This is a genomic window from Streptomyces sp. NPDC014676 (genome assembly GCF_043084105.1).
GTDB lineage: Bacteria > Actinomycetota > Actinomycetes > Streptomycetales > Streptomycetaceae > Streptomyces.
Genome location: NZ_JBIBZI010000011.1, coordinates 1 through 53,079 on the forward strand (window position 1 = coordinate 1; position 53,079 = coordinate 53,079).

Sequence of the window (53,079 nt, forward strand, 5' to 3'; positions counted from 1 at the left end):
CCGCATCGGCGTGAACGGTCCCGGGCGCCCCTCGGGATCCCTCAGCACCACGTTGGCGGCCACCGCGTCGTGCCCCTCCCGGAACACGGTCGCCGAGATCTCGAACGTCTCACCGGTCACGGCCTTCGCCGGCCGGCGCCCCTGCCGGACCATCGGCCGGACGTCGAGGACGGGAATGCGCCCCACGGCGGTCGCGGGGGCCGGTGCCGCAGGGGCGGGCGGCGGGGGGCCGGTCTCGGCCGGGCGGGCCGGAGGGGATCCGGCGCCGCGCTTCACGGGTGTCCGGGCGGCGCCCGGTGTCGGAGGGGATGACGAGTGGTGCTTGGCGGGCATGACCGCTCCTGTCCGCGTCAACGTGGGTGGGCGGATGACTGTGGGGAGGTGGGTCCTGCGTGGTGCTGCTGAGGGAGTACCCGCAGGAGCCTTCCCACACTGTTCGGGTGGGCAACCCGGCACTTTGTTAACTACTCACGCGTATGTCGACACACAAGACCGGCCCCGTCCGCACGGGGCGGGGCCGGTCGTCGGTGGGCCCGCTCCCACGGCCGCCGGTGCCGTCGCGGACGGCGGGCGCCCGGCGTCCCGCGCGGGCGCCGCTACGCGCGCGGAACCTGGAGCAGCCGGTCCGGCGAGCCGGGTCCGCGCCCGGCCACCTTCCCGCTCGCCGCGCCCTCGACCAGCGCGTTCGCCACCTGGGCCGGGGTCGCCCGCCGGTGCTCGGCGAGATACAGCGCCGCCGCGCCCGCCACGTGCGGGGCCGCCGCCGACGTACCCGAGGAGGTGGCCCGCGCGGTGTCGCTCGTGGCGGAGGCCGAGGTGACCGACACCCCCGGAGCGAACAGATCGAGCGCCGAGCCGTGGTTGGAAAAGGCCGGTTTCTTGTCCTGCCGGCCGGTCGCGCCGACCGTGAGGGCCTGTTTCACGCTCGCCGGCGAGTACAGCGCGGCCGGCCCGCCCTCGTTGCCCGCGGCGACCGTATAGGTGACTCCGGAGGCGATGGAGGCGCGGACGGCGGCGTTCAGCTGTGCGTTGTAGGGGCCGCCCAGGCTGAGGTTGGCGACGGCGGGCCTCCTCGCGTTCCGGGTGACCCAGTCGATGCCGGCGATCACCTGGGCGGTGGTGCCGGCGCCGGCGTCGTCCAGGACGCGCACGGAGACGACGCCCGCCTTCCCGGCGACCCCGTACGAGGTGCCCGCGACGATCCCGGCGACCTGCGTGCCGTGTCCGTTGCCGTCCTGCGCGGTCCGGTCGTTCTCGACGAAGTCCCAGCCGTGGCGGGCCCGTCCGGCGAACTCCTCGTGCGTGGTCCGTACTCCGGTGTCGATCACGTAGACCGTCACCCCGGCGCCCGCCGGCCCCGGCCGGGCGTAGCGCCCGTCCAGCGGGAGATCCCGCTGGTCGATGCGGTCCAGGCTCCAGGACGGGGGACTCTTCCGGGTGCGGTCCAACGCCACCCGGGTGTCCTGGACGACCGAGGCGACCCGCGGGTCGGCGGCCAGACGCCCGGCCTGTCCCGCGTCGGCCCGTACGGCGTACCCGTTGAGCACCGTGCCGTAGGTGTGGCTGATTCTCGCCCCGTACCGCTCGGCGAGGTCCTGGCCGGCCGCCGAGCCGGCCGTCGTCCCCTCCTTCAGTGTCACGAGATAACCGCCGGTCACGGAGCCGGGTGCCCCGGCGCCGAGTATGCGTCCCTGTGGTGCGGCGTGCGCGGGCAGGATGACGGCCGAGACCGCCGCGGTGCACAGCACCGCCGTCATGACCCCCGCCCGGCGCGCACGCCGTCCGCGCGTCCGTGCCATGGTCCGGGTTCCCCTCCTCCACTCGGCGCGTCCGGCGCGGGCCGGCACGCCAAAGGGGAAGCGTCTCGTGCGGGACGAAGCGCGACAAGAACGCCCATGGGGGCGGAATCGGCCATATCCGTCGTGAAGTGAATCGTTTGGCCGGGGATACGAAGGTACCCGTGTCTCCCGGCTTCCCACGCGGACCGTGTCCGCGCCGGTACTGTCGGCAACGATGCCCGGACGCACACCGCGTCTCTCACGAACGCGCCGAGGTGACTTGTGAAGGCGATCCGTCGATTCACCGTCCGACCCGTGCTCCCCGAACCCCTGCGCCCCCTGAGCGACCTGGCCCGCAATCTGCGCTGGTCCTGGCACACCGGGACCCGTGACCTGTTCCGCTCCGTCGACCCCGAACGCTGGGCCGCCGCCGGCGGCGACCCCGTACGGCTGCTCGGCAGCGTGGCGGCCGAGCGGCTCACCGAGCTGGCCGGTGACCGTGACTTCCTGGACCGCCTCGACGCGGTCGCCGCCGATCTGGACGCCTATATGACAGGCGACCGCTGGTACCAGGAGCAGACCGACCGGCTGCCCGCCGCCGTCGCCTACTTCTCCCCCGAGTTCGGCATCACGGCCGCCCTGCCGCAGTACTCCGGAGGACTCGGCATCCTCGCCGGCGACCACCTCAAGGCCGCCAGCGACCTGGGCGTCCCCCTCATCGGCGTCGGCCTGCTCTACCGGCACGGCTACTTCCGCCAGTCCCTGTCCCGGGACGGCTGGCAGCAGGAGCACTACCCCGTGCTCGACCCCAACGAGCTGCCCCTGGACCAGCTCGAGGAACCCGACGGCACCCCCGCCCAGGTCACCCTCGCCCTGCCCGGCGACCGCTCCCTGCGCGCCCGGATCTGGCTGGCCCAGGTCGGCAGGATCCCGCTGCTCCTGCTGGACTCCGACGTCGAGGAGAACGGCCTCGGCGAACGCGGGGTGACCGACCGGCTCTACGGCGGCGGCAGCGAGCACCGGCTCCTCCAGGAGATGCTGCTCGGCATAGGAGGGGTCCGCGCGGTGCGTACGTACTGCGCGCTGACCGGGCACGCCGCGCCCGAGGTATTCCACACCAACGAGGGCCACGCCGGCTTCCTCGGCCTGGAGCGCATCGCCGAACTGCGCGCGGAAGGCCTGGACTTCGACGCGGCGCTGGAGGCGGTCCGCGCGGGGACCGTGTTCACCACCCACACGCCCGTCCCGGCCGGCATCGACCGCTTCGACCGCGAACTGGTCGCCCGGCACTTCGGCCCGCACGCCGAACTGCCGCACATGGAGGTCGACCGCGTCCTCAGGCTCGGCATGGAGAGCTACCCCGGCGGAGAACCCGGCCTGTTCAACATGGCCGTGATGGGCCTGCGCCTGGCCCAGCGCGCCAACGGCGTCTCCCTGCTGCACGGCAACGTCAGCCGCGAGATGTTCGCCGGACTCTGGCCGGGCTTCGACCCGGAGGAGGTGCCCATCACCTCCGTGACGAACGGGGTGCACGCGCCCACCTGGGTCGCCCCCGAGGTGTTCCGGCTCGGCGCCCGGCAGATCGGCGCCCAGCGCACCGAGGAGGCCCTCAGCGTCGGCGACTCCGACCGCTGGGACTCCGTCGCGGACATCGCCGACCGGGACATCTGGGAGCTGCGCCGCTCCCTGCGCGAACTGCTGGTCCTCGAGGTGCGCGAGCGGCTGCGCGCCTCCTGGCGGCAGCGCGGCGCCGGGACGGCCGAGCTGGGCTGGATCGACGGGGTGCTCGACCCGGACGTGCTGACCATCGGCTTCGCCCGGCGCGTCCCGTCGTACAAACGGCTGACGCTGATGCTGCGCGACCGGGACCGGCTGACGGACCTGCTGCTGCACCCCGAGCGGCCGGTGCAGATCGTGGTCGCCGGCAAGGCGCACCCGGCGGACGACGGCGGCAAGCGGCTCATCCAGGAACTGGTCCGCTTCGCCGACGACCCGCGCGTACGGCACCGGATCGTGTTCCTGCCCGACTACGGCATGGCGATGGCGCAGAAGCTCTACCCCGGCTGCGACATCTGGCTGAACAACCCGCTCCGGCCGCTGGAGGCGTGCGGGACCAGCGGGATGAAGGCCGCGCTCAACGGCTGCCTCAACCTGTCCGTCCTCGACGGCTGGTGGGACGAGTGGTTCCAGCCCGACTTCGGCTGGGCGATCCCCACGGCGGACGGGGCCGGGACCGATCCGGACCGGCGCGACGCCATAGAGGCCGCGGCGCTGTACGACCTGCTGGAGCAGCGGATCACCCCGTGCTTCTACGGGCGGGGGCGGGACGGGCTGCCGGACCGGTGGATCGAGATGGTGCGGCGGACACTGAGCCTGCTCGGGCCGAAGGTGCTGGCCGGGCGGATGGTCCGGGAGTACGTGGAGCGCCTGTACGCGCCCGCCGCGCATGCCCACCGTGCGATGGACGCGGACGCGGCGCGTGCGCTCGCCGGGTGGAAGGCGCGGGTGCGCGCCGCCTGGCACGGGGTGGCCGTCGACCACGTCGAGACGTCCGTGACGGCGGCCACCGCGGAGCTCGGCAGCACGCTCGCGCTGCGGGTGCGGGTGGGGCTGGGCGGTCTGAAGCCGGAGGACGTCGAGGTGCAGGCGGTGTCCGGGCGGGTGGACGGGGAGGACCGGATCACCGGTGCGACGTCCGTGCCGCTGAAGCCGGTGGGCGCGCCGGACGCGGAGGGGCGCCGGGTGTACGAGGGGCCGCTGGCCCTGGACCGTACGGGGCCCTTCGGGTACACGGTGCGGATCCTGCCCAGCCACCGGCTGCTGGCGTCCGGTGCCGAGCTGGGGCTGGTCGCGGTGCCGTCGGAGGACGTGGTGGAGGCGGCGGGGCTGCTGATGCGGTGAGGCCCCCGGGCGGGCGACGGCGCGGTGCCGAGGAGCACCGCGCCGGGGCGTGGGGGGAGGGGACGCGGGATCGGCCCGCGCCGGGGCGTGGGGGAGGGGGACGCCGGATCAGCCCGCGCCGCAGCCGCCGACCGACGGCGCCGGGCTGGAGGGCCCGTTGACGGTGAAGCCGAACGACGTCGACTGTCCCGCGCTCAGGGTGCGGTTGTGGCCGGCCGGGGTCACGGTCACCACGTTCCCGCTCCTGCTGGCGGTGCCGTTCCAGAGCGAGACGATCGTCTGGTTGCCGGTCAGCGTCACCGGCACGCTCCAGTCGGAGACGCCGCCGCTGCCCGCGGTGATGGTCACCTCACCGTTGAAGCCGTTGTTCCACGCGTTGGTGGTGCGGTAGGTGGCGCTGCAGGCGCCCGGCGGCGGTGTCGTGGGAGTACCCCCGTCGCCGCCACCACCGAGGGTGACGCGGGAGCTGCCGGTGCTCTGGTAGCCCTCGGTGGCCATGATCATGTAGTAGTTGAAGGCCCCCATCGGCATCCCGGCCGCTTCCCAGGCGTCGAAGTGCGTGCCGGTGTCGATGGTGCCGCTGGACCGCTTGCTGTTCCGGACGCTCCAGTACTGCTGGAAGGTCCGGGTGCCCTCCACCGACGGCGCGTTGGTCCGCGTGGACTCGTAGATCGTGTACGTGCCGCCGTCGTCGTCGACCGTGCCGCGCCGCCGGCCGGCCGACCCGGGGTTGTACGGGCCGTGGTTCTCGACGATGTAGTACTCCACCAGCGGGTTGGCGGTCCACCCGTACAGCGCCAGATAGCCGTTGCTGCCCGGGTCGAACGTGCCGGAGTAGGTGACGCTCCGGCGGCTGCCGTTGCTCCAGCCGAGGCCGCCGACCCAGTTGTTGGTGTTGCTCCACTGGCTGCTGTACTGCCCGGCGGCTCCCAGCGTCATGGTGACGGAGCCCGGGTCGTCGGTCCAGAAGGAGTAGTAGTAGCCGTTGTACGTGCCGGTCGAGTTGCTGGTGAGGACCTGGTCGGCCCGTGCCGTGCCGGGCAGCAGCAGTCCGGAGCCCGCCGCTGCCGCCAGTGCCCCGGCACCGCCGAGGACGAATCTTCTGCGGCTGACCGGACGTGGGCCGGAGCCGTGGGGGGATTCGCTCATGGGACTGTTCCTCCTCGTGAAGAGCACGTCAGTGACGGGGAGACACGCCGAGCACGCCTCGGCGCTCACCAACGAGGTGACAGGGGGCGGGTCCCGCGTCTGCGACGGGGACCGCGGAGCGCCACAACAGTCTTCCGCGAGAGAGGAGTTGTCAATGGTTTCGTAATGTCCCCGAAAGTATTCGGTGCCGTGGACCGTTGCCGTAGCTGGGGCGAGGTGGATGTGCCAGGTGCCGGTGGAGGGGGTGTCGGGGGCCTCGCCGGTGCGGCGGTTCGAAACTTTCGAATCCTTTCGGCGTCACCGTCCGGGCGTCAGTCCTCCTCGATGCCCCGCGTGGCCAGGCGGCGCAGCACCTTGCCGCAGCGGCGGGCGTACGCGTGCTGCATCGCGCGGGTGGCCGGGCCGCCCGCGCGGGAGTACCAGCGGGCCGGCCGGCTGAACGCCTCCACGGTCAGCCACACCGTGCCGTCGCCGGTGCGGTCCACGACGAAGGACTCCTCGCCGCACTCGGGGTGCCCGGCCAGGGTGCCGTACGCCCAGCCGGCCCTGCGGTGCTCCTCCACCGTCCACACCACCCGGCAGGGCGCCCTCACGACCCCGGCGAGGGTGATGGTGACGTCGACGTCCGGGGCCGCGCGGTCGGCGGCGGTCTCGACACCGACCCCCAGTTCCCGGTGCAGTTCCCAGGTGAGCAGCGCCTCGGCCGCCTGCCGGAAGACCGCCTGGCCCTCGCCGAGGCGGGTGCGGACGCGCATCGGGTGGAAGCCGGGAGGGCAGGAACCGGGTTCCCGGGTCGCGCCGACGTGGTCGTAGGTGAAGTCCGCCGAAGACATGGGACCCAAGAGTAGGGCGGCGCCCACGCCTTGGAGAAAGGCGGGGCGCCGCTCGTCGCACTCGTTCCCGGTTTACGGGAAGGTGAGCTTCCAGCCGTTGATGTAGCCGGTGTCGTACCGTGCCCGGTCCTGCACCCGCAGTCGCCAGGTGCCGTTGGCGGCCTCGGAGGAGGCGTTGACCGTGAAGGTCTGGTCGATGTTGTCCGCGGAGCCGCCGCTGCGGTTGCGCAGGTTGTACACCGTGCCGTCCGGGGCCAGCAGGTCGACGATCAGGTCACCGCTGTAGGTGTGCACGATGTCGACCGCGACCTGGAGGTTGGAGGGCGCGTTGCCCGTCCGTCCGGAGACGGTGATCGAGGACGTCACCGCGGAGCCGTAGTCCGGGATGGACACGTCGGTGTCGCTCTCGAAGGACGTACCGCCGCCACCGCCGCCGTCGGAGCGCGAGCCGACGTTGATGGCCGCCCACGCGTCCTGCACCGCCTTGTACTCGGCGCTGTCCGTGCCGTACAGCTCACCGGTCGCCGCCAGGGTGCCGGTGCGGGCGCCCGCGTAGTTGGTGGTGGAGGTGAACTTGGTGGTCAGCGCGCGGAACCAGATCTTCTCCGCCTTGGCGCGGCCGATGCCGGTGACCGGGAGGCCGTCCGAGGTGGGCGAGTCGTAGCTGACACCGTTGATGGTCTTGGTGCCGCTGCCCTCGCTCAGCAGGTAGAAGAAGTGGTTGGCGGGGCCGGACGAGTAGTGGACGTCGATCGAGCCTATGCCGGAGTACCAGCTGTCCTTGGACGCGCCGTCCTTGCTGGGCTTGTCCATGTAGCGCAGCGGGGTGCCGTCGCCGTTGATGTCGATCTCCTCGCCGATGAGGTAGTCACCGACGTCGGAGGAGTTGTTGGCGTAGAACTCGACGGTCGAGCCGAAGATGTCGCTGGTCGCCTCGTTCAGGCCGCCGGACTCGCCGCTGTAGTTGAGGCCCGCGGTGTTCGAGGTCAGACCGTGGGTCATCTCGTGCGCGGCCACGTCGATCGCGGTGAGCGGGTTGGCGTTGCCGGAGCCGTCGCCGTAGGTCATGCAGAAGCAGCTGTCGGACCAGAAGGCGTTGACGTAGTTGTTGCCGTAGTGGACCCGGGAGTAGGCGCCCACGCCGTCGCCGCGGATGCCGCTGCGGCCGTGCACGTTCTTGTAGTAGTCCCAGGTCAGCGCGGCCCCGTAGTGGGCGTCGGCGGCGGCGGACTCCGCGTTGGAGGGGCTGCCGTTGCCCCAGACGTCGTCGGAGCCGGAGAACAGCGTGCCGGTGCCGGAGGTGCCCCGGTTGAGGTTGTACGTCTTGTGCCCGCCGCGCGCCCCGTCGGTGAGGTTGTACGACGACCCGGACTGGGTGGTGGTCAGATCGACGGTGCCGCTGTAGACGGTGTGGCCGGTTCCGTTCTGGACCGCCTGCCACTCGTACAGCTTCTCGCCCGTGGTGGCGTCGGTGACGACGTGCAGCTCCTGCGGGGTGCCGTCGTGCTGGAGGCCGCCGACGACCGTCTCGTACGCCACGACCGGCTCGCCCCCGGCGGCCCAGACCACCTTGCGCGGGGCCCGGTCGACGTCGGCGCCCTCGGCCTTCTCGGCCTTCGCGGCGGACAGGGCCTGCTGCTCGGCCTTCGCGGCCGGCACCTTGGCGGTGGTGGTCGCGGGCTTCACCGCGGTCCGGGTGGCCTTGACGACGGCGTCGGCCTCGCCGGCGCTGTCGCCCTGGACGACCAGGTCGCCGCCGAGGACGGGCAGACCGTCGTAGGTGCGCTCGTAGCGGACGTGCACGGTGCCGTCGCGGTCCTTGAGGACGTCGCGGACGACGAGCTTCTCCTTCGCACCCAGACCGAGGTCCTCGGCGGTCTCCGCCGTGGTGGCGTTCGCCTCCCGGATCAGCGCGGCGCGCTGGGCGGGGGTGAGCCGGACCGACTCCGAACCCGGCTTCGCCTTGCTCGCCGCCGCCGGTGCCTGCTCGGGGGCGGCGGTGGCGCTGCCGGACTGCACGGCCGTGGCGATCAGCGCGGCCACCCCGGCGAGGGCGACGGCGGCGGCACGGCGGTGCGTGGCGTGGGGGGTGCGTCTGTGGGACGGCCTGCTTCTCAACGCTGACTCCTTCTGCGTGGCCGCGGATCGCGCGGCCTGGGGAGACCGGACGGCGGGTGGGCCGGCCGGGCAGAACGGAAGTGCCATTCGCTGTGGCCGCGGGGCAGCGGTGGGGTGGTGCTGTGGGGTTGCTGTTGAGCGGCCGTGGGAAGAGTGGCAGGGGATCGCGGTTTCTGTCAGGAGCGCGTCAGGAAATTGGCCGGAAACCGTTCGTTGTCCGGGAGTTGGGGTTCGGTATACGAACAGTTGGGGGTGGGGGGTGCGGATGGGTGAGGTTCAAGGGTTTTCGCCCCCCGCCGCCCCTTCCCGTCCCTGGGGGCCGCGCCCCCGGACCCCCTTTCGGCCCTGCGGGCCTCGTCCTCAAACTCCCCCAGAGGGGGCACCCCCAGACGGACTGGAATCGCCGTGCCAGGAGTGCCACAGGCTCGCGTACGCCCCGCCGGCCGCCACCAGGGCGTCATGGGTGCCCAGTTCGGTCAGGCGGCCGTCCTCCATGACGGCCACCCGGTCGGCGTCGTGGGCGGTGTGCAGGCGGTGGGCGACGGCGATGACCGTACGGCCCTCCAGGACGGCCGCCAGCGCGCGTTCGGTGTGCCGGGCGGTCGTCGGGTCGAGCAGCGCGGTGGCCTCGTCGAGGATCAGCGTGTGCGGGTCGGCCAGCACCACCCGCGCCAGCGCGAGCTGCTGCGCCTGCGAACCGTCGGTGGCGTGGCCACCCTCGCCCAGCTCCGTGTCCAGCCCGTCCGGCAGCTCCCGCACCCACGCCTCGGCGCCGACCACGGCCAGTGCCGCCCACAACTCCCCGTCTCCGGCGCCCGGTTCGGCGATGCGCAGATTGTCGCGGACCGACCCGAGGAACACGTGGTGCTCCTGGGTGACCAGCACCACCTGCCGCCGCAGCCGCTCCGGGTCCAGGCCGGAAACCGGCACCCCGCCCACGGTCACCGTCCCCGCGGTCGGCGCGTCCACGCCCGCCAGCAGCCGGCTCAGGGTGGTCTTGCCCGCACCGGACGGCCCCACCACCGCGAGCCGTTCGCCCGGAGTCACCGTCAGATCGACCCCGCGCAGCACCTCGCCGCCGCCGTCGTAGGCGTAGCGCACCCCCGTCACGTCGATGCGGTCGTCGGCCGGATCCGGACTGTCGCCCCGCTCCGCCGCGCGCGGCGCCCGCGCCAGCCCCTCCACCCGGGCGAAGGAGGCGCCACTGGCCTGCAACTGCTCCAGCCGCATCAGCACCTCGTCCAGCGGACCGCTCAGTTGCAGCAGATACAGCGAGGCCGCCACCACCTCCCCGAGGCTCACCATGCCCCGCCCGTGCAGCCACCCGCCGATCAGCAGTACCCCGGCCACCGGCACGATGTACGACACCTCGACCACCGGGAAGAACACCGTGCGCAGGAACAGCGTGCGGAACCGGGTACGGCGGGAGGTCTCCAGCGCCTCCCGGTTGGCGCGGATCCGCCGCTCCTGGAGCCGGAACGCCTCCACCGTGCGGGCCCCCGACGCCGTCGCCGCGACGACCTCCGCCACGTCCGAGTTCGCCGCCCCCTCGGCGAGGTAGGCGTCGCGGGCCCGGCGCAGATACCAGCGCAGGACGCACCAGATCGGCGTCAGCCCGAGCAGCCCGAGGAAGCCCAGCAGCGGGTTCACCACCAGGACCGCGCCCATCACGAACAGCGACTGCACGGCGTTGACCAGCAACGACGGCCCGGCGTCGCGCAGGGTCGTACCGACGGCGGTGACATCGGCCGTCCCCCGGGCCGTCAGATCACCCGTGCCCGCCCGCTCCACCACCGACGAGGGCAGCGCCAGCGCCCGGTCCACGAACCGCTCCCGCACCCGCGCCAGCGTCCGCTCCCCGAAACGGTGCCCCACGAACCGGGCCCAGCGGGACAGCAGCAGCTGCGTGACGGCGCACAGCAGGATGACCGGCGCCAGCCGGTCCACCACGGCCGGCCCGCCGCCGTCGCGCACCCCGTCGATGATCCGCCCCAGCAGCCAGGGCCCGGCCAGCCCCACCACGGCCGCCAGCCCGTTCAGCGCCAGCACACCGGCGACGGCCCGCCCGTCCGCCCGCACCAGCTCCGCGGCGGCCCGCCGCACATCGGCGGGCCCGGCCAGGGGGAGTCGCTCCCCGCTCATCCCGCGACCTCCTCGGCGGTGGTTTCCCCGGCGTCCCTGGCCACCAGATCCCGGTAGGCGGGTTCGTGGTCGAGAAGTCCCTGGTGGCTGCCGCTCGCGGCCACCTTCCCGTCGACCAGGAAGATCACCTCGTCGACCCGCGTGAGCACCAGCGGCGAGGTGGTGGCCAGCAGCGTCGTACGTCCCCTGCGGGCTTCTCGCAACCGGTCGGCGACCGTGGCCTCGGTGTGCGCGTCGAGCGCCGACGTGGGCTCCACCGCCAGCAGCACCTCCGGGCCGGCCAGCAACGCCCGCGCCAGCCGGACACGTTGCCGCTGACCGCCGGAGAGACTGCGGCCCTGCGCGGACACGACCGAGTCCAGCCCGCCGGGCAGGCCCCGCACGATGTCGTCGGCGGCCGCCGCGCGCAGCGCGCCCAGCACGTCCTCGTCGGACGGATCCCCGCGCCCGGCCACCACCTCCCGCAGCGGGCCGGCGAACAGGTCCGCCTCCGGGTCGGCGACCAGGATCCGCTCCCGCACCCGCGCGAGCGCGATCTCGTCCAGCCGGACCCCGCCCCAGGTCACGTCGGACGGCGCGTACCGGCCCAGGCGGTCCACCACGGCGAGCGCGTCGGCGGGACGCGCGGCGGTGAGCGCGGTCAGCCGGCCCGGCAGCAGCCGTACCCCCGACTCCGGGTCGTACAGCACCGAGGGCTCGGCCGGGGCGTCGGCGGTGGCGGCGTCGGCCGGCGGCTCCAGCCGCAGCAGCGCCGTCACCCGCCGGGCGGCCACCACCCCCCGGCTCAGCGAGTAGCCGCACTCGATGAGGAACATCACCGGCCACACCAGAATGGCCACATAGCCGTACACCGACACCAGTTCGCCCACGCTGATGCGTCCCTGCGCGGCCTGCCGCGCCGCGATCCAGGTCACCCCCGCGAGGAACAGCGTCGGCAGCCCCGCGGCGAGCGCCTGCATCCAGCTCGTCACCGCGCCGACCCGGTAGCCCTGGTCCCGCAGCCGCCGCGAGTCACGGCGGAACGCCTCGGAGACCAGGTTCTTCCCGCCGAGCCCGCTCAGCACCCGCAGACCGCCCGCCAGATCACCGATCCGCGCGGTCAGCACACCCTGCCGCTCCCGGTACTCCGTCTCCGTGCCCTGCAGCCATCCCGCCAGCGGTCCGACGGCGAGCCCGATCACCGGCACTCCGAGCAGCACCACCAGCGCCAGCAGCGGCGACACCGACAACAGCAGCCCGGCCACCACCAGATACGCCACCACCGCGCCGATCCCCGGCCCGACGGCCGTGAGCGACTGGGCGACCATCTGCACGTCACCCACCCCGATGGTGACGACCTCCCCGGCCCCGGTCCGCCGCTCCAGCGAGGCGCCCAGCCGCACCGTCTGCCCCACGACCACCTTCACCGTGCGGAAGTTGGCGTCCATCCGCACCCGCGTCATCGTGCGGTGCCGCATGACGCCCAGCCACGAGTTGACCACGCACACCACGAACAGGGCGCCGGTCCACCACGCCAGCGCCCCCATGTCACCCGGCTCCAGCCCCTCGTCCACGGCCCGGGACATCAGATACGGCGTCGCCGCCAGCAGCACCATCCACACACAGCTCAGCACCGCCCCCGCCGCACACCGCCCCGGCTGCCGCAGCACCAGCCACCACAGATACCGGGCCCCGCCCCGCCGCTCGGGCGTGCCGGGATCCTCGTACGCGTCGATCACCGCTCGTTCTCCCCCTGCGCACCGTCGCGGCTACGCCAGACTGTCCCGCCAGGCCCGGTGCAGATCGGCGAACCTGCCCGTCCCGGCGATCAGTTCGGCCGGGCTGCCGTCCTCCACGATCCGTCCGTGCTCCATGACCAGCACCCGGTCGGCGATCTCCACCGTCGACAGCCGGTGGGCGATCACCACCGCCGTACGGCCCTTCAGCACCGTCGCCATCGCCCGCTGCACCGCCCGTTCGCCGGGGATGTCCAGCGAGCTGGTCGCCTCGTCGAGGATGAGGACCGCCGGGTCCGCGAGCAGCGCCCGCGCGAAGGCGACCAACTGGCGCTGACCGGCCGAGATACGACCGCCCCGCTTGCGTACGTCGGTGTCGTAGCCGTCGGGCAGCGCGGCGATGAAGTCGTGCGCGCCGATCTCCTTCGCCGCCTGCTCGATCTCCTGGCGGGTGGCGTCCGGCCGGCCGATCGAGATGTTCTCGGCGACCGTGCCGGAGAACAGGAACGCCTCCTGCGTCACCATCACCACCTCGCGCCGCAGATCGCGTCCCGTGAGGTCGCGCAGGTCCGTCCCGTCGAGCAGCACCCGGCCGTCGGTGGGGTCGTAGAAGCGGGCGAGCAGCTTCGCCAGCGTCGACTTGCCCGCGCCCGTCGAGCCGACGACGGCGACGGTCTGCCCGGCCGGGAGGGTGAGGCCGAAGCGGGGGAGCACCTCGCCGCCGGTGCGGTACGCGAACCGGACGTCGTCGAAGACGACCTCCCGGCCGGGGAGCCCGGGGCGCCGCTCCGGCAGCTCGCGGGGGGCCGTCGGCTCGGGCACGGACGGGGTCTGGGCCAGCAGGCCGGCGATCTTCTCCAGCGAGGCCGCCGCCGACTGGTAGGAGTTCAGGAACATGCCGAGCCGGTCGATCGGGTCGTACAGCCGCCGCAGGTACAGGACCGCCGCCGCCAGTACGCCCAGCTCCAGCGACCCGTCCGCGACCCGGTAGGCGCCCCACAGCACGATCAGCGCGACCGTGGTGTTGGCGGTGATCCGGGAGCCGACGACGTAGCGGGCCATCTCAAGGAGCGCGTCGCCGTTGGTCCGCTCGTGCCGCCGGTTCAGCACCGCGAACTCGGCGTCGTTCGCCGCTTCCCGGCGGAAGGCGCGCACCGGCCGGATGCCGTTCATCGTCTCGACGAACTTCACGATCACCGCCGCGATGGCCGTCGACCGCTTCCGGTACACCCGCCCCGCCCGCCGCCGGTACGACCGTACGAGCAGGTACAACGGTACGAAGGACGCCACCGCGACCGTACCGAGCCCGAGGTCCAGCCAGAGCAGCAGCACCGAGATGTAGACGGCGGACAGGATGACCGTCACCAGTTCCTGCAGGCCCTCCTCCAGCAGCTCGCGCAGCGACTCGACGTCGGTGGTGGAGCGGGAGATGAGACGGCCCGAGGTGTAGCGCTCGTGGAAGTCGACGCTGAGCGCCTGTGCGTGCCGGAAGATACGGCCGCGCAGATCGAGCAGCACGTCCTGGCTGACCCGCGCGGAGGAGGTGACGAACCCGTACTGCAGCGCGCCGGCCGCCACCGCGCACAGCAGGTAGCCCACCGCCACCGCGATCAGCGGCCCGTTGTCGTCGCCGCGGAACGCGGGCACGGCCCGGTCGATGGCGTACGCCACCAGCAGCGGGCCGGCCTGCACCGCGGCCTGCTGGAGCAGCAGCAACAGCGCGGTGACGGCGACCCTGCCCCGCAGGGGGGAGAGCAGGGAACGCAGCAGTACGCCGGTGGCGCCCGGGGGAGTGGGCAGCCGGTCCTGGTCGAAGGGGTCGTCGGACGGCGGGGTCCGGTCGTCGTCGTCCTCGTCCCGGGCGGGTGCGGTGGTGGTCGCCGTCATCGCTCGTCGTCCTCCTGGTTCCCCGCGGGGGCGCCGGACATGAGGTGCGCGTACTCGGGGTTGTCGCGCAGCAGTTCGTGGTGGGTGCCGACCGCGGTGATCCTGCCGCCGGAGAGCAGGGCCACGCGGTCGGCGAGGAGGACCGTGGAGGGGCGGTGGGCCACGATGAGGGCGGTGGTGTCCGCGAGCACGCGCCGCAGAGCGGCCTCTACGGCGGCCTCGGTGTGGACGTCCAGGGCCGACAGGGGATCGTCGAGGACCAGGAAGTCGGGGCGTCCGACGACGGCGCGGGCCAGCGCGAGGCGCTGGCGCTGGCCGCCGGAGAGGCTGAGGCCCTGCTCGCCGACCTGGGTGTCGGTGCCCTGGGGGAGCGCGTGCGCGAAGTCGGCCTGGGCGACGGCGAGGGCGCGGTGGAGGTCTTCGTCGGTCGTGCCGCCGCCCATGAGGACGTTCTCGCCGACGCTGGCGGAGAAGAGGGTGGGTTCCTCGAAGGCCACGGCCACGCGGGAGCGGAGCTCTTCTCTGGACATCTCGGTGATGTCCGTGCCGTCGAGGGTGATGCGGCCCTCGGTGACTTCGTGGAGGCGCGGGACGAGGGCGGTGAGGGTGGTCTTGCCGCTGCCGGTGGCGCCGACGAGGGCGAGGGACTCGCCGGGGCGGATGTGGAGGTCGACGCGGTGCAGTACGGGGGGTGAGCCGTCGGGGGCGTCGGGGTAGCGGAAGGTGACGTTCTCGAAGCGTAGGCCTTCGAGGGTGCCGGCGTTGGTGCCGGCCGGGGGGTGGTTGCGCCGCTCGGCGCTACGAGGTGCCTCCCCCACTCTCGGCTTCGCTCGAGCGGGGGGACCTCCATCGCCCACCCGTGCCGCCCCAGCGGCACGACTGCCCGCAGTTGCGGAGGATTCCGGCTCGGCGTCCATGACCTCGAAGTAGCGTTCCGTGGCCGTCGCCGCCTCCTGGCTCATGGCCAGGAGGAAGCCGATCGAGTCCACCGGCCAGCGCAGTGCCAGGGCCGTGGACAGGAACGCCACCAGCGTTCCCGCGGACAGTGACCCGTCCGCCACCCGCACGGCCCCCAGCACCAGCGCCGCCCCGATGGCGAGTTCCGGCAGCGTCACGATGACGCCCAGGATCGTCGCCAGCAGCCGTGCCTTGCGCAGCTCCGTCCCCCGCAGCTTCCCCGCCAGCTCCCGGAACGCCCGTGCCTGACTGCGGTGCCGCCCGAACCCCTTGATGATCCGGATGCCGAGCACACCCTCCTCGACGACCGTCGTCAGATCACCCACCTGGTCCTGCGCCAGCCGCGCCGCCCCGGAGTACCGCTTCTCGAACACCACGCACGTGACCATCACCGGCACGGCCGGCACCAGGATGACCAGCCCCAGCGTCCAGTCCTGGATCAGCATGATGATCACACCGACCAGGATCGTCACCCCGTTGACCAGCAGAAACGTCAGCGGGAAGGCCAGGAACATCCGCAGCAGCATCAGATCCGTCGTGGCCCGCGACAGCAGCTGCCCCGACGGCCACCGGTCGTGGAACGCGATGGGCAGCCGCTGCAGATGCCGGTACAGACCCGCCCGCATCTCCGCCTCGACATGCGACAGCGGACGCGCCACCAGCCACCGCCGGAACCCGAACAGCAGCGCCTCCGCCAGCCCGAGCAGCAGCAGGTACAGCGCGCCCAGCCACACCCCCGCCGGGTCCCGGTCGGCGACCGGGCCGTCCACCATCCACTTCAGGACGAGCGGGATGACCAGCCCGATGCAGGAGGCGAGGATCGCGATGAACGCGGCGGTGAACAGCCGCGCCCGCACGGGCCGCACGTACGGCCACAGCCGCAGCAGCGTACGCATGGTGGAGCGGGGTTCCGGGGGAGAAGGTGTAGTGGGCATCAGCAGCGAGCCTACGGATCGCCGCTGACACTGCCCACCGAGTTTCGGCCGGACCACCCTCCGCCGCTGGTCCTACGACCTGCGGCTACGGCGAAGTCGTACGCACCGCGTCAGCCGATCGGCCGATACCCGTTCGTGTGTCACGGACGGTCAGGTCCGCACCCGCAGCAGCAGCACCGCCCGCCCCGGCACCGTGATCCGTGCCCCCGCGCGGTGCTCCACGCCCGGCGCCCGGTCCTGCTCCTCCCGCGCGGTGTCCACGACCACCTCGTACCGCTCCGCCCACGGCGGCCCCGGCAGCTCGAACTCCACCGGGTCGTGCCCCGCGTGCAGGACGGCCAGGAAGCTGTCGTCGAGGATCTGCTCCCCGTCCTCGTCGCGCCCCGGGATGTCCCGCCCGGAGAGGTACATGCCGAGCGTCGCGGCCGGCGCGTACCAGTCGCCCTCGGTCATCTCCGTGCCGCGCGGGGTGAACCAGGCCAGGTCGCGCAGCCCGTCCGCGGAGTGCGCGCGGCCGGAGAAGAAGGCCCGGCGGCGCAGCACCGGATGCCGGTGGCGCAGCGCGATCAGCCGGGAGGTCAGCTCGAACAGGGGCCGCCAGCCGGGGTCGTCGAGCAGCGTCCAGTCCACCCAGCCGATCTCGTTGTCCTGGCAGTAGGCGTTGTTGTTGCCGCGCTGGGTGCGGCCCATCTCGTCGCCCGCGACCAGCATCGGCACGCCCGTCGACAGCAGCAGCGTGGTCAGCAGGTTCCGCAGCTGCCGCCGCCGTAGCGCCCGTACGCCGCTGTCCTCCGTCTCTCCCTCCGCGCCGCAGTTCCAGGACCGGTTGTCGTCCGTGCCGTCCCGGTTGCCCTCGCCGTTCGCCTCGTTGTGCTTGCGCCCGTACGACACCAGGTCGCGCAGGGTGAAACCGTCGTGCGCGGTGACGTAGTTGACCGAGGCGTACGGCCGCCGCCCGCCCCAGGCATACAGGTCGCTGGAGCCGGACAACCGGTAGCCCATCTCCCGTACGTCCGGCAGCGCGTGCCGCCAGAAGTCCCGCACGGCGTCGCGGTAGCGGTCGTTCCACTCCGTCCACAGGGGAGGGAACGCGCCCACCTGGTAGCCGCCCGAGCCCACGTCCCACGGTTCGGCGATCAGCTTCACCCGGCGCAGCACCGGGTCCTGCGCGATCACCGCGAGGAACGGCGACAGCATGTCGACGTCGTGCATCGAGCGGGCCAGCGCCGCCGCCAGGTCGAAGCGGAAGCCGTCGACACCCATCTCGGTCACCCAGTAGCGCAGGGAGTCCGTGATCAGGCGCAGCACGTGCGGCTGGACGACGTGGAGGGTGTTGCCGCAGCCCGTGTAGTCGGCGTACCGGCGGGCGTCGGGCTGGAGGCGGTAGTAGCCGCGGTTGTCGACACCCTTCAGGGAGAGCGTGGGGCCCAGCTCGCCCGCCTCCGCCGTGTGGTTGTAGACCACGTCGAGGATCACCTCGATCCCGGCCGCGTGCAGGGCCCGCACCATCCGCTTGAACTCGCCGACCTGCTGCCCCGTCGTCCCGGAGGCCGCGTAGCCGGCGTGCGGGGCGAAGTAGCCGATGGAGTTGTAGCCCCAGTAGTTGCGCAGCCCGCGGCGCAGCAGATGGTCCTCGTGCGCGAACTGGTGCACCGGCAGCAGCTCCACGGCCGTGACACCGAGCCGGACCAGGTGCTCGACCGCCGCGGGGTGCGCAAGACCCGCGTACGTGCCGCGCAGCTCCTCGGGGACGCCGGGGTGGCGTCGCGTGAAGCCCTTCACATGCAGCTCGTAGATCACCGAGTCCGCCCACGGCGTCTTCGGCCGGTGGTCGTCCGCCCAGTCGTCGTCGTCGTGGACGACCACGCCCTTGGGGACGTACGGCGCGGAGTCCCGGTCGTCGCGCACGGTGTCCGCGACATGCTGCTCCGGCCAGTCGCGGACATGGCCGTACACCTCGGGCGGCAGCGAGCTGTAATCATTCCCTTTGGCCCCGTCCACCGCACGCGCGTACGGGTCGAGGAGCAGCTTCGCCGGATTCCAGCGGGCGCCGGTCCACGGGTCCCAGCGGCCGTGCACCCGGTAGCCGTACCGCTGCCCCGGCAGCACACCCGGCACGAAGCCGTGCCAGATCTCGTGCGTCAGTTCGGTCAGCCGGGCCCTGCTCTCCCTGCCCCGCTCGTCGAACAGGCACAGCTCGACCCCCTCCGCCCCGCCCGCCCACAACGCGAAGTTGGTCCCCGCCACCCCGTCCGGGCCGACCCGGAACCGGGCGCCCAGCGGCGTCGGCCGGCCCGGCCGCACGGGCACCGTGGGCACGGGCGGCGCCGGCCGCGCGCCGTTCACGACGGCGGCCGGGCGCCCGTTCCCGGTGGCCCGCTCCGCGGCCACCGCCTCCTGCTCGGCTGCGCTGGACACCTGTCAGCCTCCCGCGGCTCGTGAGGGGACGGCGGCGGACAGGGGTGTACGGCCTTTCCGTCGGCTCGGCCGCGGCTCCCCGGTGCGTCGTCCTCCCCCTGTTCTGCCCAGAGCGCGCCTCGCACTCACGTTTCCCCGGGGGCGGCATGGTCGTTTCCCGGAGGCGAGGCCCGTCGTTGGGCACCGCGTGAGGTACGTACAAGGGCGCGCACGGCGCGCGAGGGCCGTGCTGGTCGCCGTAGTGACATGGGCAGGACTGCTGACCGGAGCCGCCGGCTGCACCGCGGACGGCGGCGTCGGCGGGGCGTTCGGGCCCCCGGCCGCCGAGGACGTCATCCGGGTGAAACCCGCCGACGGCAGCAAGGACGTACGCCCCGACTCGGCGCTGCGGGTGCGGGTGCCGGACGGACGGCTGGAGTCGGTGAAGGTCGTCGCGGAGCAGGACGCGCGGGAGTCCCCGGTCCCCGGGCGGATCTCCGCCGACGGGCTGACCTGGAAGCCCGACGACGCACGGCTGGCGCTGGCCGCGAAGTACACCGTCGACGCGGTGGCCGTGGACGGCGACGGCCGCCGCTCGGCCCGGCACACCACCTTCACCACCTTCGTCCCGGAGGAACGCTTCATCGGCTACGTCGCGCCCGAGGACCGCTCCACCGTCGGCACCGGGATGATCGTCTCCCTGGAGTTCAACCGGAAGATCACCCGCCGCGCGGCCGTGGAACGCGCCGTCCGCGTCACCGCCCGCCCGGCCGTCGAGATCCGCCCGCACTGGTTCGGCGGCACCCGCCTCGACTTCCGCCCCGAGCACTACTGGAAACCCGGCACCCGGGTCACCGTCGACCTGAACCTGCGCGACGTCGAGGGAGCGCGGGGCGTCTACGGCCTCCAGCACCGCACCTTCACCTTCACCGTCGGCCGCAGCCAGGTGTCGGTGGTCGACGCCGCCGCGCACACCATGCGCGTACGACGGGACGGGGAGCTGCTGACCACCGTGCCGATCACGGCGGGCGCGCGGAAGACACCCACGTACAACGGCAAAATGGTGATCACCGAGATGCTCGAGGTCACCCGCATGAACGGCGCCACGGTCGGCTTCACCGACGACGACGGCAAGGGCGAGTACGACATCCCCGACGTCCCGCACGCCATCCGTCTGACCAGCTCCGGCACCTTCCTGCACGGCAACTACTGGGCCGGCACCGACGTCTTCGGCGACTCCAACGTCAGCCACGGCTGCATCGGACTGCGTGACGTGAAGGGCGGCGGGGCGGACACCCCGGCGGGCTGGTTCTTCGACCGCAGCCTCATCGGCGATGTCGTCGAGGTCGTCAACAGTGAGGACAAGGAGGTCGCCCCCGACAACGGCCTCGGCGGCTGGAACATGAACTGGAAGGAGTGGAAGGCGGGCAGCGCGGTGAAGTGACTCCTCCGGCGGGCCGTTGAACTTGGAACGGAACGGTGACAAACCCGCCGCCTCGAACGCCTGTGGCCTGTGGTTACTATGCCCGAGCGCGCGAGGGGCGCGCGGGGGCGCGGGTCCGGCTGGGACTGGGCCCGCCGAGGGGAGAAACAAGTGAACGTGGGGCCCATATCGGGGGCGGCGCCGGTCGGCGTCCGGGGGCGCGGCGGCCGGAAGCTGGCGGCACTGGCGCTCGGCGTGATGCTGGCGGTGACCGCCTGCGGCGGCGGAGGCTCGGACTCGGGCACCGGCCCGGGCGACGGCAAGGGCAAGGGCAAGGACTCCACCGCGGCGCAGAGCAAGCAGTCCGAGGCCGTGGTCGCCATCGCGCCCGAGGACGGCGCGAAGTCCGTCGAGACCAGCGGCGCGCTGAAGGTGAACGCGAGCAACGGCAAGCTGACCGAGGTCGTCGTCAAGAACCCGGACGGTGACAAGGTCGAGGGCGAGATATCCGGCGACGGCGCCACCTGGACGCCGTCCACCCATCTGGCCGCCTCCACCAAGTACACGGTGCACGCGGTCGCCAAGGACTCCGAGGGCCGCACCGCGGCCGAGGACTCCAGCTTCACCACCCTGACGCCGAAGAACACCTTCATCGGGCACTTCACCCCCGAGGACGGCTCCAAGGTCGGCGTCGGCATGCCGTTCTCGCTCCGCTTCACCCGGGGCATCACCAAGCCCGAGGACGTCGAGAAGGCCATCCGCATCACCACCGAGCCGGCCGTCGAGGTCGAGGGCCACTGGTTCGGCAACGACCGCCTCGACTTCCGCCCGGAGAAGTACTGGAAGGCCGGCACCAAGGTCACCGTCGACCTCAACCTCGACGGGGTCGAGGGCCGCGACGGCGTCTACGGCGAACAGTCCAAGAAGGTCTCCTTCACCATCGGCCGCGAGCAGGTCTCCGTCGTCGACGCCAAGAAGCTCACGATGAAGGTCATGCGCGACGGCAAGCTCCTCAAGACCGTCCCGGTCACCACCGGCGCCCCCGGTTACGAGACCTGGAACGGCAAGATGGTCATCAGCGAGAAGCTGACGGTCACCCGGATGAACGGCGAGACGGTCGGCTACGGCGGCGAGTACGACATCAAGGACGTCCCGCACGCCATGCGCCTGTCCACCTCCGGCACCTTCCTGCACGGCAACTACTGGGGCGGCGACGCCTTCGGCAACCGCAACGCCAGCCACGGCTGCGTCGGCCTGCGCGACGTCCGCGGCGGCTGGGACAAGGACGCACCGGCCGCCTGGTTCTTCAACAACTCCCTGATCGGCGACGTCGTGGTCGTCAAGAACTCCAACGACGCCACCATCGCCCCGGACAACGGCCTCAACGGCTGGAACATGTCCTGGGAGAAGTGGAAGGCGTAAGCCACACGGACAGCCCCGCGCCCCGTCAGGGGTGCGGGGCTGTTCCGGCATGCGGCTCCGCACAGAGCGTCGGTTCGGTCGCCCGCGTCCTGCCGACTCGGCCGGTGACAGGCGCCTGCCGCTCCCGTGAATCGTCGGCGCCGGGCGCCAGCCACTCAGCCACGAACCGACCGGGTCCCGTTTCGTCACCCGGGCCGCGAACGCCGTCCCGCCCGGGTCAGGGCACCAGCACAATCCTGCCGAACACCTTCCCCGCGTCCATCTCGCGGTGGGCCGGCACCGCCTGGTCCAGAGGCAGCACCTCGTGCACGACTGTGCGCAGGTCCCCGTGCGCGGCATCGGCGAACTGGGACGACCGCACGGCCTGCCGGTCGGGGCCGGGCACGGTGTCAGAGCTGAAAGTGGCGAACGACAACGACTTGCGGAAGGCGTCCATCAGCCGCATGCCGAAGTCCGCCGGCGGCTGCCCACCGACCACACCGACCGCCACGTACCGCCCGTTGGAATTCAGCTTGTCCAGGAAAAGAGGAAGCTGAGGGCCCCCTACGACATCGATCACCACGTCGAAGCCTGCCGGTGCGTCCGGGCCGCCCTCGCCGGAGCGGTCAAGGACATGGGTCGCGCCCAGGTCCCGCAGGCGGGCGCCGCGCTCCGCCGACGAGGAGGTGACCGCCACCGCGCTCGCGCCGCCTCCGGCCGCGAGCTGGACCGCTGTGATCCCGATGCTGCCCGCCGCACCGCGCACGAGCACCGTCTCACCGGGTGTGAAACGGGCGTGGTCCAGGGCGAAGCGGGCGACCACGCCGGAGCCGCCGAGGGTCACCGCGTCGGCGGCGGTCAGGTCGTCGGGCAGCGCAAGGACGTCCTCGACCGCGGCGACGGCCTGCTCGGCATACCCACCGGACAGGCCGGTGGACGCCCACACCCGCCGTCCGACCCACGAGACGTCCACGCCCTCTCCCACCGCGGCGACCCTTCCCGCGACCTCGCTTCCGAGGAGATGGCCCTCCCGGAAGCCGTAGGCGGCAAGCGCTCCCCGGCGGATCACGGCGTCCACGCCGCCCACCCCGATCGCCTCCGTGACGATCCGCACCTGCCCCGGGGCAGGAACGGGCGCGGGCACATCGACGACCTCCAGGCCATCGGGGTCTCCGAACGTCCTGATCACGACGGCTTTCATCTCTGCTCCTCGGGTCGGTGGAGGGGCGGATCACAGATGCCGCGGCCGTGGACGCCGAGCCGGCCCCACAGTCGGGGCATCACCGGCGAAACGCCGGGACGGGGCGGCAGCACCGCCTTCGGACCGTAGCGGATGCCCCCGTCCGTTTGGCTAATGTGAGAAACGATGACCAGTCATTTGCCTCAGACCGTGCGTTCCGACGCCCGCGACAACCGGGTCCGCATCCTGGACGCCGCCCGCGTGGTGTTCGGCGAGGGGGGCCTGAGCGCGCCCATGCGCGAGGTCGCCCGGCACGCAGGCGTCGGCCCCGCCACGCTGTACCGGCACTTCCCGACCAAGCAGGCACTGATCGTGGAAACCTTCGCCGAGCAGCGGCGCGCCTGTCGTGCCGCCGTCCACGACGCCCTCGCGGATTCGGACCCGTGGCACGGATTCCGGAGCCTGATCGAGAGGATCTGCGAACTCCACGCGCACAGCCGGGGATTCGCCGACGCCTTCATGGCGGCCTTCCCCGAGGCCATGGACTTCGCCGCCGACCAGCAGCGGACTCTGCGCGCGGTCGGCGAACTGGCTCGCCGTGCCCAGGAGACCGGCCGGCTGCGCCCCGGCTTCGTCGTCGACGACCTGATCCTCATGCTCATGGCCCACCGGGGTCTCCAGGACACGTCGCGTGCCGCCCGGCTCACGGCCTCCCGCCGCTTCGCCGCCTACGTGATAGAGGCGTTCCGCGCCGCACCGGAGACGGGAGCGCCCGCGCCGCTGCCCCCAGCCCCACACCTGCGGCTCACGCACGCGCCCGGCACGCCATGAACCCGCCACCCGGAGGTGCGTCGGTCCTTGCGGCCCGACAGCCTCGCCGGGCCCCTGCCGCAGCCAGGCCGGAAAGGCCTCCTTCCCGACCTGCCTCGGCAGAGCCGACGTGCCGTACCCGCCGGACCGGCTGTTCTGCCGGAACAAGCTCAGACGGGTGCGAACCCGTACCGCAGTGAGCGGAGTGAGTGCTCACTCATTGACGGAGTGAGCACTCACTCCGTAGTCTCGAGGTCATGACAGCACCCAAGGAGAACCAGACCACCCGCCGTCGTGCCACCGCCATGTCGTCGGAGCAGCGCCGCGAAATGATCATCCAGACCGCGATCCCGCTGATCACCGAGTACGGCGCCGCGGTGACGACCGCGAAGATCGCCCGCGCCGCGGGCATCGGCGAGGGCACGATCTTCCGGGTCTTCGCCGACAAGGACGAACTGCTGCAGGCCTGCGTGGCCGAGGCGCTCTCCCCCGAGCACGCGGTCCGCGAGCTCGATGCGATCGACGTGTCCCAGCCGCTGCCCGACCGGCTCGCGGAGGCGGCCGAGGCGCTGCAGGCGCACATGTCCAGGATGGGCGCGATCATGGGCTCGCTGGGGCATCGCGGCGGCAAGCACCCCGGCACGGTGCGCGGCGCGGGCCGCGACGAGTCGACGGCCCGTATCCGCGCGGCCCTCGCGGAGCTGCTGGAGCCCGAGAAGGCCGCCCTGCGCCGGCCGCCGGAGCAGATCGCGGCCCTCTTCTTCGGGCTGCTCTTCGTCCAGCCGCGTACGGAGGACGAGCCCGACCTGACCCCACGGGAGCTGGTGGAGGTCTTCCTGCACGGGGCGCTCTCGGGAAGCGCCGAGTGAGCGCGCGGAGAAAGCGCCTGGGGATCACGGCGCTGGCCGTCCTGGCCCCCGTTCTGGTGTGGCTGGTCACGGACCCGCTGCTGGGGCACCGGCTGCGGATCGCCGACGGCGAGCAGACGCTCGACATCGGTGCCGTGCCCGTGGCGGTCGTCGCCCTGCTCGCGTCGCTCTCCGGCTGGGGACTGCTGGCCGTCCTGGAGCGGTCCGGGGTGCGGCGCGCCCGCGCCGTCTGGACCGGGAGCGCCGGCGCCGTACTGGCCGTGTCCTTCCTGCCGTTCACCGGCGACGGCATGGACGGCGGCACCCGGGCCGCGCTGGCCCTGATGCACCTGGCGGTGGCGGCGGTGCTGATCCCGGGGCTGGGCGGCAGGTTCTCCGGGGCGGGAACCGGTGCCGGAGCACTCGGCTCGCGAACGCCGCCCTCACCCGCCAGGGACACCACCTGAAGGAGTGCCCGGAGGAAACACCGGCCGATGTCGTACCTCTCCGTCAGCACCGCGCTCAGGAGGTGCCCGAGCGCTGCCGACGGCCCGTGGACGCCGAAATCCACGGGTCATTCGGTGACGTTTCAGGCAGGATGCCTCCGTGAACCATGTTCTGTGCGGGCTTGCCGCCAACGTAAGCCTGCCGTCCGAACTGGTCGACCGTCTGATCGCGGTCGCGGACGCCGACATCGCCGCGGACCTCGCTCGTCGAGCGGACCTCAGCCACGCGCAGGCGGTGGCGCTGGCCTCTCGTGTCGAGGAGAGCGCGGCATGGCTCGCGTACGCAGGTCTGCTGACTGCCGCGGACATCGATCCCGTGACACAACCGGACGGCGCGCTCGCCCTGCTCGCCGAGCGCGCCGGAAACCCGGAATGGGCACGCCTCTTCGCGGAAGACCCGGTCGTCGAGCGCCGGGAGAAGCTGGCCGGCTGCTCAGGCCTCCCGCCCGATGTGGTGGAGACGCTGGCCGCCGACTCGGACATACGGGTCGTCGCGGAGCTCGCGTTGCGGGCGACACCGGAGACGGCCACCAGACTTGCGGAGCATCCACATGCCGAGGTCCGCCGCGCGGTGGCGGCCAACGAGGCGACACCGCCGGCCGTACTGGCGGCGCTGCTCACCGGCGAGGGGCTTCCTCCCGCGCAGCGGTGCCTGGTCTGCGACCGTGAGGAGGTGCCGTTCGCGCACGATCCGCAATGCCCGCGACTCGACTGCGACCTGCCGTCCGGCGCCTCCTGCGACGGCTCCCACGAGTCCACCGGGCACGAGACGCAGCACATGGCGATCCGGAACCCGGCCACACCCACCGAAGCCGTCGTCGGCTTCGTGGACCACCCGTCGCTGCTCCTGCGCTGGGCGCTCGCCGGCCGCCCCGATCTGCCGTCGGAGGCCTGCGCTCGACTCGCCGTGGATCCGAATTCCGGTGTGCGAGCCGACCTCGCCGAGAATCCGGCGATCGACGACGCCCTGATCCGCGTACTGGCCACCGACCGTGACCATGAAGTGCGGCGCAGGCTCGCCCACAACCCACACGTACCGCTCGATGTGCTGACTTACCTTGCCGACACCACCAGAATCGGCGCCACTCTGCTGCCGCGGATCGCCTCCGCGTCTCCCGACGAGGCCGAGAAGCTGGCCGGATCGCCGAACCCGGCCGCGCGGATGCTCATAGCCCAGCGACGCGATATGCCACCCGCCGTACGCGACGCGCTGGCCGCCGACTCCGACGCGAAAGTGGTCAAGTCCATCGCCCCGCACCCGGGTCTCTCGGAAGGCCGACTGCGCACCATGCTCGACCGGCACGGAGTCCGGGTCCTCGCCAAGGTGGCCGCCAATCCGGACGCGACTCCGGCACTCCTGGAGGACCTTGCCCGGCACGAGCCAACGGCGCAGAAGGCGTTCCGCGAGATCGCCCGGCATCCCCATGCGCCGGTACCGGCACTGCTCGCCTGTCTGGCAGACACACAGGCGAGGCCCATAGCCGCCGGCCATGCGGCCCTTCCGCCGCCGGTCATCGAAGAGCTGCTCACCGACGTCGACCGGCGGGTGGTGGAGGCGGCAGCCGCCAATCCCTCGCTGCCGCTCGCGGTGATGTCGGATCTGCTGTCCCGGCTGTAGGACCTGGCCGGATCGAACCTTCGGCCCCGCCGGTTCAAGCGCCGACTCGCCAGGGAAATTGCTCGGTCACACCCTGCGAAGGCCGTCGAAAGACCCCTTTGCCCCTGACCGGACAGCGGAACAGCCCCATGCGCACCGGCGGCTTCCCGCGGCCGGCATGCGGGGTTCAGCCACGTGTTCCCAGCTCTCGCCCGTGAAGCCGCCCGTGCGAGGATCGCGACGTGGACGATCTGCGCTTCCGCCTCGCCGAGGAGGCCGACCTCGCCGCTCTCGTCCGGCTGCGTGACGACGCCGCCCGCTGGATGCTCGCCCAGGGCGTCACCGGCCAGTGGCGGCCCGGTCAGCTCGACGAGGACCACTTCCGCGGGGTCATGGCGAGTGGTGAGGTCTGGCTCGCCGAGGCCGACGGCCGTGTGGCCGGGGCGTGGGAGCTGTGGTGGGAGGACGAGGACGCCTGGGGGCCTCAGCCGCCGGTGGCCGGCTACGTGCATCGGCTGATGGTGGACCGCGGCAACGCCCGGCCAGGGGCGGGGCGGTCCCTGCTGCGTGCCGCGGAGCGCCGCGTCGCCGCGGCGGGGCGGGCGTTCGTACGTCTGGACTGCCTGGCCGGCAACGCGCGCCTGAACGCCTACTACCTGGACGCCGGCTACCGGGTCGTCGGCCACAAGGCGGGCAAGCCGCAGCCGGGCGGGGCACCCAAGTCGTTCACCCTCCTGGAGAAGGCCTGCGGACCCGCCGCGGGGGCCGGGTGACGGTGACCGGGGGACGCCCGCGGTGTCCCCGCGTGTGAACGCCCGCTAACCTGCGGGGCATGACCGTACATCTCGAAGTCGCCGAAGGCGTCGGCACGCTGCGGCTGGAGCGGCCGCCCATGAACGCGCTGGACGTCGCCACGCAGGACCGGTTGAAGGAGCTCGCCGAGGAGGCCGCGCGGCGCGAGGACGTGCGCGCCGTGGTGATCTACGGCGGGGAGAAGGTGTTCGCGGCGGGCGCGGACATCAAGGAGATGCAGGCCATGGACCATGCGGCCATGGTGCTGCGCTCCAAGGCCCTCCAGGACTCCTTCACGGCCGTGGCCCGTATCCCCAAACCGGTCGTGGCCGCCGTCACCGGGTACGCGCTCGGTGGGGGCTGTGAGCTGGCGCTCTGCGCCGACTACCGGATCGCCGGGGAGAACGCCAAGCTGGGGCAGCCCGAGATCCTGCTCGGGCTCATTCCCGGCGCGGGCGGCACCCAGCGGCTGTCCCGGCTGATCGGCCCCTCCAAGGCCAAGGACCTCATCTTCACGGGCCGCCAGGTGCGGGCCGACGAGGCGCTGGCGCTCGGCCTGGTGGACCGGGTGGTGCCCGCCGGCGAGGTCTACGCGCAGGCGCACGCGTGGGCCGCGAAGCTGGCCCAGGGGCCGGCGATCGCGCTGCGCGCGGCCAAGGAGTCGGTCGACACCGGCCTCGAGACGGACATCGACACCGGCCTCGCCGTCGAACGCAACTGGTTCGCGGGCCTGTTCGCCACCGAGGACCGCGAGCGGGGGATGCGCAGCTTCGTGGAGGAGGGGCCGGGCAAGGCGAAGTTCTCGTGAAATCCCGTATGTGACCTTGCAATTGACGTGATGTCTGATTACGGGTCCCTCGATGGGGCGGTTTATGGGAGCCTTAGGGCACCCTTAAATCGTTCGTGTCGAGGGAGTCCGTCGATTGCCTGAGTGCGAGCCGTTTCCCCAGCCCGGGCAGCATTTCGGGGGCTCTGAAATGCCTTCGGCATATGTCGGCGGCCCCTTGTCGAACGGGGGCGTACGGGGGGCGTATTCCCCCGGAACGGCCCCCGAGGGTCCCTCGGACGGCCATGATGGGGGCATGGCGGGGCTGGATGGCAGGGAACAGCCGCGGGGAGACGGACGTGCGACCGCGTCGCACTGGTCGCCGACGGTCGAGGACGAACGCGCGCTGAAGGCGCTGGAGTTGTTCGGCAACCCGACGGAGGCCGAAGTTCCGCTCCCGTCCCGTCCCGAGTCCGCCGCCACCGCCCGCCGGCTCGCCCAGGTGGTCATCCTGCGGGAGTGGGGCCTCACCGCCAAGACCGCCGAGGACGCCGTCCTGCTCGTCTCCGAACTGGTCGGCAACGCCGTACGGCACACCGGCGCCCGCGTCTTCGGCCTCCGCATGCGCCACCGGCGCGGCTGGATCCGGATCGAGGTCCGCGACCCGTCCCGCGGACTGCCTTGTCTCATGCCCGTCCAGCCCATGGACACCAGCGGCCGGGGCCTCTTCCTCGTCGACAAGCTGGCCGACCGCTGGGGCGTGGACCTGCTGCCCCGCGGCAAGACCACCTGGTTCGAGATGCGGGTGATGGACCGCTGAGGGTTCCCGCGGTGTGCCCGTCCGTCACCCACGATCCTCGGGTCTCCCCCCGCGGGAAGGCCCGCCGGTGGGTGGTCGCCGCACGGGAGTCCCAGGCGGCCCGATAATCTGACCTGCGTCAGTAAGACGGCAAAGCACGAGATGAGGGGCGGACCGGTGGCGGACATCGAGGAAGCGCGCAAGCAGTTCGAGCGGATCGACACGGACGGGGACGGGTTCGTCACCGCTGCCGAGTTCAAGACCGCCCTCGCCCAGGGCGGGGACTGGAACGTCACCGAGACGGTCGCCGAGGCCGTGATCAGTTCCCGGGACCTGAACGGCGACAAGGTCCTGTCGTTCGACGAGTTCTGGGCGCACCTGAACAAGTAGGTCCGGAATAGCCCGCCCGTTCCGGGGGTTGACGCCGACCATGGTGGTTCCCGCAGGGAACCGGAGCGGACATCGATCCCCGGAAGGGCGAGGCGAGCGGACATGAAGATCGGCATCATCGGGGCGGGCAACATCGGGGGCAATCTCACGCGGCGGCTCACCGCCCTCGGCCACGACGTCTCCGTCGCCAATTCCCGTGGCCCCGAGACGCTCACGGAGCTGGCCGAGGAGACCGGCGCGACGCCCGTACGGGCCGAGGACGCGGCACGCGGCGCCGAGATCGTCGTCGTCACCGTCCCGCTGAAGGCCGTACCGGACCTGCCGTCCGGCCTGTTCGACGGGGCCGCCGACGGTGTGGCCGTCATCGACACCGGCAACTACTACCCGCGACAGCGCGACGGCAGGATCGCCGGCATCGAGGACGAGGGTCTCACCGAGAGCCGCTGGACGGAACGGCAGCTCGGCCACCCCGTGATCAAGGCCTTCAACGGTACGTACGCCCAGGACATCCTGGACCGCCACCGCCCCGTCGGCGACCCCGGCCGGCTGGCGCTGCCCGTCGCCGGCGACGACGAGGCGGCCAAGCGGAAGGTGCGGGCCCTGATCGACGAGCTCGGCTTCGACACCGTGGACGCCGGCGGCATCGACGACTCCTGGCGCCAGCAGCCCGACACCCCGGTCTACGGCCTGCGCGCGGGCGCCGAAGACGTCGCCAAGGCGCTGGCGGAAGCCTCCCCGGAGCGCAAGCCGGAGTTCCGCGGCTAGGCGTCCTCGGCCCACTCCTTCAACGCCGACCTGCTGGAGAAGTCCGCGACGTTCTTGTCCAGCGGGTCGTCGGTGTACTGGTGGAAGCGCCACTTGGCCTGGATGCGGGGCTTTCCGGCGGTGACGTAGTCGGCGATCCAGAGGCCGTCGCCGTCGTAGGACGTCGTATCGACGTTCAGCCAGAAATTCCGATTACAGTACAAGATCACCCTGTGGTGCGGGCGCAGCTCCTTCACCTTCCTGATGAAGCGGTCCTTCTCCGCGTTGCTCGCGTGCGTGCCCTCGCCCGTCGTCTCCCAGTCGACCGCGAGGATGTCGCCCCGCTTCTCCGGGGCCTTGTTCACGAAGTACTCCGCCTGGGCCGTGAGGTTGCCCGGCCAGAGGAAGTGGTAGAAGCCGACGACCAGACCGGCGTCGCGGGCCCGCTTCGTCTGGGCCGAGAGCTTGGGGTTGGTGTACGAACGGCCCTCCGTCGCCTTGATGAAGACGAAGGACAGGCCGTCGGTGTCGTACGAGGACGGCTGGTACGCACTCACGTCGATGCCGCGCAGCATGGGGCTCCCTGAGGCGCTGGTGGGGGAGGGGAGTCGGAATGATGTCTTCCCCACCCTGCCACGGGCGACCCGTCCGGACGGTGGAAAGTCGGGTCTCAGCAGTCACTCACGTCCCTGGTGTCACTCAGATGTCGGTTTCCCGTCATGTTCCGCTCACTTCGCACAGATGAACTAGCCGGAGAAGTGACGTGAGTTGACGGACGATGAGAGCGCGGAGAGACGACATGGCCGAACCGGCCGAGGTGACGGCGTTAGCCGCGCCGATCGACACGCTTCTCGCCGCCGCCGTCGCCCGGCGCTTCTACCTGGAGCAGCGGTCGAAGGTGGAGATCGCCAAGGAGCTCGGCATCAGCCGGTTCAAGGTGGCCCGCCTCCTCGACGCGGCCGTGGCCCACGACATCGTGCGCATCGACATCACCGTGCCCGCCGAGATCGACGTCCCGCTCGGACGGGCGCTGGCCGAACGGTTCGGGCTCCGGCACGGCATCGTCGTCAACCTGGGGCGTGGTGAGGGCGGTACGGCGGCACCGGCGGACCAGTGGCGGAGCGGGCGCTGGCTCGGCACGGCGGCGGCCCGGCTGATCTCGGAGATCGTGGAGGAGGGCGACGTCCTCGGGCTGGACGGCAGCCACGCGGTGGACGCGCTCAGCGAGGCGGTCACCCGGCTGCCGCCGTGCGACGTGGTCCAGCTCACCGGGGTGCACGGGCGTGACCTCGCCCATGACGCCGCGATCACCGCGGTCCGCCGTACGGCCGCGGCGGGCGGGGGCCGGGCGTTCCCGCTCCACACCCCGTTCCTGCTGCCCGACGCCGTGACGGCCGCCGTCCTGCGCAGCCAGCCCGCCACCGCCGAGACGCTGGACCGGTTCGGCCTGGTCACCAAGGCCGTCGTCGGCATCGCGGCGTGGGACGCCCCGCACTCCACGGTGTACGGCGCCCTGTCCGAGCGGGAGCGGGAGACGCTCCGGGAGGCGGGGGCGTGCGCCGAGGTGGCCGGCCACGTCCTGGACACCGCGGGCCGGGTGATCCCCACCGAGCTGAACGCCCGCACGATCGCCGTCAGCGCCGCCGAACTCCGTGGAGTCACCGAGCTGATCGGCGTCACGGCCGGTGGACGCGGCACCGGGGCGGTCCGCGCCGTACTGACCTCCGGACTGCTCACCGGAGTCGTCACGGACGCCACGACCGCGCGCCGCCTCCTCTGGCACGACGACCCGGACGACCCGGACGAACTGATACGGACCGCACCCGCGCCGTCGTCCCGATCCACCGAATGAGGACAGCGATGAGCCAGCAGGACGAGGCGCTTCCGCCCGTTCCGGACGACATCCGCGAGGCGGGCCGCCTCGCCCCGGACCACTGGCTGGGGGTGGTCGACCCGATGTGGTCCGGGGAGGGCAGGCCCCCGGAGTGGGCGATGACCGGCCGGTGGCGGTCCGGCCTCGACGGCGAGATCGTCGAGTGGGAGGACAACCCCGACTACCGGCCGTCCCCGCGCGCGCTCGGCTGGCCCGAACCGGAGGACGAGGTGGACCGCGCCGTCCAGCTCGCGTCCACCGGATACGGGCCCGGCGAGGCGGTGCCGGCCGCGCTGGCGGGACGTGAGGTGGCCGTGCTGACCGCGCCGGGCGGCGGTCCGCTGAGTGCGACGGCGCCGGACGGGACGCCGGTCGTGCCGGTGTTCACCTCGTCGGTGTTCCTGCACACGGCGGGGCGGTTCGCCTTCGAACTCGTCGGCGTCGACGACCTCGTGACGCGCGTCCCCGAGGGCCACGCGCTGTATCTGAACCCCTCGGCCGCGGTGGGCATGCTGCTGGACCTCGACGCCGTGCGCGACGCGGTCCGCGGCGGCGCGGGGGAGCGGCCCGTCGCCGCCACCACCGCCGTCGGGCGCACGGCGCCGGTGGTCACCGAGGCCGTGCACCCGGTGCGGGGGACGGACGCGTGAGCCGCTGGTCGTCCGTGATGCGGGGCCGGGGACGCGGGCCCGGCTCCGGCAGGGGCCGCGGCGCCACGGTGAGCCCGGCCGGCGGTGCGAACGGCACCGGGACCCGGGGCGTCGGCGGGCCCCCGGTCGAGGACGTCGACGGCGTGCTGCTGGTGCGCTCGGTCGAGGACGACTCGTTCCCGCTGGACGTCGTGGCCGAGGTGGCGGGCGCCGTCGGGCGGGAGGAGGACGTCGTCACGGTGATCGTGGGCTCCGCCGCCGGGGGCGGGGCGCCCGGCGCCGACCACTGGGCGCGGCTGGGGGCGCTCCTCGACTCCCTCCGCGCGCGGGGCACCGGCCGGGTCCGGCTCGTGATGTCCGGAGCCGGTGCCGACCGGCCGGACCGGCCCGGCGTCGCCCGCAGGATCGCGGACGCCTGGGAACTGGAGGTGACGGCTCCGGACGGGGCCGTCCTGATCACGCCCGGGGGCACGCTCTTCGTCCACGGCGACGGCCGGACCTGGTGGCGGTTCGCACCCGGTGCGGAGCCCCGGAGGGCGGGCCGGCGCGCACCGGCCCCCGCCTGGGAGGAGGCGCTGGACGGGGTGCCCGCGCGCACGTCCGGCGGCTGTGTCGTGGACCGTGTCCCGGCGGGCGTGGTGATCCGCCCGGCCGAGGCGCCCGGACCGGCCCCCGACGACCTGTGCTTCTCCGTGCCCGTCGACTTCGAGCGGCTGACGGTGGTGGTCGGTGCCCCGCAGGCGGAGGACGTCGGCGCCGACGAGGTCGCCGCCGTGCTCGCGGGGCTGCCGGAGGCGGAGCGCGCCCGCGCCCGGCTCGCGCCCGGCGGCCGGCGCGACCTGCTGCGGCTCGGGCAGTCGGTCGCCGACCTGCTGGGCACCGAGGTGGAGGTGCTCACCGGCCTGCCGCTGCTCGACGACCACGCACCGCCCGGAACTCCTCCCCGGCCCACGCTGGTCGGGCTGGACGGGAGGCCGAGCTGGCGGCCGTTCGTGTCGTCCGTGGTCTGCGGACCGGTCGACTCCGAGGGGCGGGCCCCCGTACCCAGGCCGGTGGAGCTGCACCCGCCCGACTGGATCCTCGGCGGCGGCGAACGGGGGACGGTACGGCTGACGGACCACTGGCAGGCGACGGTGACCCGGGCCGGTCTCGCCCTGTGGGCACCGGGCGGGCCCCGTCCCGGGCCGCTCGGACCGGCCGTCGACCCGGAGGCGTGCGCCATCGAACTGGGCATGCCGGGGCAGCCGTTGGACGACTCCCTGCTGCCCGCGCTGTCCCGCCTGGTGCGCGGCCTCGGCACCGACGTCCGCGCACGCACCACCCTGCTGGTCCGCGGCAGACTCCTGGCGGGCGACGGCGCCCTCCGCCGCCTGGCCGCCGAACACGGCATACCGAACATCCGCTACGTCACCTCCGGCCGCCCCGCACGCCCCGCCCCGGCGGCCGGCCGGCCGGCCGCGGTCACGGAATCCGGCCGTGTCCCATCGCCGGGGCGGGCGGCCCATGGGCCCGGCCCGGCGGCAGCGCCGATCTCCGCCGGGGCCGGTGCCGGGGCGGGCAGGGCTGCCGCCGGCCCGTCCGCTGCCGAGCCCGGTGGGGCTTCGCCGACCGTGGCCCGCGGGCTCGGTACGACCACTGCCGCTCCGGCCGCTGGGACTGCCGCCGGGGTGGGGCGTGGGCCCGGCAAGGCTGCTGGTGCCGAGTCCGGTGGAGTGGCTCATGAGCCGGGCACGGCCGCTGCCGGGTCGGGTGCCGGGGCGGGGCGTGGTCCTGGTGGGGCCGGTGCCGGCTCGCGGGTCGGTGAGACCGGTCGTGCTGTCGCGCCCGGTGCTTTGGGCCGGGGGCCGGGTGCTGGTACTGGTGGCGAGTCCGGTGGGGCTTTGTCGTCCGGTGGGGTGGCCCATGGACCGGATACGGCCGCTGCCGTCCAGTCTGCCGGGCCGGGCGCCGGGGCGGCGCGTAAGCCTGGGACGGCTGAGGGCGGCCCTTCGGCTGCTGAGCCCGGTCGGGTGCTGCCGCCCGGTGGGGCCGGTGCGGCCGTTGTTCGGCCGACTGCCGGTCCTGACGGTGCGGCTGCCGTCGAACCCGGGGCGCCGGAGTCCGCGTCCGGTGCGTCCCCGGATGCTCTCCAGGGCGGTGGGGCGGCCGAAGCGACCGGTCCTTCGGCCGCCGGGCCCGCCGCGTCCCCGGATGTCCGAGTGGACGCGGACGCGCCCGGCCGTCCGGCCGCTGGTGCCGGAGGAGCGGGGGGTGCGCCGTCGGGTTCCCCGCCGGAGGGTGCCGAACCCGAGGAAGCGGAGCGCGGGGCGTCCGTGCCCGCCGTGTCCTCGGAGCCCCGTCCGGAGGGGCGGCCCGCCGAGAGGGCTGCGACTGCCGTGTCGCCGGAGACTGGGGCCGGTGCCGGGAGCGAGCCGAGGGCTTCCGGGCCCGGTGCGGCGCCGGACGGCGGGGCGGGTTCGGGGGCCGCGGGGCCCCGGTCCGCCTCCTCGGCCGGGGCGCCCCCCGGAGCCGACGGCGTCGTCGGCGGGGCGGGGCACGCCGCCGGTGAGCGGGGCGGTGCGAGGCCGGCCGGCGATCGGGCCGCACGTGCCGAGGCGCCAGAAGGTCCGCGGGGCCGGAGTGGTGAGGCGTCGGCGGGTTCGCGGGGCCGGAGTGGCGAGGCGTCCGTGCCGAGCCGTGCCGTCCTTCCGTTCGTGCCCGGGCATGTCAGCGGGGCCGCCGAGCGTGCCGCGTTCCGGGACTCCGCGGCCGGTGCCTGGGAGGGGCACGCCGCCGCCGTGTCACGGGTGCTCACCCGGATGCCCGCCCTGCGCGGTCATGAACTGGAGGCCGCGCGGACCGACCTCGTCGCCGCGCACGCCTACCTCACCGCCGGGGAAGGACCCCTGAACCACCGCGAGGTGATCCGGGACCTGCGCACCGGCGAGGGACGCCTGCTGCCCTACGCCGGGTGTCTCGCGTCCGCTCTGCGCCGGCTGCCCTCCTACCGGGGCGTGGCCCTGCGCGGCGGGGACGCCGACGGCCCCGGACCCGCGGTCGGCACGCTGCTGCACGACCCCGCCCCGGTCAGCGCCCTGACCGGAGCCTCGGCGCTCCCCGCCGGGGCCCCCGTCCGCTACGCGATCTGGTCCGTCACCGGACGCAAGGTACGGCAACTGATCGACCGGCCGGGCGGGCCCCCGGAGGCGTACGAGGAGATCGTCTTCGTGCCGGGGACCGGCTTCCGGGTGCTGGGGGTACGGACCGTGCCCGCGGGCCCCTCCGTCGTCCTGCTGCGGGAGCTCCCCGGGAACGCGACCGCCTACATGGACGGGTCGGAGGAGCTGAGCGGGCTGGACCTCAAGGCCCTCACCCACCTCGAGGAGGCGCTGGCCAAGGGCTTCCGCCCCGGCGACGGCCCGCAGTGGCCGGAACGCTGTTCCGGGCCCGTGGGCCAGGACGGATAGCGGGCGGGGGCGCGCCGCACGACCACCTGTCACCCACAGTCCACATCGATCAGATCGAGGAGAACGATGGCACGTCAGAACAGGCCGCCCGCTCCCGAGGGGCCCGACGGCACGGGCGGTTCGTCCGTCCGCAGGGCCGTCTCCCTCGGGTCGGCGTCGGCCGACCCCGGCCCGATGCTGGCACCGGCCGCACGGCGTACGGCCGCACCGGAACCCGGCGAGGGCGACACCGGGGGAACCGGGGAAGCGGCGGAGACGGCCCGGCCGGCCCCGGAAACCCCCGACACCTCCGGACAGCCCGCCGCCACGGCCGCCGCCACCGGGGAACCGGACACGGCGCCCACCGCGTCCGCCTCGCGGGAGCGGCCGGAAGCGGAGAGCGGGAGCGCCGCCGAGCCGGCCGCCGGGGCCGCCGGGGCCGCCGGGGTGGGCGGAACCGCCGCGGCCGCCGCGGCCCGGGCCGACGGGGCGGGCGCGACCGCCGCAGCCGCCGCCGGTGCGGACGGGCCGCCGTCCGGGAACCCGAAGAAGCCCCTGCTCGCCGCCGCCGGCATCGCGGGCGTCGTCCTCCTCGCCGTGCCGCTGCTGATCTGGGCCACGGACGACTCGCGGCAGAAGAAGGAGAACGTGGCGGTGGCCGCCGGGTCCGACACGCTGCTGGAGGAGGAGCCCCTGGAAGTGCCGAAGGGCGACTACGCCCCGGCGGAGCCCACCCCGGAGCCCTCGACGAAGAAGCCGTCCGCCGAGCCGAAACCCGTCGTCGAGAAGGCGCTCCCGGTGGTGAGTTCGGCGGCCCCGGTCAGCGAGTCGCCGAAGGCGGCGAAGAAGAAGACGGAGAAGACGCAGGCCCGGACCGAGAAGCGCGAGGCCCCCGTGGTCCCGCCGAACACCGCCGCCTACGCCGTTCAGCGGCTGGCCGCCTCGGATCCCGGCCGGCACATCTGCTACCGGGTCCACAGGAAGGGCGCCGGCTGGACGACCCCGAGGTGCGACGGGGCCATGTCGGGCCAGGGGCTGCCGATCACGGCCATCAACATCGCGGTGGTCGGCGCCAAGAAGGTGTCCGCCAACGAGTTCGTCCAGAAGGACGGCTGGACGACCGCGTGGTCGAGCGCGGCCGACGCGACGGACCTGACGCTGGGCAGCGACTCCCCGAACGCGCCGAACCTCAGCGGTTACGCCATCGGCGTCGACGACGGCAACGTCTGCCACCACCACAAGCTCGGCGGGCACGACTGGGGCGCCTATCTGTGCGAGTCGTCCCAGGGCTGGAGGTTCGGCGGGTCACTGGATCCGGACGTGTGGCTGGAGTCCGTCAAGTTCAACCTCTGAGGGGCGCGACAGCGCGGTGGACGCCCGCCGGCACCGGCCGGCGGGCGTCCGTCCGTCCTCAGCGCGTCACAGCGCGGCCTGCTGCCGCCGGGCCGGCGGCAGGTCCTCCGGCAGCAGCGTCGTGAGGTCGGCGAGACTGGGCGACGCCAGCCCGCCCAGCCGGCGGGCCTGGCTCGTCATCATCGTCTCCAGCAACTGCCGGGCGAGCCGCGCGTTGCCGAAGGACCGGTCGCGCGGGATGGCGTCCACATGGGCGCGCAGCGCCTCGACGGTGGCGTCGGCGCACTCGTACCCGGAGGCGGCGGCGTGCCGGGACACGATGGTGACCAGTTCGTCCGTGCTGTAGTCCTCGAACGTCACGAACTTGGAGAACCGGGACGTCAGACCGGGGTTGGAGGCGAGGAAGCGCTCCATCTCCTCGGTGTATCCGGCGACGACGACCACGATCTCGTCGCGGTGGTCCTCCATCAGCTTCAGCAGGGTGTCGACGGCCTCGCGGCCGAAGTCGTTGGAGGAGCCCTCGGGGGTCAGGGTGTAGGCCTCGTCGATGAAGAGCACCCCGCCCAGCGCGCTGGTGAAGACGTCCTTGGTGCGCTGGGCGGTGTGGCCGACGTACTGGCCCACCAGGTCCGCCCGCGCGACCTCCACCAGGGAGTCGCGGGGGAGCACCCCCAGCGAGTGCAGGAGCCTGGCGTACAGCCGGGCGACGGTGGTCTTGCCGGTGCCGGGCGGCCCGCTGAAGACCAGGTGGTTGCTGATCCGGGGGGCGGGCAGCCCGGCGGCGATCCGCTGCCGGGCGTTGGTGAGGAGACTGACCAGGTCGGCGACCTCCCGCTTCACGGCGGCGAGTCCCACCATGGCGGTGAGTTCGGCCATCGGGTCCGAGGTGTCGGACGTGTCGCCGGCGTTCTGTGCCGTCCCGCCGACGGCCGCCGCCTCCGCGTCGCCGACGTCCTGCGGCAGCAGCAGCGTCAGGTCGCTCTCCGCCGGGTCGGTCATGGCCGCGAGCCGGAACGCCTGCCGGTCCACCATGTCCTCGAACACGCTGCGGGCCGCACGGCCGTTGCCGAAGGTCGCGTCGCGCGTCATCTGCTCGAAGCGTACGGCGAGGGCCTCCCGGGTCAGCGGCCCGAGCTCGAACTGGTGCCGTCGGCAGAGGCTCTCGGTGATCGTCACCAGCTCCTCCACCGCGTAGTTGCCGAACTCGATGGTGCGGGTGAACCGGGAGGCGAGGCCGGGGTTGGCGGTCAGGAACGACTCCATCTGCTCGGAGTAGCCGGCCGCCACCACGACCACGTCGTCGCGGTGGTCCTCCATCAGCTTCAGCAGGGTGTCGACGGCCTCGCGGCCGAAGTCGTTGGACGTTCCCTCGACGGTGAGCGTGTAGGCCTCGTCGATGAACAGCACACCGCCCAGCGCGCTGTTGAACGCCTCGGTGGTCTTGATGGCCGTACCGCCGATGACCTGCGCGACCAGATCGGCGCGGGCGACCTCGACCAGGTGTCCGCTCCTGAGCACGCCCAGGTCCGCGAGGATGCTGCCGTAGAGGCGGGCGACGGTGGTCTTGCCGGTGCCGGGCGGCCCCGCGAAGATCAGGTGCCGGCTCATCGAGGGGACCGGCATGCCGAGCCGGCGCCGCCGCTCCGCGAGCTGGTTCAGGTTGACCAGCGTGTTCACCTGGTGCTTGACGTTCTCCAGACCGACGAGCGCCTGCAGTTCGGCCAGCGGGCCCTCGGGCTCCTCCTTCTTGCCGGGGCCGCCCGGGGCGCCGTCCTCGCCGACGGTGTCGGCCGACTCGCCCCAGCTGTCGGGGAGTCCGTTGTCCGCGCTGGTCAGCAGCTCGACCGTGAGCCGCTCGCTCGCGCGGCTCTGGCGCAGTCCCGCACCGCGGTTGTCGCGTACGACGCACCGGGTGACGTCGACCGGTTCGGCGCTGTCGATCCGCACGCCGTCGCCCGTACTGCCGCTGATCTCGCAGGCGTTGAGGACGGCCCGGCCGCCGCGCGACACCTGGACGCCGTGCGCCCTCGAGCCGTGCACCCGGACCCGCTCCAGGGTGATCTCCGCGCCGTCCCGCACCCCGACCCCCGCGTCGGCGCTGTCGCCGATCTCGCAGTCCCGCAGGGTGCCCCGGCCGCGTTCGCCGACGAGCAGGCCCGAGCGGGCGGCGGAGGTGAGGACGGTGTCGCTGATCTCGGGGTCGGAGTCGTCGTCGATGCTCAGCGCGCAGCCGCCGGCGGACTCGATCTCGCAGTGCTCGAGCCGGCCGCGGGCGTCGTCGGTGAACTCGACGCCGTGGCCGCCGGAGCCGGTGACCCTGGTACGGCGCAGCAGGGGGTTGGCGGCGGAGCGCACCGAGATGCCGACGCCGGCCGCGTCCAGGACCTCCAGGTGCTCGAACTCGGCGGTGGAGTCGTCCCAGAGCTGCACCGCCCCGCCGGTGTCGGCGCAGTCGCTCACCACGGTGTCCCGCAGCAGCGGGGCGCCGCCCTCGACGACCCGTACGGCGGCCTCGGTGGAGCCGTGGAACGAGCAGCCCTCCAGGGTTCCGCGCGAGCGGTCCAGGACGAGCAGCCCGCTGGTCTTGGTGCGCCGGGTGACGCACCCGCGCAGCACCGGGTCGGCGCCGCCGGAGATGACGATGCCGCTCTGCGCGATCGACTCGAAGGAGGTCTCCTCGATCTCCGGGCGGGACATGCTGGTCACCAGCAGGCCCACCGAGGTGTGGTGCACGGCGCAGCGCAGCACGCGCGTCGAGCTGTGGCCCTCCAGGGCGATGGCCGGCTTGTCGGTGCCGGAGATGTCGCAGCCCTCCACGGTGCCGCGGGCCTCGCCGCTCGCCAGGACGCCGTTGGCCCGCGCGCCCCGGATGCGGCAGTCGCGCACCAGGGGCCCGGCGCTCTCGCCGATCACCACCGCGGAGGTGCCGAAGTTCTCGAACACGCAGTCCTCGACGATGCTCTCGGACTCCGAGGAGTCGACCAGGCCGGCGCCGCCGGGGTTGCCGATCCGGCAGCCGCGGGCGGCCAGCGAGCCCTTGCCGCGGACCAGCAGCGCCGTCCACCCGGAACCGGTCACGGTGCAGTCGTCGAGGGCGGCCTGGCCGGCCGGTACGTCCACGACCGCGGCCTCCTTGTCACGGCCCCGCAGGGTCAGGGCGCTGAGCATCACGGCGTCGGCCATGAGGGTGACGGCGGTGCCGTCCCGCGGGCAGAGCTCGACGGTGCCCGGCTCGCCCTCGCCGACGATCGTCACCCGGTGCCGGATGACGAGGTTCTCGGCGTAGCGGCCGGGACGGACCCGGATCACCGCCCCGGTGCGGGCCTGGGCCAGTGCCTCACCGATCGTCTGGAAGCCGTCCGACCGTTCCGGGCCGACCGTGAGTATTTGCCGTGCCACGCCTCGAACCTCCTTGTGCTGTTGCCTAGTTGGCGTTGTGCGCCGTACATCTTGTGTGCCTATCATGCGGCTCATGCGGAATGTCATGAAACGTCGGGGCGCGGGCCTCGTGCTGGCGGTCGCCGTGGTCCTGCCGGTCACGGGCGGGCCGGCCCTCGCCGTCCCCGCCGCGCCGTCGGCGAGCCCGGGTGCCGGCGATCCGGGTGCCGGCGATCCCGGGGCCACGCTGCTGCCCCCGCTGCCCGTCCGGCTCGGTGAGGGCAACCCGTGCACCGGGGCCTCGAAGCAGACGGCCACCGGGGCGGCGTGGTCGCAGACGGCGCTCGGGCTGTCCCGGGCCCAGCGGATCTCCCGGGGCGGCGGGGTGACCGTCGCGGTGGTCGACAGCGGGGTCGCCACCGGCGTCCCCAGCCTGTCCGGCAGGGTGGAGTCCCTCGACGGGGCGGCCGAGGACTGCGTGGGCCACGGCACGTTCGCCGCCGGCCTGATCGCCGCCGCACCGGAGACGGGCAGCGGCATCACCGGGGTCGCCCCGCAGGCGGAGATCCTCGCCCTGTCCGGCACCGACGACCGGGGGGTGCCCTCCGTGGAACGCGTGGCCGCCGGCATACGGACGGCGGCGGACCGCGGCGCACAGGTCATCTACGTCGGCCAGGCGCTGCGCACCGGCAGGACCGAACTCACCGCCGCCGTCGCCTACGCCACCCGGCGTGACGCGCTCGTCGTCGCCCCGGCCGCCCCCGACGCCGTGGCCCATGAGGAGCAGGGGCCCGACGGTGAGCTGCCCGAGGGGCCGTACTGGCCGGCCGCCGCACCCGACGCGCTCGCCGTCGTCGACTTCGGCCCCAGTGGCGTACGGCAGAAGAACGCGCCGCCCGCTTATGAGCCCGACCTGTCCGCGCCCGGCAGCGAGATGGTCAGCGTCGGCCCGGAAGGCTCCGGCCACTACATCGGCTCCGGCGCCTCGCTGGCCGCGGCGGGCGTCGCCGGCGCCGCCGCCCTCGTCCGCGCCTACCATCCCGGCCTCAAGGCGCCCGAGGTCACCCGCCGCCTCCTCGACACCGCCTACCCCTCGGACACCCCCCGCCTCGACCCGTACGCGGCCCTGTCCCTGGTCCAGGACCACGCGAAGCCGTCCGCGCAGGCTCCCGCCCCCGCCCGGATGCCGGCCCCCGCCGACCCCACTCCCCACACCCGGGCCCTGACGATCGCGGCCGTGGGCCTGACCACGGTCCTCCTCCTGGCCGCCCTGGCCGTGGTCATCCCCCGAGGCCGCACCCGCAACTGGCGCCCCCCGACAACTTCCTAGCCACCACGCAACCGCGGACAGCCCGGCCGCTCCCACGGGCAGTCGTGTCGTTCCCGCGGGCAGTCGTGCCTCCCCCAGTGCCTTAAGGGCCTGGGAGGTACCCCCAGGGGCGAGGGGGGTCCCCCCGCTCATGGGGTCCCCCCGCTCGAGCGAAGCCGGGAGTGGGGGAGGAGCCGGGAGTGGGGGAGGAGCCGGGAGTGGGGGAGGGCGGGCGCGACGGCACCCCGCGAGCGCCGGGTCGCGCGAACACCCCCCGGCCGGCACCCACACCGGGCACCCCGTGAACCCCGCTCCACCCCGCACGGACGCCTCACGACGCGCCCCCCACAAGCCCCGTCTGCACCTGCACGGTCTTCCGCCGGGCGATCCGGACCGCCCGCCCCGGAATCAGCTCCCGCCCCTTCACGCTCCCGAACAGGTACCCCTCGCTCGGCGGACACGACATCAGCAGCCCCGGCGTGTTGACCTCCTGCAGCCGCCGCAGCAACGACTCGTTCAGCCCCCGCCCGGCCCCCGCCGAGGACCGCGCCACCACCAGGTGCAACCCCACCTCGTGCCCCAGCGCCAGATGGTCGAGGAGCGGAGCGAACGGCTGCGTCATCGGCCCGCCGCCCACCATGTCGTAGTCGTCGACCAGGATGAACAGCCGGGGACCCTGCCACCAGTCGCACAACCGCATCCGCGACGGAGCGATGTCCTCCCCCGGCACCCGCTGCTTGACCGCCCGCGCCGCCCCGTCCACCAGGTCCCGCAGCATGTCCAGCGACACCGCGTGCCCCAGCCGGTACGCCTCCGGAACGCTCTCCACCAGCTCCCGCCGGTAGTCCACCGTCATGATCCGCGCCTCGGCCGGCGTGTACCGCTCGGTGATGCCGCGCGCGACCAGCTTCAGCAGGTTCGTCTTGCCGCTCTCCGTGTCGCCCACCACGATCAGATGCGGGTTCTCGGCGAAGTCGTGCCACACCGGAGCCAGTTCGTTCTCGTCCAGGCCGATGGCGATCCGCAGTCCGTTCTCGCCCTCCGCCTCCGGCAGCTCCTCGACCGGCAGCTTCGCCGGCAGCATCCGCACCCGCGGCGCGGTGGGCCCCGTCCAGTTCTCGGCGATCGCGGCGACCAGCCCCGCGACCCCGTCCGCGAGGTCGTCGGCGTCCTCGACCCCGTCGACGCGCGGCAGCGCCGACAGGTAGTGCAGCTTGTCGGAGGTCAGCCCCCGCCCCGCGCTGCGCGGGATCGTCGCCGCCTTCCGGGAGTCGATCTGCGAGTCCATCGGATCGCCCATCCGCAGCTCCAGCCGGGTCCCGGTCTGGTCGCGCACCGACGACGACAGCTCCACCCAGCGGGCGGTGGTGACGATCAGGTGGACCCCGTAGTTGAGCCCGCGGGCGGCCAGCGCGTTGAAGGTGGGGATGTGCCGGTCGAAGTCCTGGCGCACGGTCGCCCAGCCGTCGATGACCAGGAAGACGTCCCCGTGCGGCTCGTCGGGGAAGTCGCCCGCCGCGCGCCGCTTGCGGTACGTCGCCATGGAGTCGACGCCGTGCTCCAGGAAGAACCGCTCCCGCCGGGCGAGCAGCGTGGTGACCTCCGCGATCGTACGGCCCACCCGCTCGGTGTCCACCCGCGCCGCGACCCCGCTCATATGGGGCAGCCCGTCCAGTGAGGCCAGCGTGCCGCCGCCGAAGTCCAGGCAGTAGAACTGCACTTCGCGCGGGGTGTGGGTGAGGGCCAGCGCGGTGATGAGGGTCCGCAGCAGCGTGCTCTTGCCGCTCTGCGGCCCCCCGGCGATGGCCACGTGGCCCCCGGCCGCCGACAGGTCCACGGTCAGCAGGTCGCGCAACTGGTCGAAGGGCCGGTCGACCACACCCACCGGCACGGTGAGCCGCCCCCGCAGCGGCCAGTCGGCCGTGGTCAGGCCGTACCGCGGGTCGGGGGAGAGCGGGGGCAGGATCTGGTCCAGGGTGGCCGGCCGGCCCAGCGGCGGCAGCCACACCTGGTGGGCGGGCGGTCCCGCCCCGCGCAGCCGGTCGAGCGCCACCGACAGCAGCGTCTCCCCGCTGTCGTCCCCCTCGCCCTCCGGTTCGGGCCCGCTCCCGTCGGGCTCGCCCGCCAGGTCCGGGTCCGCGGGGGCGCGCGGCACCACCCACTCCGCCGTCCACGGCACCACCTGCCGCGCCACCTGCGCCTGCACGACGGCCCGGCGCCGCTGGTACGGCCCCGAGACGTACGCGGCCCGGAACCGGGTGAGCGCGTCGACGCCGCTCTTGAGGAAGCCGGCACCCGGCTGCGCGGGCAGCTCGTAGGCGTCCGGCACACCGAGCACGCCCCGGCTCTCCATCGCGGAGAACGTCCGCAGGCCGATCCGGTACGACAGATGGCTCTCCAGCTGGTGCATACGGCCCTCGTCCAGCCGCTGCGAGGCCAGCAGCAGATGGACCCCGAGGCTGCGCCCGAGCCGGCCGATCATCACGAACAGCTCCATGAAGTCGCGGTGCGAGGCGAGCAGTTCGCTGAACTCGTCGACCACCACGAACAGGCTGGGCAGCGGCTGCAGCGGCGCCCCGGACTGCCGCGCCTTCTCGTACTCCAGCGCGGAGGTGTAGTTCCCGGCGGCGCGCAGCAGCTCCTGCCGCCGGATCAGCTCCCCGTGCAGGGCGTCCTGCATCCGGGCGACCAGCGACACCTCGTCGGCGAGGTTGGTGATGACCGCCGAGGTGTGCGGCAGTTCGTCGAGGCCGAGGAAGGTGGCGCCGCCCTTGAAGTCGACGAGGACGAAGTTCAGCGTCTCGGAGGAGTTGGTCAGCGCCAGCCCCAGCACCAGGGTGCGCAGCAGCTCGCTCTTGCCGGACCCGGTCGCGCCGATCAGCATGCCGTGCGGTCCCGTGCCGCCCTGCGCGGACTCCTTGATGTCCAGCTCCACGGGCCTGCCCTCACCGCTCACCGCGATCGGCACCCGCAGCCGGGCGCTGCCGGTCGCCTTCTCCCACAGCGTGGCCGGGTCGTGCCGGTGCAGGTCGGGGATGTTCAGCAGCGAGGTCAGCTCGACGTCGTCGGCGAGTGGCTTGGAGTCGTCGCCGCCCACACTCATCCGGTACGGCGCCAGCAGCCGGGCCAGCGCCAGCGCGCCCACCGTGCCCAGCCGGTCGGGCCGGCCGAGCACCGTCGACTGCTCCTTGCGGTCGCGGTCGGTGCGCACCAGCGCGACCCCGGCCTCGTCCACCTCCAGGCGCAGCGTGGTCCGGCCGGGCTTCCACGCGAGCGCACCGGTGAGGTCGAGCACCACCGCGTTGCGGAACCCGTGCCCGTCGAAGCGGTGCCCGGCCGGCACCGTGCAGCCGTCGATCACGACGACCGTGTACGGCTCCTCACGTCCCGGGACCGCGTCGGGGTCGGCGCCCGGCCGCTCCAGGAACTCCGCGCCGAGCAGGTTCTCCAGCTCGGTGAAGGCCGAGGCGATCAGGCGGGCCGGTCCGGCGCCGTCCTCCTCGTGCCGGTGCAGGCTGTGCGGCAGCCACTTCGCCCACTCCCACTCCGCACGCCGCTCGTCCGAGACGCACAGCGCGATCCACAGGTCGTCGGGGGAGTGGAACACCGCCAACTGCGCCAGCAGGGCCCGCGCCTGGGCCCGTATCCGCTCCTCGTCCCCGCGGAACAGCACCTTCGACCAGGCCCGCAGATAGATCGCGATGGGCTGGTCGCGGACGGTGGAGTAGGCGCGGGTGAAACTGCGCAGCGCGTGCGCGCTCAGCGGCTCCAGGTCCTCGACGGGCTTGGTCGACAGCGGTGTCAGCTTCATCGCGAGGCGCTGGTCGCCCACGCCCATCCGCACCTCGGCGAAGTCCTCGTCCGACGTCCGCCGTTCCCACAGCCGGGTGCTGCGCACCAGCGACGACAGCGCGTCGGGCTCCGGGTGGCGCCAGGCGAGGGCGCGCTGCTGCTCCACGATGGACGTCCGCACGATGCGCCGGGTCTGCCGCAGGTAGCGCAGGTAGTCGCGGCGCTCGCCCTTCATCCGCTGCTTGCGTTCGCCGTTGCGGCGCATGACCTGACCGAGCATCATGCCCGCCGACGCGATCACCATCACACCGAGCGCGATGTAGATGAATCCGCCGCTGCTCTGGCTCATCCCCGGCCGCATGAACATCAGCATCATGGAGACCGACATCAGCGCCATCGGCAGATACGTCCACACCGCGGAACTGTCCGGCACGACTTCCGGAAGCGTGGGCGGCTCCTGGAGACTCAGCTCCCCCGACGGCATTTCCGGCCCTTTACGGCGGGCCGGTCGGTGGAACAGGATCACGCTCAACGAACGTCCTCCTCAACGATTTCGGAAGGAATTCCGGGGGGACTCCGCGAGAACGTCGCGGGTTTTACCGTAAAGAGTCAGAGTCCCGCGCGACGGCGTCGGGAAAATGGTCGTAAGGTGCCGTGACGCTGAACTCCCGGAGTGGTGTTGCGAAAAGCCCGGCGTACGGTCAAACTCGTCGGCGCACGCCCCGTCCGACTTTTCCGTCGCGTTCGGCGACCGACCGGTGTGCCACTGCCACCTTCCAGCCACCGCGTGTCCCGTGGTCCGCCAGAAAGTGTGAACCCCGAAGCCATGACCGACATTCAGACGGCAAGCCTGTGCCGCGTCACCGTACGTGCTCCGGCCAGGACCGTCGACCTGGCCGTGCCCTCCGACGTCCCCGTCGCCGATCTGCTGCCCACAGTGATCGGCTACGGAGGGGACGACCTGGAGGAAACCGGTCTGGAGCACGGAGGTTGGGTGCTCCAGCGGCTCGGCGGTCCACCGCTCGACCCCGAGAGTACCTTGGACTCCCTCGGCCTGCGGGACGGAGAGGAGCTTTACCTGCGCCCGCGCACCGAGGCGCTGCCCGAGGTGCACATCGACGACCTGGTCGACGGCATCGCCGACGGCATGGGCCGCAGACCGCACGGCTGGAGCCCGGAAGCCGGCCGGCGGCTGCTGCGCGGGCTGGCCGCGGCCACCCTCGCGCTGGGCATCGTGCTGCTGGCCATGCCCGGCACGGCGGGCTGGATACGGGCGGTCGCCGCCTCGGCCGCCGGACTGCTGCTGATCGCCGGGGCGGGCTCCGCCTCCCGTGCCGTCGGGGACGCCGGAGCCGGCTCGGTGCTCGGCCTGATGGCGGCCCCCTACTTCGCCCTGGCGGGCTGGCTGCTGCCCGGCGGCGACCTGGGCGGCGCCGACGGCGATGCCGTCCTCGGCGCACGGCTGCTGGCGGCGTCCGCGGCCGGCGGCGCGGGCACGATCCTCGCCCTGGCGGCGGTCGGCGTCTACCCGGCGCTGTTCATCGGCGCGGCCTGTGTCGCGGCGGCGGGCGCGCTCGGCGCCGCCCTGATCACCCTGGACCTGGCGCCGCAGCAGGCGGCCGGTGTGGTGGCCGTCGTGGTGGTGCTCTTCGGCGGGTTCGTCCCGTCGCTGTCGTTCCGGCTGGCCGGCATGCGGATGCCGCCCCTGCCCACCAACGTCCAGCAGCTTCAGCAGGGCATCGACCCGTACTCCTCCTCGGACGTCGACGCGCGCTCCGCGCTGGCGGACGGCTGGATGACCGCCCTCTACGGTGCCATCGGCCTGATCTGCCTGCCCTGCCTGGCGGCCCTCATGGTCGCGCCGGGCCTCGCCGAGATCCTCACCCTCGTGGCCTTCTCCCTGCTCCTGCTGCTGCACAGCCGGGGGCTGGGCAACGTCTGGCAGCGGCTGGCGCTGACCTGCGCCGGGGCCTGGGGCGTGGTCCTGCTGCTGTCCGTGTCCGCGCGCTCCCTCGCCCCGGCGGACCGGCTGACCCTGACGGCCGGGCTGATGGGGCTGGCCGCCGCGATCACCATCGCCTCGTGGACGGTGCCCGGACGGCGGCTCGTCCCGTACTGGGGGCGTGCGGCCGAGCTGCTGCACTCACTCGCCGCCCTCAGCATCCTGCCGCTGACGCTCTGGTCGATGGGCGTCTACGGCTGGCTCCGCGGCATCAACGGCTGACCCGGGAGAACGGCGACATGCACAGCAAGCGCGACCAAGTACAGGCGCACCTCTTCATCATGGGCCGGCTGGCCTCGGCCATGCTGCGCTCGGAGCCCGACGCCCCGGAGAGCCCGCTGGGCAGGACCAACCGCGGCGCCGCGATCGGCGTGATCATCGCCGTGCTGGTGTGCGCCGGCGCCTTCGTCTTCGGGCTCATCCGGCCCGGCGGCAACGACTCGTGGCGGTCGGGGGAGAACCTGATCGTCGACAAGGACACCGGCGCCCGCTACCTGTACCTGGACGGGCGGCTGCGCCCGGTGCGCAACCACGCGTCGGCCCGGCTGGTCACCGGCGGCGAGGTCGGCGTCACGACGGTGGGCACGTCCTCGCTGGCCGGCACCCCGCACGGAACGCCCGTCGGCATCCCCGACGGGCCCGAGGCACTGCCGGGCACGGGCGACCTGGACCGCACCCCGTGGCTGGTGTGCTCCGGCGTCCTGCCGCGGACGACGGGCGTCGTCACGACGACCACGACACTCGCCCTCGGCACCGACGCCCCGCAGGACGTGCCCGGCGGCCGGCGGCTGGGCGAGGACGAGGGCCTGCTGGTCACCGGCCCGGACGACACCACGTACCTGCTGTGGCAGGGCAGCCGGCTGCGCCTGGACGAGCGGGCGAAGGCGGCCGAGGCCCTCGGGTACGGCGACGTCACCCCGCGTCCCGTCTCCGCGGCGTTCCTCGACGCCTTCCCGCTGGGACCCGACCTGGCCCCCGCCGACGTGCCCGGCCGGGGCGGGAAGGGCCCCGAACTGGGCGGGCGGAGCACCAGGATCGGGCAGCTCTTCAAGGTCGACGTCCCCGGCTCCGCCGCCCGCTACCACCTGCTCACGCGGGAGGGCCTCGTCCCCCTCACCGACACCGGCGCGACCCTCCTGCTGGGCGACCCGCTCACGCGTGAGAAGGCGTACGCCGGTGAGGCCGCGACCGTGGTGACGCTCGGCGCGGACACCCTGGCCGGGCATCTCGCCCCGGACACGCGGGGCTCGGGGACGGAGAGGCTGCCCGCGAAGCCGCCGAGGGCGGTCACCGTCGCCACCGGTTCCGTCTCCTGTGCGGAGGTCGACTCCGCGGACTCCGGTGTGCGGGTGGGCATTTCGGTGCTGCCCCAGGACGCCCTGCCCCCGGCGGTGCAGGCGCCGGCGCCCGAGGTCGAACCGGGCTGTCTGAAGGTCGACTCCATCGCCGTACGGGCGGGGAAGGGCGCGCTGGTCAGGGCGTTGAGCGCGAGCGGCAGCGCACTGGGCGACACCACGTACCTGGTGACGGACGAGGGTGTGAAGTACCGGCTGCTGTCCCAGGAGGCGGTGGCGGCGCTGGGCTACGAGGGCATCGAGGCGCGGACGATGCCGTCCCCGATGCTGGCCATGCTGCCCAGCGGCCCGGACCTGACCCCGGAGGCGGCGGCCGAGGGCGAGGCGAGGGTGACGCTGCGGTGCCCGCGGGCCTAGGGGATGACGGTCCCGCGGGGAAGCGGCCGGCAGGGAAATTCCTGGTGTTCCGGGGTCACTTCACGTTCAGCCGGGTGCTCCGCGGCACCCTGGTGAGCGGCGCGGATGCCCGATCTGTCCGGCCGGATCCACCGCGCCGCTCACTTGAGCGGCGTGAATTCCGGGTCATTGCTCAATTGAGCTTCCGAATAGGGGACTTCGCGGTTCCGCGGGCAATTGCCAAACAAGTTGCGGCCTGCATAGCATCTGGCCACCCCATGGCCCCGGCGAGCCGTTCGTGATCGCGGGGACGCCCTGTCTGCCCGCAGGGTGAAGTGGGGGACGCAGCCCGGTGAGTTTCGCCGAAAAGGGAGTTCTCTGATGGCCATGCAGCAGTCCGAGGAACGCGCGACCCGCAATGGGATCATGGCGCTGGAACAGGCTTTCACCGGTGTTCAGCGCTGCCAGCAGGACGTGCAGTCCACGTCGCACACGCTCGCCTCGAACTACGGCGGTGTGGACGGCGGAAAGTACAAGAAGCTGCTGGAGCAGTGGGACGAGCACGTCGACACGATCCTGATCAACCTGGACCGGATGGTCGACGAGCTCAACGGCACCCTCACGGAGCACGGACTGGTGCAGGGATCCACCAGTGACGCGATCGACTCGGAGTACTCGCGCTCCACGCAGGTGTTCGACGAGCTCAACGGCACCAACACGTCGTCGAACTGATTTCGACGCACCCAGCGGACCCCGAACCCCTCACATCTCGTCGTTCTCCTGGTGAATAGAGGACTCTGATGGACTTCTCCGACGGCTACATCTACGTCGATTACAACCACGCCGAAGGTGCGGCGGACGACATGATCAGCCAGTCCCAGGCGATCATGAGCATTCTGGCCAACCTGGAAATGGAACTGGCCGAACTCCGCAACAGCTGGATCGGTGACGACCGGGACGTCTACAGCCAAGTCCAGGCGAAGTGGGACGCAGCTGTCGAGAACATCAAGACCCTGCTCGCCAACCACTCCGGTCTGCTCACCGAGATTTCCGGCAAATACCGGTACACGGAGCAGAACCTGACGCAGCGGTGGGGCGACATCAGGATCGGCAGCCGCTGACGCCGGCCGGTGACGGAAGGGTGATCACGTGGCCGTCACGGTCCTCGACAGCACGTTCCTGAAGAACTTCATCAACAACCAGGTCGACGGTTTCCGGACGACCCTGGAGAAAATCCTCAAGGACAGCCCGACCGCCGGCCCGGCGATCACGTTCATCGCGGACAGCATCTCGACCACGACGATCGACTCCGCGAAGCCGCTCGTCATCGGTCTCATGGCCGGCGAGAACAGCGCGGTCGGCGGGGGCGCCCTGAACAAGGTCGTCCAGCAGGGCGCGGGCGAGGTCGTGCGCATCCTGGAGGACCAGACGGTCCTCTTCGAGGACCTCGAACAGGCGTTGTGGGACACCATCGACGAGCTGGCCAAGGCCCAGGGCAAGAATCTCGAGAACATCACCGCGGACGATTTCATGGACATCTTCGAGGATGTCGACAGTGATCTCGGCAATTCCGGTGGCACCGAAGAGGAAGAGTAGCGGAGTTCGGCGATGGCCAACCCCGGGGACAACAACAACGACAACTGGAAAAAAGCGGTTGACCTGCTCACCGGCTATGTCCTGCCGGAGCGGAAGACGTTGTTCGACGACCTGAAGGGTAACGACGGCATCCCGCTGATTCACGTCCGGCTGGACAAGCACGGCGGCCCGGATTACTCGTCGGGTTTCCTGTCCTCGAGCGGATGGAAGACGCACAACACCGACTACACCATCCCGTTCTACCGCCCCAGCGACGACTCCCAGGACGTGTCCGCGGGGAAGTACCTCTACCGGTACCGCGCCTACATCACCTTCCTCGCGTCCGGCCAGTCCTGGCCGCCGGGCGGGAACGACATCATCCCGGACTACTCGAAGACGAGCGAGCGCCTGAAGGACAAGGGCGGCTGGAACAAAGAGGGCGAGAAGCTCGACTGGAACACCAACGCGCTGGTCCGGTACGTCTACGGCTCCCGGGACGCCCTCTCGCAGATCACCATGTGGCCCTACTCGACCCACGGGTTCAAGAACCGCGGTTACCCGGTGAACGACGCAGACTACGTCGACCTGCGCACCTTCACGGAAACGGCCAAGGCCTTCGACCGGGTGGTCAAGTTCTTCGAGGACAGCGCGGTCACCATCGGCAAGTGGGACACCGAGAACATCGGAGAGGGCAGCGACTCCTGGGACGGCACGTCGGCCGCCATCTTCAAGGCGCTCATCCACAAGCTGGCCCGGAACTACGAGGGCTACGCCGACCAGCTCAACGGCAAGGGCGGCGAGGGCACCGCCGTCACCATCGACGGTGTGACGGTGACCTCCGAGCCGGCCCGGGCGCTGGCCGAGGCCCAGGGCGTTCTCCTCGCCCAGGCGCAGAAGCTCTCCGACGCCTGGAACGCGTGGAAGGCCGAGAGCAATCCGCAGCGCTGGCTCTACGACATGCTGCAGAACGCCCGGCTGACCCTCTTCGACACCCAGTACGACAAGACGGACATCGAGACGGTGTCCAGCGGCGGCGGGCCGTACACCACCTGGCACAACTACGTGGTGTCGACCGACGGCTTCCGGAACGAGATCGTCATCGAGGGCAAGTCGTACGGCAAGCCGAGCGAGATGACCACGTGGAAGGCGATCGCCGACGAGGCGGTGCGCCGGTGGGAGCAGTCCGTGCAGGACTGGCTCAGCACGGCGGGCGCCGAGGCCATCGTCGAGATCCACAAGGCCTTCAAGACGGCGGAGAAGGCGTTCGACACCAGCATCACCGACAAGGACGACCGTCCCCTCTCCGAGATCTCCGCCAAGGTGGAGGCCGACGCCGAGAAGAAGAAGGCGGAGGCCGAGGCGGCGGCTGCCAAGGCCGAGCGGGACAAGGAGAAGGCCGAGGCCGAGAAGGAGAAGGCGGAGGCCAAGGCGGAGGCCGAGAAGGAGAAGGCCGAGGCCAAGGCCGAGCGGGACAAGGAGAAGGCCGAGGCCGAGAAGGAGAAGGCGGAGGCCAAGGCGGAGGCCGAGAAGGAGAAGGCCGAGGCGAAGGCCGAGCGGGACAAGGAGAAGGCCGAGGCCGAGAAGGAGAAGGCCGAGGCCAAGGCGGAGCAGGAGCGCGAGAAGGCCGAGGCGAAGGCCGAGCAGGCCGCCGCCAAGGAAGAGGCCGAGAAGGAGAAGGCCGAGGCCAAGGCGGAGCAGGAGCGCGAGAAGGCCGAGGCGAAGGCCGAGCAGGCCGCCGCCAAGGAAGAGGCCGAGAAGGAGAAGGCCGAGGCCAAGGCCGAGCAGGAGCGCGAGAAGGCCGAGGCGAAGGCCGAGCAGGCCGCCGCCAAGGCGGAGGCCCAGCAACAGCAGGCGCTCGTCCTCGCACAGAACCAGAAGGCTCAGGACGAGGCGAAGAAGGAACGGGAACGGGCCTCGGCCCAGGCCGAAGCCGACCGCGCCGAGGCCAAGGCCGAACAGGAAG

37 protein-coding genes are annotated in these 53,079 nt (G+C 72.7%); 23 read left to right on the forward strand and 14 right to left on the reverse strand.

What is annotated here, in order from left to right:
• The coding region (locus ACF1DX_RS27230) for a maltotransferase domain-containing protein (RefSeq protein WP_391793778.1) at nucleotides 1-333 on the reverse strand (333 nt) is incomplete at its 3' end.
• A 263-nt stretch (nucleotides 334-596) separates the two neighbouring features.
• Complete coding sequence (locus tag ACF1DX_RS27235; RefSeq protein WP_391793779.1) at nucleotides 597-1,799, reverse strand: S8 family peptidase; 1,203 nt, start codon at nucleotides 1,797-1,799, stop codon at nucleotides 597-599.
• 261 nt (nucleotides 1,800-2,060) lie between these two features.
• Here ACF1DX_RS27235 and ACF1DX_RS27240 point away from each other — a divergent pair, with 261 nt between their 5' ends.
• Nucleotides 2,061-4,679 carry a glycosyltransferase family 1 protein gene (locus ACF1DX_RS27240; RefSeq protein WP_391793780.1) on the forward strand — a complete coding sequence of 873 codons (2,619 nt, stop codon included), beginning with the start codon at nucleotides 2,061-2,063 and terminating at the stop codon, nucleotides 4,677-4,679.
• Between the two features lie 108 nt (nucleotides 4,680-4,787).
• Here the strand turns inward: ACF1DX_RS27240 and ACF1DX_RS27245 are convergent, their stop codons facing one another.
• The 8 genes from ACF1DX_RS27245 to glgX form a co-directional block, all read right to left on the reverse strand.
• Nucleotides 4,788-5,828, reverse strand: a complete 1,041-nt coding sequence (locus tag ACF1DX_RS27245) for a glycoside hydrolase family 11 protein (RefSeq protein WP_391793781.1) — start codon at nucleotides 5,826-5,828, stop codon at nucleotides 4,788-4,790.
• Between the two features lie 311 nt (nucleotides 5,829-6,139).
• Nucleotides 6,140-6,661: a DUF1990 family protein gene (locus ACF1DX_RS27250; protein WP_391793782.1), complete on the reverse strand. Its 522-nt coding sequence runs from the start codon at nucleotides 6,659-6,661 to the stop codon at nucleotides 6,140-6,142.
• 72 nt (nucleotides 6,662-6,733) lie between these two features.
• Nucleotides 6,734-8,779, reverse strand: coding sequence for a M4 family metallopeptidase (locus ACF1DX_RS27255; RefSeq protein ID WP_391793783.1), 2,046 nt, complete (start codon nucleotides 8,777-8,779; stop codon nucleotides 6,734-6,736).
• A 360-nt stretch (nucleotides 8,780-9,139) separates the two neighbouring features.
• Complete coding sequence (locus ACF1DX_RS27260; RefSeq protein ID WP_391793784.1) at nucleotides 9,140-10,921, reverse strand: ABC transporter ATP-binding protein; 1,782 nt, start codon at nucleotides 10,919-10,921, stop codon at nucleotides 9,140-9,142.
• A complete protein-coding gene (locus ACF1DX_RS27265; RefSeq protein WP_391793785.1) occupies nucleotides 10,918-12,639 on the reverse strand; it encodes an ABC transporter ATP-binding protein in 1,722 nt (573 codons plus the stop codon). The genes ACF1DX_RS27260 and ACF1DX_RS27265 overlap by 4 nt, the downstream gene beginning before the upstream one ends.
• Before the next feature lie 30 nt (nucleotides 12,640-12,669).
• Entirely contained in the window at nucleotides 12,670-14,523 is a 1,854-nt protein-coding gene (locus ACF1DX_RS27270) for an ABC transporter ATP-binding protein (RefSeq protein ID WP_391793786.1), read from the reverse strand.
• Nucleotides 14,520-16,415: an ABC transporter ATP-binding protein gene (locus tag ACF1DX_RS27275; protein ID WP_391793787.1), complete on the reverse strand. Its 1,896-nt coding sequence runs from the start codon at nucleotides 16,413-16,415 to the stop codon at nucleotides 14,520-14,522. The genes ACF1DX_RS27270 and ACF1DX_RS27275 overlap by 4 nt, the downstream gene beginning before the upstream one ends.
• Nucleotides 16,416-16,565: 150 nt before the next feature.
• Nucleotides 16,566-18,833, reverse strand: a complete 2,268-nt coding sequence (glgX, locus tag ACF1DX_RS27280) for a glycogen debranching protein GlgX (RefSeq protein ID WP_391793788.1) — start codon at nucleotides 18,831-18,833, stop codon at nucleotides 16,566-16,568.
• Nucleotides 18,834-19,020: 187 nt separating this feature from the next.
• On the opposite strand from glgX, the gene ACF1DX_RS27285 reads away from it, so the two are divergent.
• Nucleotides 19,021-20,256: an Ig-like domain-containing protein gene (locus ACF1DX_RS27285; protein ID WP_391793789.1), complete on the forward strand. Its 1,236-nt coding sequence runs from the start codon at nucleotides 19,021-19,023 to the stop codon at nucleotides 20,254-20,256.
• Between the two features lie 150 nt (nucleotides 20,257-20,406).
• Nucleotides 20,407-21,657, forward strand: a complete 1,251-nt coding sequence (locus ACF1DX_RS27290; RefSeq protein WP_391793790.1) for an Ig-like domain-containing protein — start codon at nucleotides 20,407-20,409, stop codon at nucleotides 21,655-21,657.
• Between the two features lie 217 nt (nucleotides 21,658-21,874).
• Here the strand turns inward: ACF1DX_RS27290 and ACF1DX_RS27295 are convergent, their stop codons facing one another.
• Nucleotides 21,875-22,837 carry a zinc-binding dehydrogenase gene (locus ACF1DX_RS27295; protein ID WP_391793791.1) on the reverse strand — a complete coding sequence of 321 codons (963 nt, stop codon included), beginning with the start codon at nucleotides 22,835-22,837 and terminating at the stop codon, nucleotides 21,875-21,877.
• A 165-nt stretch (nucleotides 22,838-23,002) separates the two neighbouring features.
• Here ACF1DX_RS27295 and ACF1DX_RS27300 point away from each other — a divergent pair, with 165 nt between their 5' ends.
• The 9 genes from ACF1DX_RS27300 (at nucleotide 23,003) to ACF1DX_RS27340 (ending at nucleotide 30,089) form a co-directional block, all read left to right on the forward strand.
• Nucleotides 23,003-23,647, forward strand: a complete 645-nt coding sequence (locus tag ACF1DX_RS27300; protein ID WP_391793792.1) for a TetR/AcrR family transcriptional regulator — start codon at nucleotides 23,003-23,005, stop codon at nucleotides 23,645-23,647.
• Nucleotides 23,648-23,883: 236 nt separating this feature from the next.
• On the forward strand, nucleotides 23,884-24,495 hold the full coding sequence (locus tag ACF1DX_RS27305; RefSeq protein ID WP_391793793.1) for a TetR/AcrR family transcriptional regulator: 612 nt from the start codon (nucleotides 23,884-23,886) through the stop codon (nucleotides 24,493-24,495).
• A complete protein-coding gene (locus tag ACF1DX_RS27310) occupies nucleotides 24,492-24,941 on the forward strand; it encodes a DUF6069 family protein (protein WP_391793794.1) in 450 nt (149 codons plus the stop codon). The genes ACF1DX_RS27305 and ACF1DX_RS27310 overlap by 4 nt, the downstream gene beginning before the upstream one ends.
• A 139-nt stretch (nucleotides 24,942-25,080) precedes the next feature.
• Nucleotides 25,081-26,598, forward strand: a complete 1,518-nt coding sequence (locus ACF1DX_RS27315; RefSeq protein WP_391793795.1) for a hypothetical protein — start codon at nucleotides 25,081-25,083, stop codon at nucleotides 26,596-26,598.
• 221 nt (nucleotides 26,599-26,819) lie between these two features.
• The gene (locus ACF1DX_RS27320) at nucleotides 26,820-27,350 is read left to right on the forward strand and encodes a GNAT family N-acetyltransferase (RefSeq protein ID WP_391793796.1); all 531 of its coding nucleotides are present in this window, start codon (nucleotides 26,820-26,822) and stop codon (nucleotides 27,348-27,350) included.
• A gap of 59 nt (nucleotides 27,351-27,409) precedes the next feature.
• Nucleotides 27,410-28,177 carry an enoyl-CoA hydratase/isomerase family protein gene (locus ACF1DX_RS27325; RefSeq protein ID WP_391793797.1) on the forward strand — a complete coding sequence of 256 codons (768 nt, stop codon included), beginning with the start codon at nucleotides 27,410-27,412 and terminating at the stop codon, nucleotides 28,175-28,177.
• A gap of 169 nt (nucleotides 28,178-28,346) precedes the next feature.
• Nucleotides 28,347-28,955 carry an ATP-binding protein gene (locus tag ACF1DX_RS27330; RefSeq protein WP_391793798.1) on the forward strand — a complete coding sequence of 203 codons (609 nt, stop codon included), beginning with the start codon at nucleotides 28,347-28,349 and terminating at the stop codon, nucleotides 28,953-28,955.
• A gap of 156 nt (nucleotides 28,956-29,111) precedes the next feature.
• Nucleotides 29,112-29,324, forward strand: a complete 213-nt coding sequence (locus ACF1DX_RS27335) for an EF-hand domain-containing protein (protein WP_391793799.1) — start codon at nucleotides 29,112-29,114, stop codon at nucleotides 29,322-29,324.
• Nucleotides 29,325-29,399: 75 nt separating this feature from the next.
• Nucleotides 29,400-30,089, forward strand: coding sequence for an NADPH-dependent F420 reductase (locus tag ACF1DX_RS27340; protein ID WP_391793978.1), 690 nt, complete (start codon nucleotides 29,400-29,402; stop codon nucleotides 30,087-30,089).
• On the opposite strand, the gene ACF1DX_RS27345 is transcribed toward ACF1DX_RS27340, so the two are convergent.
• Nucleotides 30,086-30,643, reverse strand: a complete 558-nt coding sequence (locus tag ACF1DX_RS27345) for a glycoside hydrolase family 25 protein (RefSeq protein ID WP_391793800.1) — start codon at nucleotides 30,641-30,643, stop codon at nucleotides 30,086-30,088. The genes ACF1DX_RS27340 and ACF1DX_RS27345 overlap by 4 nt on opposite strands.
• 224 nt (nucleotides 30,644-30,867) lie before the next feature.
• Here ACF1DX_RS27345 and ACF1DX_RS27350 point away from each other — a divergent pair, with 224 nt between their 5' ends.
• From ACF1DX_RS27350 to ACF1DX_RS27365, 4 genes are all read left to right on the forward strand, one after another.
• A complete protein-coding gene (locus ACF1DX_RS27350) occupies nucleotides 30,868-31,920 on the forward strand; it encodes a sugar-binding transcriptional regulator (protein WP_391793801.1) in 1,053 nt (350 codons plus the stop codon).
• Nucleotides 31,921-31,928: 8 nt separating this feature from the next.
• Nucleotides 31,929-32,591 (forward strand): type VII secretion system-associated protein, encoded by a 663-nt coding sequence (locus tag ACF1DX_RS27355; RefSeq protein WP_391793802.1) that lies wholly within the window; start codon nucleotides 31,929-31,931, stop codon nucleotides 32,589-32,591.
• Nucleotides 32,588-36,037 carry a hypothetical protein gene (locus ACF1DX_RS27360; protein ID WP_391793803.1) on the forward strand — a complete coding sequence of 1,150 codons (3,450 nt, stop codon included), beginning with the start codon at nucleotides 32,588-32,590 and terminating at the stop codon, nucleotides 36,035-36,037. Before ACF1DX_RS27355 ends, ACF1DX_RS27360 begins: the two co-directional genes overlap by 4 nt.
• Nucleotides 36,038-36,103: 66 nt before the next feature.
• Nucleotides 36,104-37,369, forward strand: a complete 1,266-nt coding sequence (locus ACF1DX_RS27365; RefSeq protein WP_391793804.1) for a hypothetical protein — start codon at nucleotides 36,104-36,106, stop codon at nucleotides 37,367-37,369.
• A gap of 66 nt (nucleotides 37,370-37,435) precedes the next feature.
• Here ACF1DX_RS27365 and ACF1DX_RS27370 read toward each other — a convergent pair whose 3' ends face one another.
• Nucleotides 37,436-40,768 carry a right-handed parallel beta-helix repeat-containing protein gene (locus ACF1DX_RS27370; RefSeq protein WP_391793805.1) on the reverse strand — a complete coding sequence of 1,111 codons (3,333 nt, stop codon included), beginning with the start codon at nucleotides 40,766-40,768 and terminating at the stop codon, nucleotides 37,436-37,438.
• Nucleotides 40,769-40,841: 73 nt separating this feature from the next.
• Between ACF1DX_RS27370 and ACF1DX_RS27375 the strand changes: the two genes are divergently transcribed.
• A complete protein-coding gene (locus tag ACF1DX_RS27375) occupies nucleotides 40,842-42,077 on the forward strand; it encodes a S8 family serine peptidase (protein ID WP_391793806.1) in 1,236 nt (411 codons plus the stop codon).
• 310 nt (nucleotides 42,078-42,387) lie between these two features.
• Here the strand turns inward: ACF1DX_RS27375 and eccCa are convergent, their stop codons facing one another.
• A complete protein-coding gene (gene eccCa, locus ACF1DX_RS27380) occupies nucleotides 42,388-46,332 on the reverse strand; it encodes a type VII secretion protein EccCa (RefSeq protein ID WP_391793979.1) in 3,945 nt (1,314 codons plus the stop codon).
• Between the two features lie 342 nt (nucleotides 46,333-46,674).
• Between eccCa and eccD the strand changes: the two genes are divergently transcribed.
• From eccD to ACF1DX_RS27410, 6 genes are all read left to right on the forward strand, one after another.
• Entirely contained in the window at nucleotides 46,675-48,072 is a 1,398-nt protein-coding gene (gene eccD / locus ACF1DX_RS27385) for a type VII secretion integral membrane protein EccD (protein ID WP_391793807.1), read from the forward strand.
• A 17-nt stretch (nucleotides 48,073-48,089) separates the two neighbouring features.
• Nucleotides 48,090-49,562: a type VII secretion protein EccB gene (eccB, locus tag ACF1DX_RS27390; protein ID WP_391793808.1), complete on the forward strand. Its 1,473-nt coding sequence runs from the start codon at nucleotides 48,090-48,092 to the stop codon at nucleotides 49,560-49,562.
• Nucleotides 49,563-49,922: 360 nt separating this feature from the next.
• Nucleotides 49,923-50,273: a hypothetical protein gene (locus ACF1DX_RS27395; RefSeq protein WP_384707290.1), complete on the forward strand. Its 351-nt coding sequence runs from the start codon at nucleotides 49,923-49,925 to the stop codon at nucleotides 50,271-50,273.
• Nucleotides 50,274-50,341: 68 nt separating this feature from the next.
• Entirely contained in the window at nucleotides 50,342-50,662 is a 321-nt protein-coding gene (locus ACF1DX_RS27400) for a WXG100 family type VII secretion target (RefSeq protein ID WP_391793809.1), read from the forward strand.
• Nucleotides 50,663-50,690: 28 nt separating this feature from the next.
• Nucleotides 50,691-51,137, forward strand: coding sequence for a type VII secretion system-associated protein (locus ACF1DX_RS27405; protein WP_391793810.1), 447 nt, complete (start codon nucleotides 50,691-50,693; stop codon nucleotides 51,135-51,137).
• Between the two features lie 99 nt (nucleotides 51,138-51,236).
• A partial coding sequence (locus tag ACF1DX_RS27410) for an AAWKG family protein (protein WP_391793811.1) occupies nucleotides 51,237-53,079 on the forward strand: 1,843 nt, incomplete at its 3' end.

Coding starts and splice junctions, on each gene's coding strand:
- ACF1DX_RS27345 (WP_391793800.1), bottom strand. CDS start 30,643: ATGCTGCGCGGCATCGACGTGAGTGCGTACCAGCCGTCCTCGTACGAC.
- ACF1DX_RS27375 (WP_391793806.1), top strand. CDS start 40,842: ATGCGGAATGTCATGAAACGTCGGGGCGCGGGCCTCGTGCTGGCGGTC.
- ACF1DX_RS27260 (WP_391793784.1), bottom strand. CDS start 10,921: ATGAGCGGGGAGCGACTCCCCCTGGCCGGGCCCGCCGATGTGCGGCGG.
- ACF1DX_RS27350 (WP_391793801.1), top strand. CDS start 30,868: ATGGCCGAACCGGCCGAGGTGACGGCGTTAGCCGCGCCGATCGACACG.
- eccB (WP_391793808.1), top strand. CDS start 48,090: ATGCACAGCAAGCGCGACCAAGTACAGGCGCACCTCTTCATCATGGGC.
- ACF1DX_RS27305 (WP_391793793.1), top strand. CDS start 23,884: ATGACAGCACCCAAGGAGAACCAGACCACCCGCCGTCGTGCCACCGCC.
- ACF1DX_RS27365 (WP_391793804.1), top strand. CDS start 36,104: ATGGCACGTCAGAACAGGCCGCCCGCTCCCGAGGGGCCCGACGGCACG.
- ACF1DX_RS27275 (WP_391793787.1), bottom strand. CDS start 16,415: ATGCCCACTACACCTTCTCCCCCGGAACCCCGCTCCACCATGCGTACG.
- ACF1DX_RS27325 (WP_391793797.1), top strand. CDS start 27,410: ATGACCGTACATCTCGAAGTCGCCGAAGGCGTCGGCACGCTGCGGCTG.
- ACF1DX_RS27300 (WP_391793792.1), top strand. CDS start 23,003: ATGACCAGTCATTTGCCTCAGACCGTGCGTTCCGACGCCCGCGACAAC.
- ACF1DX_RS27400 (WP_391793809.1), top strand. CDS start 50,342: ATGGACTTCTCCGACGGCTACATCTACGTCGATTACAACCACGCCGAA.
- ACF1DX_RS27295 (WP_391793791.1), bottom strand. CDS start 22,837: ATGAAAGCCGTCGTGATCAGGACGTTCGGAGACCCCGATGGCCTGGAG.
- eccD (WP_391793807.1), top strand. CDS start 46,675: ATGACCGACATTCAGACGGCAAGCCTGTGCCGCGTCACCGTACGTGCT.
- ACF1DX_RS27330 (WP_391793798.1), top strand. CDS start 28,347: ATGCCTTCGGCATATGTCGGCGGCCCCTTGTCGAACGGGGGCGTACGG.
- ACF1DX_RS27250 (WP_391793782.1), bottom strand. CDS start 6,661: ATGTCTTCGGCGGACTTCACCTACGACCACGTCGGCGCGACCCGGGAA.
- ACF1DX_RS27270 (WP_391793786.1), bottom strand. CDS start 14,523: ATGACGGCGACCACCACCGCACCCGCCCGGGACGAGGACGACGACGAC.
- ACF1DX_RS27395 (WP_384707290.1), top strand. CDS start 49,923: ATGGCCATGCAGCAGTCCGAGGAACGCGCGACCCGCAATGGGATCATG.
- ACF1DX_RS27245 (WP_391793781.1), bottom strand. CDS start 5,828: ATGAGCGAATCCCCCCACGGCTCCGGCCCACGTCCGGTCAGCCGCAGA.
- ACF1DX_RS27355 (WP_391793802.1), top strand. CDS start 31,929: ATGAGCCAGCAGGACGAGGCGCTTCCGCCCGTTCCGGACGACATCCGC.
- eccCa (WP_391793979.1), bottom strand. CDS start 46,332: ATGCCGTCGGGGGAGCTGAGTCTCCAGGAGCCGCCCACGCTTCCGGAA.
- ACF1DX_RS27235 (WP_391793779.1), bottom strand. CDS start 1,799: ATGGCACGGACGCGCGGACGGCGTGCGCGCCGGGCGGGGGTCATGACG.